The sequence below is a fragment of the Caldivirga sp. genome, from assembly GCF_023256255.1.
Taxonomy (GTDB): Archaea; Thermoproteota; Thermoprotei; order Thermoproteales; family Thermocladiaceae; genus Caldivirga.
The window spans coordinates 1-57,671 of sequence record NZ_JAGDXD010000009.1; the positions used below are offsets into that span (position 1 = coordinate 1).

The 57,671-nt window shown below is 42.5% G+C and carries 53 protein-coding genes, 2 tRNA genes and 2 pseudogenes (1 of these 57 running past the window's edge); 34 read left to right on the top strand and 23 right to left on the bottom strand.

Going from position 1 to position 57,671, the window contains the following annotated elements; all coding sequences use genetic code 11:
- Window positions 1–386, top strand: a pseudogene (locus Q0C29_RS01170) (ABC transporter permease subunit); the annotation flags it as partial.
- A gap of 53 nt (window positions 387–439) precedes the next feature.
- Window positions 440–2,839: an ABC transporter substrate-binding protein gene (locus tag Q0C29_RS01175; RefSeq protein WP_291998831.1), complete on the top strand. Its 2,400-nt coding sequence runs from the start codon at window positions 440–442 to the stop codon at window positions 2,837–2,839.
- A gap of 100 nt (window positions 2,840–2,939) precedes the next feature.
- Here Q0C29_RS01175 and Q0C29_RS01180 read toward each other — a convergent pair whose 3' ends face one another.
- The 4 genes from Q0C29_RS01180 to Q0C29_RS01195 all read right to left on the bottom strand — a co-directional run bounded on the left by Q0C29_RS01180 (window position 2,940) and on the right by Q0C29_RS01195 (window position 6,263).
- On the bottom strand, window positions 2,940–4,208 hold the full coding sequence (locus Q0C29_RS01180) for an MBL fold metallo-hydrolase (protein ID WP_291998832.1): 1,269 nt from the start codon (window positions 4,206–4,208) through the stop codon (window positions 2,940–2,942).
- A 363-nt stretch (window positions 4,209–4,571) separates the two neighbouring features.
- Window positions 4,572–5,465: a dihydrodipicolinate synthase family protein gene (locus Q0C29_RS01185; protein ID WP_291998833.1), complete on the bottom strand. Its 894-nt coding sequence runs from the start codon at window positions 5,463–5,465 to the stop codon at window positions 4,572–4,574.
- Window positions 5,466–5,502: 37 nt separating this feature from the next.
- Window positions 5,503–5,880, bottom strand: a complete 378-nt coding sequence (locus Q0C29_RS01190; RefSeq protein ID WP_291998834.1) for a nucleotidyltransferase domain-containing protein — start codon at window positions 5,878–5,880, stop codon at window positions 5,503–5,505.
- Entirely contained in the window at window positions 5,847–6,263 is a 417-nt protein-coding gene (locus Q0C29_RS01195) for a HEPN domain-containing protein (RefSeq protein WP_291998835.1), read from the bottom strand. Before Q0C29_RS01195 ends, Q0C29_RS01190 begins: the two co-directional genes overlap by 34 nt.
- A gap of 276 nt (window positions 6,264–6,539) precedes the next feature.
- Between Q0C29_RS01195 and dph5 the strand changes: the two genes are divergently transcribed.
- Window positions 6,540–7,385: a diphthine synthase gene (gene dph5 / locus Q0C29_RS01200; protein WP_291998836.1), complete on the top strand. Its 846-nt coding sequence runs from the start codon at window positions 6,540–6,542 to the stop codon at window positions 7,383–7,385.
- Here the strand turns inward: dph5 and Q0C29_RS01205 are convergent.
- Both Q0C29_RS01205 and Q0C29_RS01210 read right to left on the bottom strand, forming a co-directional pair.
- The gene (locus Q0C29_RS01205; protein WP_291998837.1) at window positions 7,351–8,655 is read right to left on the bottom strand and encodes a hypothetical protein; all 1,305 of its coding nucleotides are present in this window, start codon (window positions 8,653–8,655) and stop codon (window positions 7,351–7,353) included. The genes dph5 and Q0C29_RS01205 overlap by 35 nt on opposite strands.
- Window positions 8,645–10,366: an AAA family ATPase gene (locus tag Q0C29_RS01210; RefSeq protein WP_291998838.1), complete on the bottom strand. Its 1,722-nt coding sequence runs from the start codon at window positions 10,364–10,366 to the stop codon at window positions 8,645–8,647. The genes Q0C29_RS01205 and Q0C29_RS01210 overlap by 11 nt, the downstream gene beginning before the upstream one ends.
- Before the next feature lie 321 nt (window positions 10,367–10,687).
- Here Q0C29_RS01210 and Q0C29_RS10805 point away from each other — a divergent pair, with 321 nt between their 5' ends.
- The 5 genes from Q0C29_RS10805 (at window position 10,688) to Q0C29_RS01235 (ending at window position 15,380) form a co-directional block, all read left to right on the top strand.
- Window positions 10,688–10,822 carry a PaREP1 family protein gene (locus Q0C29_RS10805; RefSeq protein ID WP_367173595.1) on the top strand — a complete coding sequence of 45 codons (135 nt, stop codon included), beginning with the start codon at window positions 10,688–10,690 and terminating at the stop codon, window positions 10,820–10,822.
- Between the two features lie 239 nt (window positions 10,823–11,061).
- A complete protein-coding gene (locus Q0C29_RS01220) occupies window positions 11,062–11,409 on the top strand; it encodes an RNA polymerase Rpb4 family protein (protein ID WP_291998839.1) in 348 nt (115 codons plus the stop codon).
- Between the two features lie 3 nt (window positions 11,410–11,412).
- Window positions 11,413–11,991 (top strand): DUF655 domain-containing protein, encoded by a 579-nt coding sequence (locus Q0C29_RS01225; protein WP_291998840.1) that lies wholly within the window; start codon window positions 11,413–11,415, stop codon window positions 11,989–11,991.
- A gap of 33 nt (window positions 11,992–12,024) precedes the next feature.
- Window positions 12,025–15,003, top strand: a complete 2,979-nt coding sequence (locus Q0C29_RS01230) for a glycosyl hydrolase (RefSeq protein WP_291998841.1) — start codon at window positions 12,025–12,027, stop codon at window positions 15,001–15,003.
- Between the two features lie 89 nt (window positions 15,004–15,092).
- Window positions 15,093–15,380 carry an acylphosphatase gene (locus Q0C29_RS01235; protein WP_291998842.1) on the top strand — a complete coding sequence of 96 codons (288 nt, stop codon included), beginning with the start codon at window positions 15,093–15,095 and terminating at the stop codon, window positions 15,378–15,380.
- On the opposite strand, the gene Q0C29_RS01240 is transcribed toward Q0C29_RS01235, so the two are convergent.
- The gene (locus Q0C29_RS01240) at window positions 15,363–16,376 is read right to left on the bottom strand and encodes a sodium:calcium antiporter (RefSeq protein WP_291998843.1); all 1,014 of its coding nucleotides are present in this window, start codon (window positions 16,374–16,376) and stop codon (window positions 15,363–15,365) included. The genes Q0C29_RS01235 and Q0C29_RS01240 overlap by 18 nt on opposite strands.
- A gap of 301 nt (window positions 16,377–16,677) precedes the next feature.
- On the bottom strand, window positions 16,678–16,965 hold the full coding sequence (locus tag Q0C29_RS01245) for a transcriptional regulator (protein WP_291998844.1): 288 nt from the start codon (window positions 16,963–16,965) through the stop codon (window positions 16,678–16,680).
- Between the two features lie 73 nt (window positions 16,966–17,038).
- Here Q0C29_RS01245 and Q0C29_RS01250 point away from each other — a divergent pair, with 73 nt between their 5' ends.
- On the top strand, window positions 17,039–17,608 hold the full coding sequence (locus Q0C29_RS01250) for an XTP/dITP diphosphatase (RefSeq protein WP_291998845.1): 570 nt from the start codon (window positions 17,039–17,041) through the stop codon (window positions 17,606–17,608).
- Here the strand turns inward: Q0C29_RS01250 and Q0C29_RS01255 are convergent.
- Window positions 17,583–19,010 (bottom strand): TldD/PmbA family protein, encoded by a 1,428-nt coding sequence (locus Q0C29_RS01255; RefSeq protein ID WP_291998846.1) that lies wholly within the window; start codon window positions 19,008–19,010, stop codon window positions 17,583–17,585. The two genes, Q0C29_RS01250 and Q0C29_RS01255, sit on opposite strands and share 26 nt — an antisense overlap.
- A gap of 195 nt (window positions 19,011–19,205) precedes the next feature.
- Here Q0C29_RS01255 and proS point away from each other — a divergent pair, with 195 nt between their 5' ends.
- Together proS and Q0C29_RS01265 are read left to right on the top strand one after the other, a co-directional pair.
- Entirely contained in the window at window positions 19,206–20,657 is a 1,452-nt protein-coding gene (gene proS, locus Q0C29_RS01260; RefSeq protein ID WP_291998905.1) for a proline--tRNA ligase, read from the top strand.
- Between the two features lie 214 nt (window positions 20,658–20,871).
- Entirely contained in the window at window positions 20,872–21,933 is a 1,062-nt protein-coding gene (locus tag Q0C29_RS01265) for a sn-glycerol-1-phosphate dehydrogenase (protein ID WP_291998847.1), read from the top strand.
- Here Q0C29_RS01265 and Q0C29_RS10810 read toward each other — a convergent pair.
- The 5 genes and pseudogenes from Q0C29_RS10810 to Q0C29_RS01285 all read right to left on the bottom strand — a co-directional run.
- A pseudogene (locus Q0C29_RS10810) lies at window positions 21,926–22,182 on the bottom strand (hypothetical protein); the annotation flags it as partial. The gene Q0C29_RS01265 and the pseudogene Q0C29_RS10810 overlap by 8 nt on opposite strands.
- 11 nt (window positions 22,183–22,193) lie before the next feature.
- Window positions 22,194–22,880 carry a YkgJ family cysteine cluster protein gene (locus Q0C29_RS01270; RefSeq protein ID WP_291998848.1) on the bottom strand — a complete coding sequence of 229 codons (687 nt, stop codon included), beginning with the start codon at window positions 22,878–22,880 and terminating at the stop codon, window positions 22,194–22,196.
- A gap of 44 nt (window positions 22,881–22,924) precedes the next feature.
- Window positions 22,925–23,560, bottom strand: a complete 636-nt coding sequence (locus tag Q0C29_RS01275; RefSeq protein ID WP_291998849.1) for a dihydrofolate reductase family protein — start codon at window positions 23,558–23,560, stop codon at window positions 22,925–22,927.
- Window positions 23,499–24,101 (bottom strand): GTP-dependent dephospho-CoA kinase family protein, encoded by a 603-nt coding sequence (locus Q0C29_RS01280; RefSeq protein ID WP_291998850.1) that lies wholly within the window; start codon window positions 24,099–24,101, stop codon window positions 23,499–23,501. Before Q0C29_RS01280 ends, Q0C29_RS01275 begins: the two co-directional genes overlap by 62 nt.
- Window positions 24,102–24,208: 107 nt before the next feature.
- Complete coding sequence (locus Q0C29_RS01285; protein WP_291998851.1) at window positions 24,209–25,648, bottom strand: transposase; 1,440 nt, start codon at window positions 25,646–25,648, stop codon at window positions 24,209–24,211.
- Between the two features lie 374 nt (window positions 25,649–26,022).
- Here Q0C29_RS01285 and Q0C29_RS01290 point away from each other — a divergent pair, with 374 nt between their 5' ends.
- The 4 genes from Q0C29_RS01290 (at window position 26,023) to Q0C29_RS01305 (ending at window position 29,238) form a co-directional block, all read left to right on the top strand.
- Window positions 26,023–27,228 carry a PLP-dependent aminotransferase family protein gene (locus Q0C29_RS01290; protein ID WP_291998852.1) on the top strand — a complete coding sequence of 402 codons (1,206 nt, stop codon included), beginning with the start codon at window positions 26,023–26,025 and terminating at the stop codon, window positions 27,226–27,228.
- A 279-nt stretch (window positions 27,229–27,507) separates the two neighbouring features.
- Window positions 27,508–27,599 (top strand) — tRNA-Val (locus Q0C29_RS01295).
- 52 nt (window positions 27,600–27,651) lie between these two features.
- Window positions 27,652–28,341: a DUF47 domain-containing protein gene (locus tag Q0C29_RS01300; RefSeq protein ID WP_291998853.1), complete on the top strand. Its 690-nt coding sequence runs from the start codon at window positions 27,652–27,654 to the stop codon at window positions 28,339–28,341.
- Between the two features lie 3 nt (window positions 28,342–28,344).
- Complete coding sequence (locus Q0C29_RS01305; RefSeq protein ID WP_291998854.1) at window positions 28,345–29,238, top strand: inorganic phosphate transporter; 894 nt, start codon at window positions 28,345–28,347, stop codon at window positions 29,236–29,238.
- Here the strand turns inward: Q0C29_RS01305 and Q0C29_RS01310 are convergent.
- Both Q0C29_RS01310 and Q0C29_RS01315 read right to left on the bottom strand, forming a co-directional pair.
- Entirely contained in the window at window positions 29,230–30,213 is a 984-nt protein-coding gene (locus Q0C29_RS01310; protein ID WP_291998855.1) for a bifunctional phosphoglucose/phosphomannose isomerase, read from the bottom strand. The two genes, Q0C29_RS01305 and Q0C29_RS01310, sit on opposite strands and share 9 nt — an antisense overlap.
- Before the next feature lie 83 nt (window positions 30,214–30,296).
- A complete protein-coding gene (locus Q0C29_RS01315; RefSeq protein WP_291998856.1) occupies window positions 30,297–31,736 on the bottom strand; it encodes an MFS transporter in 1,440 nt (479 codons plus the stop codon).
- Between the two features lie 80 nt (window positions 31,737–31,816).
- Between Q0C29_RS01315 and Q0C29_RS01320 the strand changes: the two genes are divergently transcribed.
- Together Q0C29_RS01320 and Q0C29_RS01325 are read left to right on the top strand one after the other, a co-directional pair.
- Window positions 31,817–32,482 (top strand): 6-hydroxymethylpterin diphosphokinase MptE-like protein, encoded by a 666-nt coding sequence (locus Q0C29_RS01320; protein WP_291998857.1) that lies wholly within the window; start codon window positions 31,817–31,819, stop codon window positions 32,480–32,482.
- A gap of 54 nt (window positions 32,483–32,536) precedes the next feature.
- Window positions 32,537–33,454: a glycosyltransferase gene (locus Q0C29_RS01325; protein WP_291998858.1), complete on the top strand. Its 918-nt coding sequence runs from the start codon at window positions 32,537–32,539 to the stop codon at window positions 33,452–33,454.
- 80 nt (window positions 33,455–33,534) lie between these two features.
- On the opposite strand, the gene Q0C29_RS01330 is transcribed toward Q0C29_RS01325, so the two are convergent.
- A complete protein-coding gene (locus Q0C29_RS01330; RefSeq protein ID WP_291998859.1) occupies window positions 33,535–34,917 on the bottom strand; it encodes a nucleotide sugar dehydrogenase in 1,383 nt (460 codons plus the stop codon).
- 127 nt (window positions 34,918–35,044) lie between these two features.
- On the opposite strand from Q0C29_RS01330, the gene Q0C29_RS01335 reads away from it, so the two are divergent.
- The 5 genes from Q0C29_RS01335 (at window position 35,045) to Q0C29_RS01355 (ending at window position 39,674) form a co-directional block, all read left to right on the top strand.
- Window positions 35,045–35,166: transfer RNA gene (locus Q0C29_RS01335), tRNA-Thr, on the top strand.
- A gap of 132 nt (window positions 35,167–35,298) precedes the next feature.
- Window positions 35,299–35,670 carry a HEPN domain-containing protein gene (locus tag Q0C29_RS01340; protein WP_291998860.1) on the top strand — a complete coding sequence of 124 codons (372 nt, stop codon included), beginning with the start codon at window positions 35,299–35,301 and terminating at the stop codon, window positions 35,668–35,670.
- Window positions 35,646–36,005, top strand: a complete 360-nt coding sequence (locus Q0C29_RS01345; RefSeq protein WP_291998861.1) for a nucleotidyltransferase domain-containing protein — start codon at window positions 35,646–35,648, stop codon at window positions 36,003–36,005. Before Q0C29_RS01340 ends, Q0C29_RS01345 begins: the two co-directional genes overlap by 25 nt.
- A 151-nt stretch (window positions 36,006–36,156) precedes the next feature.
- Window positions 36,157–39,108 carry a leucine--tRNA ligase gene (gene leuS, locus Q0C29_RS01350; RefSeq protein WP_291998862.1) on the top strand — a complete coding sequence of 984 codons (2,952 nt, stop codon included), beginning with the start codon at window positions 36,157–36,159 and terminating at the stop codon, window positions 39,106–39,108.
- 47 nt (window positions 39,109–39,155) lie between these two features.
- Window positions 39,156–39,674 (top strand): CopG family transcriptional regulator, encoded by a 519-nt coding sequence (locus Q0C29_RS01355; RefSeq protein WP_291998863.1) that lies wholly within the window; start codon window positions 39,156–39,158, stop codon window positions 39,672–39,674.
- Window positions 39,675–39,713: 39 nt separating this feature from the next.
- Here the strand turns inward: Q0C29_RS01355 and Q0C29_RS01360 are convergent, their stop codons facing one another.
- The gene (locus Q0C29_RS01360; protein WP_291998864.1) at window positions 39,714–40,121 is read right to left on the bottom strand and encodes a hypothetical protein; all 408 of its coding nucleotides are present in this window, start codon (window positions 40,119–40,121) and stop codon (window positions 39,714–39,716) included.
- 104 nt (window positions 40,122–40,225) lie between these two features.
- Here Q0C29_RS01360 and Q0C29_RS01365 point away from each other — a divergent pair, with 104 nt between their 5' ends.
- The 4 genes from Q0C29_RS01365 to Q0C29_RS01380 all read left to right on the top strand — a co-directional run bounded on the left by Q0C29_RS01365 (window position 40,226) and on the right by Q0C29_RS01380 (window position 42,048).
- Window positions 40,226–40,774 (top strand): thioredoxin domain-containing protein, encoded by a 549-nt coding sequence (locus tag Q0C29_RS01365; protein ID WP_291998865.1) that lies wholly within the window; start codon window positions 40,226–40,228, stop codon window positions 40,772–40,774.
- A gap of 113 nt (window positions 40,775–40,887) precedes the next feature.
- The gene (locus tag Q0C29_RS01370; RefSeq protein ID WP_291998866.1) at window positions 40,888–41,094 is read left to right on the top strand and encodes a ribbon-helix-helix domain-containing protein; all 207 of its coding nucleotides are present in this window, start codon (window positions 40,888–40,890) and stop codon (window positions 41,092–41,094) included.
- Between the two features lie 119 nt (window positions 41,095–41,213).
- A complete protein-coding gene (locus Q0C29_RS01375) occupies window positions 41,214–41,633 on the top strand; it encodes a hypothetical protein (protein WP_291998867.1) in 420 nt (139 codons plus the stop codon).
- A gap of 55 nt (window positions 41,634–41,688) precedes the next feature.
- A complete protein-coding gene (locus Q0C29_RS01380; protein WP_291998868.1) occupies window positions 41,689–42,048 on the top strand; it encodes a 50S ribosomal protein L21e in 360 nt (119 codons plus the stop codon).
- A gap of 6 nt (window positions 42,049–42,054) precedes the next feature.
- On the opposite strand, the gene Q0C29_RS01385 is transcribed toward Q0C29_RS01380, so the two are convergent.
- The 4 genes from Q0C29_RS01385 to Q0C29_RS01400 form a co-directional block, all read right to left on the bottom strand.
- Entirely contained in the window at window positions 42,055–42,582 is a 528-nt protein-coding gene (locus Q0C29_RS01385) for a THUMP domain-containing protein (RefSeq protein ID WP_291998906.1), read from the bottom strand.
- A 51-nt stretch (window positions 42,583–42,633) separates the two neighbouring features.
- The gene (locus Q0C29_RS01390; RefSeq protein ID WP_291998869.1) at window positions 42,634–43,755 is read right to left on the bottom strand and encodes an MFS transporter; all 1,122 of its coding nucleotides are present in this window, start codon (window positions 43,753–43,755) and stop codon (window positions 42,634–42,636) included.
- 73 nt (window positions 43,756–43,828) lie between these two features.
- A complete protein-coding gene (locus Q0C29_RS01395) occupies window positions 43,829–44,608 on the bottom strand; it encodes a hypothetical protein (RefSeq protein WP_291998870.1) in 780 nt (259 codons plus the stop codon).
- Window positions 44,609–44,646: 38 nt separating this feature from the next.
- Window positions 44,647–45,063, bottom strand: a complete 417-nt coding sequence (locus Q0C29_RS01400) for a hypothetical protein (protein WP_291998871.1) — start codon at window positions 45,061–45,063, stop codon at window positions 44,647–44,649.
- Window positions 45,064–45,484: 421 nt separating this feature from the next.
- Here Q0C29_RS01400 and Q0C29_RS01405 point away from each other — a divergent pair, with 421 nt between their 5' ends.
- The 6 genes from Q0C29_RS01405 (at window position 45,485) to Q0C29_RS01430 (ending at window position 51,329) form a co-directional block, all read left to right on the top strand.
- The gene (locus Q0C29_RS01405) at window positions 45,485–46,525 is read left to right on the top strand and encodes a histone deacetylase family protein (protein WP_291998872.1); all 1,041 of its coding nucleotides are present in this window, start codon (window positions 45,485–45,487) and stop codon (window positions 46,523–46,525) included.
- Window positions 46,526–47,120: 595 nt separating this feature from the next.
- Complete coding sequence (locus tag Q0C29_RS01410; RefSeq protein ID WP_291998873.1) at window positions 47,121–47,909, top strand: GNAT family N-acetyltransferase; 789 nt, start codon at window positions 47,121–47,123, stop codon at window positions 47,907–47,909.
- A 229-nt stretch (window positions 47,910–48,138) separates the two neighbouring features.
- Window positions 48,139–49,827: an AAA family ATPase gene (locus Q0C29_RS01415; RefSeq protein WP_291998874.1), complete on the top strand. Its 1,689-nt coding sequence runs from the start codon at window positions 48,139–48,141 to the stop codon at window positions 49,825–49,827.
- A gap of 86 nt (window positions 49,828–49,913) precedes the next feature.
- Complete coding sequence (locus Q0C29_RS01420) at window positions 49,914–50,528, top strand: DUF2067 family protein (RefSeq protein ID WP_291998875.1); 615 nt, start codon at window positions 49,914–49,916, stop codon at window positions 50,526–50,528.
- Between the two features lie 58 nt (window positions 50,529–50,586).
- Complete coding sequence (gene rpl7ae, locus Q0C29_RS01425; RefSeq protein ID WP_291998876.1) at window positions 50,587–51,081, top strand: 50S ribosomal protein L7Ae; 495 nt, start codon at window positions 50,587–50,589, stop codon at window positions 51,079–51,081.
- A 5-nt stretch (window positions 51,082–51,086) separates the two neighbouring features.
- Complete coding sequence (locus Q0C29_RS01430) at window positions 51,087–51,329, top strand: 30S ribosomal protein S28e (RefSeq protein WP_291998877.1); 243 nt, start codon at window positions 51,087–51,089, stop codon at window positions 51,327–51,329.
- A gap of 160 nt (window positions 51,330–51,489) precedes the next feature.
- Here Q0C29_RS01430 and Q0C29_RS01435 read toward each other — a convergent pair whose 3' ends face one another.
- On the bottom strand, window positions 51,490–54,366 hold the full coding sequence (locus Q0C29_RS01435) for a glycoside hydrolase family 3 N-terminal domain-containing protein (RefSeq protein WP_291998878.1): 2,877 nt from the start codon (window positions 54,364–54,366) through the stop codon (window positions 51,490–51,492).
- 325 nt (window positions 54,367–54,691) lie between these two features.
- Here Q0C29_RS01435 and Q0C29_RS01440 point away from each other — a divergent pair, with 325 nt between their 5' ends.
- Window positions 54,692–57,535: a thermopsin family protease gene (locus Q0C29_RS01440; protein ID WP_291998879.1), complete on the top strand. Its 2,844-nt coding sequence runs from the start codon at window positions 54,692–54,694 to the stop codon at window positions 57,533–57,535.
- Between the two features lie 126 nt (window positions 57,536–57,661).
- A protein-coding gene (locus Q0C29_RS01445) for a DNA topoisomerase VI subunit B (protein ID WP_291998880.1) crosses the window boundary here: on the top strand, window positions 57,662–57,671 show its beginning. 1,565 nt of this gene lie beyond the right edge of the window; the window shows 10 of its 1,575 coding nt (coding positions 1–10); its start codon is at window positions 57,662–57,664; its stop codon lies off the right edge, out of view.

The window sequence follows — 57,671 nt, forward strand, 5'->3', positions numbered from 1 at the left end:
CTTCTAGGCTACTTGGCCTAAACTCACTATCAATAATAGCAAACGACATAATGCCAGCTCTAATGCCTTGGATAGCTATAAACATAATGCTGAGCATTAACGGCGGATTTTATGGCGCAATGGGCCTAGCATTCCTAGGCATAGTACCATACACTAACATAAACTGGGGAGCAATACTAGGTAACGCGTTCTACCAGGAAGCAGCAATATTCACCGCTACGGGAACAATACCAGCAGTAATAATAACGGTAGTATCCATAATAGTATTAATGGGTTTCGTAATGTTCGCTAATGCATTAGGTAACGTGTTTGATCCAAGGTTACGCAGGGAAATTGAAGTTAAATTGGCCATGACGCAAAGGAGCAATTTAAACACCACAAGATAAGTTATCTAACCTGTTCGAATAAAACTTATTAATACGTATCAGCGCTGTTAATTATGGAACTCCAATTTTCAAGTAAAGTAAAGTCAATGGCGCTACTCACAATAGCGGTGATAACAATAGCTGCAGTAAGTTTGAGCATGCTTATTGTTAAACCAGCATCACAGCAGCAAATAGTAATAGCTAACCCATCAACATTACTCTATTCCCCAAACCTGCCACTTTGGAATCCAGTAGCCAGCCAAGGCAGTATGAATAAGTATTGGGGTCAAACCGTTGATGTATACGAATCATTAGCCATGTATAATGACTTAAATGGGCAATTCTACCCAGTTTTAGCGGAGAATTGGACATATATTCCTCAGAATAATACTTTTATAATATACTTAAGGAAGGGGCTCTACTGGTTTAATGGAACGGCCACAATACCCTTCACAGCATGGGATGTCTGGGCCAATATTATTCTTGAGGTTTTAACGTCAGGTCAATATTGGCCAGCCTTGAACAATAGCGATATTGGTGTTTTACTTAGGCAGGTTAGAGTTATTAATAATTATACATTAGAGTTGACTAACATGTCTACATGGGGTCCAACAATGGAGATATATATACTTAATCAAGCTAATGCAGTTGAGACACCTTACCCAGTTTGGAAACCAATCCTTGATGAATTACTTGCAATGAATTCAAGCCAAAGGGCAACATTTATTCAAAATAATTTAACCAGAATGAAGTTACCCTACTGGGGTATTTCACCCTGGTACTTAACATACATAAGCTCTACGTATATTCAGACATCCCTTGAACCAAGTAACCTATTGAGTGAGTGGAGTCAAATATTCCCCTACGCTACATGGAATTACTATAACCCATCCATAGTAGTCTACTATGTTGGTGGATCATCACAAGCGATAGCATCACTTGAATCAGGTTCAACAAACTATGCTGGCATGGCATTATCACCACAGCAGATTACTGCGCTTAAGTCAGCCGGCTTCTTCGTATTCTTATCGCCAGGTTACAATGACTTCGGAATATCAATTAATCCGTTAATTTACCCATGGAACATGACTCAAGTTAGGCAAGCCTTAGCGTATGTAATTAATAGGACTGAGGCAGTGCTAGCATGGGCCCCATTATATGTCCCTCAGTGGAATGGTGTTCCAACACCACCGTACACATTGTACACTTATCCAAAATCCGTATTAAGTGTGGTTTATAACTATACGGTAGATTGGAATAAGGCTGCTCAACTACTTCAATCAGTTGGTCTATATAAGAAGGGTAATCAGTGGTACCTACCAAATGGTACGCCATTAACCTTAGACATAGTGGTTCCCAATTATGCGCAGGACTGGATAACAATACTCACCGTTGTGGCAAATGAATTAACCCTATTTGGTATTCCAACACATATAATATCAATTGATGGGGCAACCTTCTGGGGTTCATACTTCTGGAGTGGTCAATGGACTGCTGCATCAATGTTTGTTGCGGCACCGATGACTGGCTACTATGGTACATGGCACTTCTACATGTGGCCCTGGTGGGTTATACCTCAGATAAACATGGTCCCCAACTGGTGGACAAGCCCATATGGCTGGTGGCCTTTCCAGTGGCCTAACGGTACTTGTACGCCAGTAACCCTATTTAATTATGAAGATGTAGTATGCGTTAACAGTACATTCGGTTACTTCAGCCCCTTCAACTGGACGCTTCACGGTACTAGGTACAGTGGACCAGGTACGCCAGAGTGGACATTATTGACTAAAGTATTGTTCGCTTGGTGGGAATATTATTTACCCGTATTGCCTATTGGCGCATCATTATCCGCAGTAATGGAGTTTAAGCAAGGCCTGGCTGATGTCAATTGGATACTGAACTGCTTACCAGTAACAACACAGCAAGTACTGCTAAATGGTGGTAGTGTAATAGATGGGTTACACGGCTTTTCACCAATATTGTTTGGTTCCTTCGCTCCTCCGGGTGTTGTTCCTCCTTTGGCTCAAGCTATTGCTAATGGTTCACTTTGGAGCAGGACACCTCAGTTCGCGGCCTTCATTGGTTTGCCGAGTCCTGATGCTTCTGTTCAACAGTGTGTTGCATCATACTTCCATATACCATACACCCCAGTGACAACCACTACTACCACTTCGACTACGACTAGTACTTCAACAAGCACCACTACGAGTACTACAACTACATCAACTAGTACTACAACGACCACTTCAACCACAACAACCACGACGACAACCACCACTACTGCCGTGACTACAGCCACCACCACAGTAACATCAACAAGCACAGCAGTAAGCACAGTAACATCAACAACCACGGCAGTATCAACAGTAACAGTCACAAAACCAGTAGTAAGCACAGCATTAATCGCCGGAATAATAGTAATAGTCATAGTAATAGCAGCAATAGCCGCCATTATAGCATTAAGAAGAAAATGAGACTCTAAGCTCCAAAGAGAGAGTTTAAACTTAATTTTATTTTTTACTTCTCAGGATTTATTTCCTCTCATTTCTTTGGATTCTGTAGAGATAGGTGGATTCATATTTCGATGGCTTCGCCTGTTGTTAATGTTACGTGGATGTTCCTCTCCTCTAAGTATTCACTAAGCCTTAGTGCATTTCTTGGGCTTGAGTGAACTATTAGTATGTTTGTTTCATCCTTGAAGTAATTAATGAAGTTAATCAATTCCTCTAGCCCACTATGCGCTGAGAAGTCGAACCAATACACTTTGGCGTTAACCCTAATCTCCTCATTATCAATCTTAGCCACACCCCTAGTTAAGAGTTCATAACCCGGTGAGTCTGGGGCTTGGTAACTGGGTAGTATTAGTGCATTTCTCCTATCACCCCCAAGTCTCTTCAGGTAGTAGACTGCTGCACCACCCTTAAGCATTCCAGCTGGTGTAATTATTATTGCCTGGTCCCTTAGTGCATTTCTCCTGTAGTAATTACCCATAATCTCACTACTGTACGTTAATGCCTTAACGTATAGGTTAGGGTCCCTGAGGAATTGAGGATACTTGCTTATTATCCTATTAGCTATCCTAGCCAAACCATCAACATATATTGGTACATCAGTGACATTATGCTTAATTAACGTAAGTAATAATTCCTGCGTCCTACCAATTGTGAAGCTTGGTATTAGGACTGAACCCCCCTCATCTAACGTTGTTTTGACTGCATTAATGAACTCCTCCTCAAGCACTTCCCTAGATGGATGCGTGCCGCCTGCGTATGTAGCCTCCATTACGACTAGGTCAATATCCCTGGGAACTGAGTTTAAGTCAGCCCCATTAAGTAGGTTACTTGGGGATAAGTTAAAGTCCCCCGTGAACAGTATTCTAGTTCCATCAATGTTTAGAAGCGTCATCATGCTGCCTGGGACGTGGCCTGCGTTCAGGAATGTTAATGAATCGCCGTTTAAGTTAATCGTATCATTGAAGTTAACTGGGTTAACTTTCCTTAAGGTATTCCTAACCTCCTCATCCTCATAAGGTAGGTAATAGCCGCTTAACTTAACAGTATCCTTAAACATTATCTCAGCCAACTCAGCGGTCAGGGGAGTTGCGTAGAGTGGTGGTGCTGCGCTAATGTATAATCCAGGCAATGCCCCGGAGTGATCCAGGTGAGCGTGGCTAAGCACTACAGCTGAAAGATCCCTCGGCCTAACGTGGAGAGGGAATACTGGCTTACCTTCATCATCAAAGTTAACCCCATAATCCAGCAGTACTGAGTTTCTTGAACCCTTAACTAAAATAGCCATCCTACCAACCTCACCACCGCCTCCGAGAACCTCAACAACAACCATTGGTTAAACCAACCCTTACATAAGTCAGAATACCGATAATTTTAAACTTTCGCTGCTTTCCACGGTTGAATCCTCATAGTACTCAGGCCATTAAATTAGTAATACATCATGAGTTATCAAACACATTGAGCACAGGATAGATCAAGGTCAATACAATGAATGATATTATTTACCTTAATTATGAAGTGTTTCCTAATCCATCTTCACAAGTTTCACGTTGCATCTACCTCTAGAGCGTAAGTTAACTAATGCCGTAAAGGCTTTAGCTGACATAATCCTTAAACCTTTCCATAGGCTTACCTGACTTAAAAATAGTTAATAGATGAATTAATCATTGAATTAAATTATTCGGCATTCATTTAGTTATTCACGCTCAAGCACCTGTACTTGTCTTGATATTTCCTGCAGCTTGCCTACTATGTCTTGAGGTGGTTTTGGCAGTAGAGGTTTCCTCGGATAGCCCACCCTCCATCCTGCATTATTCATCACGAATTTTAACCTCGTCGGCATGTCCGGCTGCATTATCACGAATCTAGCTATTGGTAATAATTCCTCATGTATGCTCCTGGCTGTTTCATAGTCAGCATTAGCCACAGCATTGAATAATCTAACGCTTGTTCTCGGCAATAGTGTATTTATTGCCGCTATTGAACCGCTTGAGCCCATTATGAAGGATGGGAAAAGCATGTCATCGAGTGCAGTAAGTATGGGTACGTTCCTTACCTTAACTAATAAATCAGCTAATACGTGGATATTCCCACCACTCTGCTTAATACCTACGATTACACCCTCCTTAGCTAATTTCTCAATAACATTAACGCTTACTACATTCCAGGGAACCACATTGTAGATAATGATTGGTAATTTAGTCTTTTCGTAAATCTCCTTGTAGAATACGTAATTGCCCTCATCACCAGCATTAAATAAGTAGTGTGGTGGTGTTATCATTAACGCATCAACGTTAAGATTCTTAATGCCTAAAGCCCTTTCAACAACCTGATGCACTGAATTAGTGATAATACCGGCAATCACTAGGAAGTTTCTCCTACCCCTAACTTCGATTGCAAGCTCAATGAGTCTCATAAATTCCCCATCACTTAAAGTATGACCCTCACCTGTGCTACCGCCAATGGCAATACCATTAACACCAACGTCAATGATTCTCTTAACCTCCTCACGAAAAAGATCATAGTCAACATTACCATCCTCGTCAAAGGGAGTAACAACAGGTGGAATAATTCCCCTGAATTTTTCCATATCCTCTAATGAAGATGAGGTAATTTTAATCTTTAGGTTATGAATTACTAAGCCTAATGCACCTCCTAGCATGTTCAATGAGTTCCCTGGCTATACCTAAGTCATCCTTCAGTACCACGCCCAGCGCTATATCATGGGCTATTGGGTAACACTTGCCTACTGCATTAATGGCTTCATGAATGTTCAACGCTATCACCTCAACGTTAGGTGGCATGTTGATGTTAAGTAGCCTTCTATGCGGGGGCTCGGTGAATTCAGCCACCACTAAGACATCTACGTCACTGTCTACATTGAAATCGCCCCTAGCATATGATCCCACTAGGAGGACCGTGCCATTAACCTCACCTGCAATGAGCTTAGCTAACTCAATGGCCCTATCCCTTAACCTCCTCCTCCACTCAATAATCTTCTCCATAAATCCTCAGTGAATACAATAATGTTATTCGCAGCATTAATAGCTGTTTCTGCGTCGCTTCTCGTAAAATACTCGTAAGGTATGCCATCACTCCAAGCATCAACATACCTAGTGGGCACGTAAAACTTATCGAGGAACTTACATAAGTCAATTATGTTTTCGGGAATATTTACGAGCTCGCTCAATTCAGCTATTAGGTGAGTTAATGAATGTCCCCTCGTTGGTTTGCCTATACCATATAGTATGGCCTTAATGGCGAATTCAGCCGCTTGATGCGCCTTAAAGCAAGCCCAGTTGAAGTCACCGAATTCTGCATCACGCCTAGCAGACTCCAGCGTCCTCTGAGCCATTGTAATCCATCTACCATACTCCTTTAAATCCATGAACCCTCACTAAGAGTACTCGCCGTATGCTTATATGCCTTCACATAGTGGTTCATTGGTTCTTAAGTTTTATGATCAAATACCTTTCAGAAGAAGTCATAAAAAGTTATAGTTTGGTTAAGGGCAAGTAAGGTAGAATAGAGTGAATTTCATGGAGTCTTAATTTAAATGATGAGTGATGAAATACCCTCTAGGGTGGAAAAGCGGAAAGGATGCTGATGCTACTTAAATTAACTATCCTATGGTATAAATAGGTGTTTAATCTAAGTTACACCAATGAGTGGGGTACTTTACCTTATTGGTGTTGGGCTTAGTCCAAGTCAGGTGACTCAGGAGGCAATTAATGTACTTAAGAATGCTGGCTCAGTGTTTGCTGAGGAGTATACGTCAATGTTTGAGCTTAATTTAGGTCAATTCCTAACAAGCCTAATAGGTAAACCTGTGATCATGTTGAGTAGGAGGGAACTTGAGGATGAGGGTGGTGAGGCCTTGATAAGGGCTGTTAAGGAACATGGTTCAGCAGCGTTGGTCACCATTGGTGATCCAATGCTTGCAACAACCCACTCCGCCTTATTAGCCAATGCGGCTCAAATGGGCATTAAGGTTAGGGTGATTAATGGAGTAAGCATAGTGTGTTCAGCCATTAGCCAGGCAGGCCTATCACCATATAAATTAGGCCCAGTTGCCACTGTGACTTATGAGAGGATGGGCGTCCTGAGTACTAGAGCCTATGAAGTCCTCTCAAGTAATTTAGGCAATGGACTACACACCCTACTACTCCTTGACATTAAGGATGATGGAGGGTTTATGGGTATTGATGATGCGGTTAATATAATGCTCAGGATTGAGAATGAAACAAAGCTAGGGGTAATTACAGGCGACTTAATTGCGGTGTTTGAGTCAAGGGTGGGTTGGGGGGATCAGGTAATAGTGGTAGGCCCCCTTATTAATCCACCTAATCTGAAGGCGCCAAGTGTAATAGTGGTGCCAGGTTTACTTAACCCAGTGGAGTGGGAGTTCCTTAAGATAGTCTACGGTGTCGGTGAGGAATTGCTTAAGAGGCATGTTAACCACGTTAAGTCACTTCTCAATAACCCACAATTCTCCTCAAGACTTCACTAATTCTCCTCAACCCTATATCCCAAACTAACCCAGCATCCTTACGCTCACCTGGGTCAATCATGAGCAGGTACATTACCTTCCCCTCCTTAAGCCTCAACTCAACATACCCCCTTCTCCTTAAGATTCCGTATAGCCTCAAAGTTGCGTCATCCTCATCATCAAAAACCATTCCTTCACTAAGACCTGGGAATACTAAAATACCAGCATCAGCATTATGCTCATACATGTATGCCATTACCTTAAACCGCCCAGCCGTAATGTAACTTAGGTTTGTTGAGAACTTACACTCAATCACTACACTACGCTTATTCTTCATGTATAAGTCAGGCTTACCCACAATGCTTTTAATCATCCTATCATTATCCTCACCAATTAACTCATCAATCCTTTCAACAATACCTACACTGAGCGGTTTATTAAACATGAGCATTACTGAATCCCCCACCTCCGGGTTTAGGAATAGTGATTGGGATGCTCTAAAATACCCCATTCTCCTTAATGCAGCCCTAACTAAGGCATACACCAGTATTTCGTATAGTCTCCAGGAGAGCATAATGAGTGCATCATTACCCCTTACTCTACGGTGGGAGGTAACGTATACTTCACCATGTAGATACTTGGTTAATAGTAGTGATTCATGGGCTATTTTAAGCCAGTTCGGTGCATTCTGCACTAATCTACCATACTCCTCACTCACATTAATCCTATTACCACTTTTAGGTAATAGGGCTACCTTTTGCCTTACGCGTCTCATTATTCTATTAAGCTTAACTAATCCCCTATTTAGCTCCACTACTAGTTCATTATCCTGGTTGACCATTGTCATTGGTTCAATAGTACGCTTCAATTCACTCCTTGTTGATTTAATGTTGTTAATGACCATGGTTGCAATCCCCCTAAGCACCATGTACTCCGGCGCCTTCCCACTAGGTACGTAGGTTATGTAGGAGTAAACGTTCATTGGGTACGTTGCAATCGTATGGGGTATGCTTAATGGGCCTAATGGGTCATTACCCTGATCAATCTTAAACTCCCTGTAAATCAACCTATCCCTGAGGGCTAGGTTAATAGAGTGGTTAAGCATGGTTAATGAGGCTAAGGAAATAATTAGCTTAACATATGCCTTAGTTAAATAATCAACCACCACACCATTACCTTGGCCGACTAGGTTCTTTATCACATCAACCGTATCCTCAATATTGGAGTACGATAAGTAGTACCTAGTTGCTAAGCGAACTAGATTCCTTAACCTCCTTCTCTCACGCATCATTTGAAACACCAACCCTACCCTTATTGAGGTAGTTGCCTAAGGCGTTATCTAAAGCACTGACTAACTTATGGTCTATTACGCCTAAGGATGACTTCAACGCCTCATTGAATTCCACGATAAGATTGTTGGGATTCAACACACCCATGCGCTTCATCTCCTTAATAATATTTATTGCATTAACCACCGCCCCAGTTGATATGCAGGCACGCCTACTTATGTTTGAGTTTTTCCTTAAAGTAGCTACGTAATCGATTACTTGGCTTACCTCATCGTCGGATAATTCACCTCTGAGTTCACTACTCAATGACTCAACATCAGTGGCATCCTGCGGGCACTTAATCTCAATAACCTGAAACCTCCTGGCTAATGCATTACCCACTAGGAACAGGTTTCTGACGTCAACTAGGTTCATTACTGCTATCACCCTTAATCTGCGTAATGGTTCATCACCATACTTCCTGTAGTATTCCAGGAATCTCCTGGATTCGTCATCAAGCTTACTACCCCAATTCTCAATTTCATTCACTAATTCATTCATCATTCTCCAGTCACTGGGGTTTGGTGACCTGAATATTGTGAAGAATTCCCCAAAGGCCTTATCAGCGTCAGCCCTATTTAACTCATCTATTATGAGGAAGAATAACCTATCCCTCTCAGCAGCCCTATTATAGGCCTTGATTAGGAAGCCTGAAATCCACTTAACTGTACCATTTTCAATGGTCTCACCCCCAATTACGTCCCTCCTAAACCATAGGGCGTTGGCGGTCTTAATCATGTAACCATCATCACCGGCCACAGTCCTTGCAAGTAACTCAGCAAGCGTTGTCTTACCCATACCAGGTGGGCCAATTAACATAACGTTACCTAGTAATGCACCTACAATGAACCTACGTAGGATGGCCTCATCAGTACCCTTAATCCTTTCTTTAATCTTCTCTAGCACATCGTTCACGTCGCTGATGGGTTGTAATGAAGCCTTAACCGTAGCCTTAAGTGGCTGCTCATAGAATCTAATCATTGCGTTAACCTCATCCTCAGTTAACACACTCTTAATTGCTTCCCAAATCCTCCTACTATTTTCATCTCTAAAGCAATTGTTGGTCTGGGGAACATAATTTACATTGTTCATTTTCAGTAGCTTAACGAGCCTTAATTCACCATGAATCTTCATTAATTCACCATTAACCTCATCATTGTATTCACCGTATTGTAGGATTCTTCTAATTACTTCGTCAATCCAAATCACCCTAATTCTCCATCTAACTAGCCAATGTCTATTTTCACTCTCCTTCCAATACCTGAAATTCCTATACACGTCGAAATTAATGTCGGTAACTAGGCCAAAACCCACATAACCCACACCATTAATGTAAAATAGGCCGATTAGTGGATGCGCATTACTCAGGTCCTTAATTTCAAACCTAGAGTTAAGTAACCCATTCCTATACTTATCCACTAACTGCTTAAAAGGTATCCCAGTGATATCATCAATGTTCCTTGATGAGCTTTGCAAGCTATCTCCCCATATCGTGTATCCCTCCTCGCCCTGCATTGAATACTTAAGTGACCAAAACCAGTGCTCGCCAGTACCTGGGAAAACGCATATATTGGGGGAGGAGTCTTCATTAAGGTTTCTTAACCAATTAAGTAATTTCCTTAAATCAGCTAATTCCGTGAAGGGTTCCCTATAGGTTAACCAATCCCCATACACTATATTAATGCTTGCCTAATACTTTAAAGGATATCGTTAAGGGAAACGCATTAATGAATCCCAATAATCTTAATGTAGATCTCAAGTTGGTGAAATTTTAGGGTTTGAATGCGCATTAAGGGCAAATCATAAGGTTTATAATGTAGTAATTCGTATAATCAATAGTGCAGTTACCTGATTCACTAATTAATGCGCTTAAAAGAAGAGGATTAGGTGTGGATTATGTTATTGATTTACTAGTAGCTAGCCTAACTAAATATTGACCCCTCTGATGCTGCTAGGGCTCATGCCGAATCAGCATTATACATGCTTAATGAAGGTGTGAGTTTTGCTGATAGGAATTATGTTGTTCAAGCCGGTGGGAAACTCTATAAGGCTGTTGAGGAGGCTATTAAGGCTTTAGCATTAGTTAAGGGTCTTAATGAGGCTAAGGAAGCATTAAGCAAGGGTAGGTGAACCGTAAGTCTACTGGATAAGACTGCGCGCAAATTAGGTGATACCACGTGGAGGGCTTGGGATGCTGCATACTTCCTACGCATAAATGGGTTCCATGAGGTTAGGATTGATATTGAGGATGTAAGGGCCAGGATACTTGTTCTGCAGGCTTTAATGAATGAGGTTAAGAATGTTTTTAATGCTTTATGACTCATACTACTCAGTAATAATCTTTATAAACATTATTCCGGTGAACTCATGTGGTTAGGAAAGTTAAGGATTACGTTGATGTGAGTAACCCGGAGGCACTTAGGTTACTTGAGGATATTGTAACTAAGTACGGCCTAGAGTCACAGATAATAAACATTACCCTGGATTACCTTAGGAGGTATAGTAAGGTTAAGCCTGAAGACGCTCAGGCTCTTATTAAGGAGTTAACGAGCAAGTATGGTTTAGCCAGGATTACTGCAATACAAGTGGTCAACATTATGCCCTCAACCCCTGAGGAGCTTCAGTCAATAATAAGTGTTGAGAAGAGACCCTTTAAGGAGGATGATCTTAAGGAAATCGTGGATCTCCTTAACTCCTACAGGGTTAAGTCAGGGTGATTAATGGTGGTTAGGAAGGAGGACTACGCCTATGTCCTAGACATAATACCCCCTGAGGAGGCTTTAATGAAGGAGGCTGAGATAATTAGGAGGGGTTTTCCAAGGAGGGATACTTACCTTCAGGTTATTGGGGAGGAGTACTTCACTCTCCTTGAGGTTACGCTTAAGCATGAGGCCACAGTGGAGGTTGGGGAGAGGGTTTACATTGGTAATGGTGTTAGGGATAAGGTGAATAAGATTGTTAGGAGACTTAAGTACGATGAATTAACACCCCAGGCTAAGCAGGAGCTTGAGGCTGTGGTGGAGAAGATTGTTAAGGCTAGGGAGAAGTTCTTCATCGACTGGGTTAATAAGGCTGGGCCATTAACCCTTAAGCTGCACAGCCTTGAGCTACTTAAGGGTATTGGTAAAAAGACCCTTAACCAAGTACTTGAGGAGAGGGTTAAGAAGCCCTTTGAGAGTTTTGAAGACTTCAAGAATAGGATAGGGATTAATGTGCAAAGACTTATTGTTGAGAGGATTATAAGGGAGATTCAGGGTAATGAGCAATACTACGTATTCACAGCCCCACCCCCACCATAGATACTTTAAAGCTAAGCACCCGTAGTAAAGCTCATGCTTAGTGAGTCCGATTTCAAGAATCCACCAACCTGGTTTAGGGGTGTACCCTTTTGGTCAATAAACGATAAGTTGAACAGTGATGAATTAGTTAGGCAATTGAGACTCCTCATTAATGGTGGATTTGGGGGTGGGTTCTTCCATGCCAGGGAGGGTCTACTAACCCCATTCCTAAGTGATGAGTGGTTTAATGCCCTTAAGGCAACCGTTGAGGCTGCTTCAAGGGAAGGCTGCTTCATTTGGCTTTACGATGAGGATAGGTGGCCCTCAGGCTTCGCTAGTGGTCATGTACCAGCCCTAGGGCCTGAGCATAGGGCTAAATCAATAGTCATGGTGATCAACGCCACGCCATTTAAGGGGAGTGACGTAATGGCTGTATTCAAGTGTGCCCCAGGGAATGGTTTAATTCCAAGGGAATGCTGGAGGATTAATGAAGGTAAGGCTGAGGACGGCTACCTCTACTTAAGCTTCATTAGGCATGTCGCCTCCCCAGGGGATCCATGGTACAGTGGCTTCAGTTACGTTGACTTACTTAATCCAAGTACCGTGGATAAGTTCATTGAAATAGCCTATAAGCCTCATGTGGAAGCCCTTAAGGAATACGTGGGTAAGGTTGTTCCCGGCATATTCACTGATGAACCTAACTTAACTTCATCAAGACCACCTTGGAGGGGTCGATTAACACTATTGAGGGGTGCCCCCTTCCCTCAATATGCGTTACCTTGGACTGACAATTTCCCTGAGTACTTCAGGAGGATTAACGGTTACGACATAGTTGATAAATTACCTGAATTATTCTTCAACATTGGTTCATACACTAAGACCAGGTATGATTACTGGAGGACCCTAACAATGCTCTTCATTGAGAGCTTCAGTAAGAGAATCTATGACTGGTGTAACGCCAATGGCCTCAGGTTCACTGGGCATTACCTAATGGAGGATACACTCCTCTCCCAACTGGTTGTTGGGGCTGTTATGCCCCATTACGAGTACATGCATGTCCCAGGTATGGACCACTTATGCTTAAGGACTTGGGAAATGTTCCTCACAGCTAAACAGGTTGCCAGTGTAGCCAATCAATTAGGTAAGGAGAGGGTTTTAAGTGAGACCTATGGTGCCACCGGTCATCACCCAACCTTCGAGGATAGGAAGTGGATTGGGGACTTCCTATACGCCCTAGGCATTAACTTACTGAACCATCACCTAGTACCCTACTCACTGAGGGGTAGGAGGAAGGCTGACTATGGGTTAACGATACACTGGAGTCAACCATGGTGGCCATATAATAAGGTTATTGAGGATTACTTCGCTAGGCTTAGCTATGTGCTTTCACAGGGGGTTAGGTTAGTGGATGTGTTAGTCCTGCATCCAATGGGTAGTGTTTGGGCAACCTATAGTCCAGTTAATGAGTCTGAGGCGGTTACAGTTAATGAAAAATTCATGGAGGTTCTCAGGGGGTTAGCTAGAATGCACGTGGACTTTGAACTTGGTGATGAAACAATAATGGCTAAGTACGGTAACGTAAGTGGGGGTGAATTAACCATAGGTAGGGCAAGGTATAGGGTAGTGGTGATACCACCCAGCTACACTATAGCTGCCAGTACCATTAATGTACTCAAGAGGTTTATTGATAATGGTGGGTTAGTGGTGGCTATTAAACCTATTCCAACAATGATTGATGGTGTTGAGTCACCTACCATTAATGATTTCCTCAGTAAGGTTAAGATTGTTGACAACGTAGGTAAGCTTAGTGAAATCCTAAAAAGCGTTGAAAGGAGCATTATAGTTAATAGCCCAAGCGATAAAGATGGTGAAGTATTAACTCATGTTAGGAGTGTTGGTGGTTCACTTATAGTCTTCATTGCTAATACAAGTAGGGTTAAGGATCATGAAGTTGAGGTTAGTTTTAAGGGTTCATTCAAGGTCGAGGACTGGGATCCCTTAACGGGCAGTATCAGTAACTACCCTGCTTCATTAAGGAATGGGTGGACATTGGTTAAAGTTACCCTTAATCCCGTTGGTTCAAGGCTACTTGTGCTTAAGCCTGGTGAGCCATTAATTGAAAGGAGCGTTAACTACGTTAAGGTTGGTGAAGTTAAGTTAAGCAGCGACTGGGTTACGCGTAGGCTTAACCCCAATATCCTCGTCTTGGATTATGCAAGAGTTAAGGTTGGGAGTAACTGGAGTGAACCAATGCCCATGCCTAAGGTTAAGGACACCATACTCAGCCTAGGCGTTGGCTCAGCCTACACAATTAGGTTTGAGGTTAATGCTGCTGAGAAGCCTCAGGGTAAGTTAAGCCTAGTTGTTGAGAGTGATAATTTAAGGAGGATCACAATCAATGGTCATGAATTAAACTTAAGTAAACCCACTGGGACTTGGCTTGACTGGAACTTCAAAACATATGATGTAACAGACTTAATTAAGGATGGGATTAACATCATTGAAGTAGAGGGGATTATTGGACTAGAACCTGACCTAGAGCCACTATACTTACTCGGTGAATTCGCAGTGGAGGCTAAGCCGAAGGGTCAATCAATAATTCACAGGGAGCAGCCGGTAACTAGCTTAGGTGACTTAACGAAACAGGGTTACCCATTCTATAGTGGTGCGGTTGAATTAACGAGATCAGTAAGAATAGTGAATGCTAGTGGGGGATTTGATAAAGTTGAGTTAATCCTCAGTTTTAATGCGGCATTAGCTATAGTATACGTGAATGGTGTTGAAGTTGCTAGGGTGATTCAAAGGAATAGCAGCGTGGATATAACTAAGCATGTTAGATATGGGGATAATGAAATCAAGGTGACCCTAATTGGAACACTAGGTAACACACTTGGGCCACTTCACAGAAAGGGTGACTTAAGTTGCGTTGGGCCTGAAACATTCTATATTGTTAATGAATCATGGACTGACGAATATGTACTAAGGCCCTTCGGTCTGGAGGATGCCAGGTTAACGCTCTACCGCATAGCGTAATTCATTAAGTAGTGAAGATTAGTTCCACATTAGGTTAGAATGTGAGGTAATTGTTTTAAGCACACCATTAATTAAGCTTAAACTGAGCTATGAGGGGTAGGGTTAAGTTAAGAATAGTAGTTAGGGGCATCGTGCAGGGGGTGGGCTTTAGATCATTCATTAGGCGTCATGCCACTGCACTTGGCCTAACAGGCTACGTTAGGAATCTACCTGATGGTGAATCCGTTGAGATAGTGGTAAGTGGCCCGGAGGATAGTGTGAATGAGTTAATAAGGCTTGCCAAGAAGGGTCCACCTGCGGCTGTTGTTGATAATGTGGAGGTGGAGCCCTATGAAGGTGCTGAGGATTTCGTGGACTTTTCAATAAGGTATGATTAAGTGGAACACAAGCATTACGTAAACCACGTAGCCTATTAAACCCAGTATGGCTACATCAGGGGTTAGTCTCCTCCTCACTATGTGGTAAATTATTATGATTGAAATGACTTCAACCATAATTACACTTACTAATGCACCTAATGTTAACCTCCAGTGAGTTAGAAGTAAGCCTAATGCTGGGTATATTGTGGAGTAAAGAACCTTCTCACCCACCAACGCCGCTACAGCCATGGTGTCCCTATTCTTAAGCACCCATATCACTGCAGTTATTGACTCAGGCAGGACAGTGGCCAACGGTACCACCACTATTGTTAACGATAATGCATCAATTGAAAGTAACCTAGCGGCCTCATCAATGGCGTGAACCATTAATCTTGAGCCAATTATTAAAGTAATAAGGGCTAAAACCACTTGAGTGAATGCTAATGCATGCCTATACCCATGTATGTTAACCACTAGAGATAAGTATGGTTCCTCGTAATCCTCAATAGCTAATCCTTGAAAGGAGTACATAATCTTTACGTAAATTATGTAAGTTAGGATTAGCAATAGCGCCACAGTCCACTTCACAATAACACTACTTATTAAAGCCGGTAGTAGTATGGTTGGGTAAAGCGCGGTGAAGAGTAGGTAAGGGATTATCAATTCCTTATTAACCTCAAGTACCACGTCATCTCTAGTTCCCAGGAACTTACCTATGAATACGAAGAGGAAGATTAATGGGAAAACTACCGTAGAAATCATGAAGGGTTCACCCATTACCGTCCCAATCCCAATATCCTGCCCAGATTCCCCACCATATAGGTAAAGCGCCACCGCGAACACAATTAACTCAGGCGTTGAGGTGAAGATAGGTGATATGATGGCTCCAACAAATGACTCACCGATCCTTGACCTCCCACCTATGTACTCTAAGGCATTAGTGAACAGTAAACCACCGGCAAATGTTAAGGCCACTCCAATAGTAATCCACGTAATTAAGACCATTATCCCCATTCATAAAGCAAATTACACAGCATTATTTAAATTAAACCTAAGAGTAAGGTTAAGGAAATTTAGTACTTAAGCCAAGTTAGTTAAAGCTAATTGCTTATTAGCAACGAATGCTTAAAGCCTTTTGGCATTATGACGCATTGCAAAATTCACTCCCAAATTACTGCAATCAAAAATGAAGTCAGCTAAGGTAGTTTCAGGGAGATTATGGCACTGGAATGATCTTAGTGCACTAATACATTAGTGGAAGCTTAGACAATTATTAAGATGATTTTCATTTTAATGATGAGGCGAGGGACTGTGGTTAAGATGACCCCTTATTACTCTCCTGCTTCTTCTCCTCCTCTTGAAGCTTCTGCAACTCCTCCTGGATCTCCTTTTCAATCTCCTCAATGGGTTTTGGTGGCGGTGTAGTTGCTAACGCGTATCCTATCCACGCCAGTATACCGAATACTGCTGCAACAGCTATGAAGCCTGTTAATTGAAGAATTAAACGCCACCATGGGGTGGCGAAGACTAGCCAACCGTAAGCCACTATTACCACCACGCCGACTACCATTAATGCAACACCTACTGTAGTGTCCTTACGCATTAGCGAATAGGAACTAGGCATTAATAAGTATTACTGTAGTAAGGTATATTTCCCCATTGATTAAGGGCCTATTGTGGTAATCTTAAGGTTCGTAACTAGGAATCAGCATAAGGTAAAGGAGGCTAGCTCAATACTTTCACAGTATGGTATTGGAATAATCATGGAGAATGCGATTAATAAGGTTGAAATACAGAGTGATAGTCTAGAGGAGATAGTTACTTATGCCCTTAGGTTAAATTGCGTTAATTGGCTTGTGGTTGAGGATGATGGCTTATTCGTGGATTCCCTCAATGGCTTCCCTGGGCCCTACTCAGAGTACGTTTACAGGACAATAGGGTTAAGGGGCTTATTGAGGCTTCTTCAGGGTTCAGTAAACAGGAGTGCGTACTTCAAGTCCGTTGTAGGCTTATGCATAAATAATGAGGTTAAGTTGTTTACAGGTATTGTTAAAGGTAGGTTAAGTGAGGAGCCGAGGGGTAGTGGTGGCTTTGGGTATGATCCAGTATTCATACCTGATGGTTATGATTTAACGTTTTCAGAAATGGGTGAGGAACTTAAGAATAAGCTATCGCATAGGTCACGGGCTTTCAATAACCTAGCCGGCTACTTAACTAGGATTACTGATTTAGGACAGGGGGCTTAACCAGAATATTCTTAACCCTAAAGGTTACACCACCGAACCATACGGGTACACCCTGCATTGGGTTACCTTTGCCGCAAGTGCCAGCATTGAAGGATAGGTCATTGGCAACAGCATCAACACTACTCCAAAGCGCCTTAGTGGTTAACTCAACATAAGGCATTAAAACTAATTCACCTAATTCACCGTTAGTAATCCTATACGCCTCTAATCCACCATACCTACCGAACCACCTCCTGTCATCAATATTCCATTCCTGGTAGGATACGAAGTATAGCCCATTCCTAGTTTCCCTAATTATCTCATCAGGCTTCCAGTCACCTGGAGCTAAGTAAGTGTTAGCCATTCTAGGTATTGGCTCCCTATTGAATTCACTTGCCCTGGCCGCGGCACTACTGCGTGCGCCAATGTATGATGCGTATTCCCTGTTCATTAGGAATTCATTAATGACGCCTTTATTAACGAGGATCCTTGGCCTAGCCTTAACCCCCTCCTCATCAACCAGGTAGTAACCGTAACTATTCGGTATTGTTGGGTCATCAATTATGGTAACGTACTCACTTCCAATCCTCAAATTCCCTAAATCACTGGGCTTCATGTATGATTCACCAGCCTCAGCTCCTTCCCTACCCATTATTCTATCTAATTCGCTAGGGTGCCCTATGGACTCATGGGTAAATATTCCGGCTAATTCAGGTGAGAAAACTATGTCCAGTTTCTCCTCGCTTTTAATTGGCTTTGCATTATCAATAATTTTAACTAGTGTTTCCGCGTTCCTCTTAGCATCATCCTCTATGCGGAGTGCCTTGATTAATTCCCAACCACCACTACCACCGTACTGTTCACTTCTTTGTTGACTAAGGCCCTTACTCGGGTCATGGGCCATAATCACCATGAATAATTCAAGCCTAGGAACCCTACTTTCCACTAAGACACCTTCACTGTTAACTATAGTTTTCCTAGTCTCCATCATGCTTAGGCTAAGCATCCTAACGGACAACCTCTTATCCACGCTAACCACCTTATCCAAGTCCACTAAGTACTTCACCGCATCCTCCATTTGAATATCACTAAGCCTAGTCTTCTCAACAACATCATATTTCAATGACATTAATTCACTGGGGGCTAGTGAAACCTCCCTACGCCTTAGTGTGGAGGCTGCCTTAGCCATTTTAAAGGCTGTTTCAGCAAGCTCAATTGATGGCCTTGGCCCTGAAGAAAAACCCCAGGCCCCTTTGTAAAGCACCCTAACTGAATACCCCTCCGTAGAGTCAGTTGACACCCTCTCCAGTACACCATTCCTAACCCTAACACTCCTCTCGGAATCAGCCTGGTACCTAACCTCAGCGTATGATGCACCTAAACTAAGGGCCTTATCTAAAAGTCCCCTTAACTCATCCTCCATAAGTTCAGTACGCAGTTGCGGCTTTTAATTATTCGTCCTCTTCAAACTACTTGAAATAACCATTATTCATAACTATGATGACTATTGCCGCGGCTTAAAGTACTGCATTAAAGCATGTTGAGTACACGCTGCTTAAGCTTATGTTTATAAAACCTGAAGAAATAACCACGGGGGATTTGTATTGCCACAGTTAACCTGAAGGTGGTCAGGGGGCCTCAGGAGAGGCCTAGGAGTAAGTGGGCCTCGTTCATTGAGTGGTTTAATAAGGTAATAATGGATGCTGAGGTATATGATTATAGGTATCCTGTTAAGGGAGCCTACATATGGAGACCATATGGCGTTGCAATTAGGCGTAGTGTTGAGGCGTTAATACGCCGCCTACATGATGAGACAGGGCATCAGGAAGTAATATTCCCCGTATTCATACCTTATGAATTCTTCTCAAAGGAGAGTGAGCACATTAGGGGTTTTGAGAATGAAGTATTCTGGGTTAGTAAGGGCACTAGTGGTGAGGAGCGTCTAGTGTTGAGGCCTACTAGTGAAACAGCCATGATGCCGATGTTTAAGCTTTGGATTAGGGACCACACGGATTTACCACTGAGGGTGTATCAAATAGCCAGCGTCTTCCGTGCAGAGACAAAGATGACTCACCCCATGATTAGGCTTAGGGAAATCTCAATGTTTAAGGAGGCCCACACAGCTCATGTTGATAGGGAGGATGCTGAAAGGCAGATTAAGGAGGCCGTAGGCATATATAGAAGGATTTTCGATGAATTATGCATACCGTATTTAATAAGCAGGAGACCTGAGTGGGATAAGTTTGCTGGTGCCGTTTACACAATAGCCTTCGACACCATAATGCCTGACGGTAAGACCATGCAAATAGGCACTGTTCATTACCTTGGTGAAAACTTCTCAAGGGTCTTTGACGTCAAGTACCTGGGTAAGGATGGGCAAATGCACTACGTCCACACCACTAGCTACGGTATATCCGAGAGGGTAATAGCATCATTATTGACTTTCCATGGTGATGACAGAGGATTACTACTACCCCCAAGGTACGCCCCAATTCAAGTAGTAGTGGTGCCAATAATGTATGGTGAGGATCAGGCAGTGTTAGAGTATGTTAAGAATGTGAGCAGTGAGTTACTTAACGCTAACGTGAGGGTTCACGTTGATGATAGGAGGGATAAGACGCCGGGTTGGAAGTTCTACTATTGGGAACTTAAGGGGATCCCCATTAGGCTAGAGGTGGGACCAAGTGACGTTAAGGATAATGTTGTCACGTTAACTAGGAGGGATACCTTCGAGAAGTACAATGTACCAAGGAATAATGTAGTTGAGGCCGTGAAGGATTTGATGAATGCGATAGAGGATAATATGCGTAAATCAGCGTGGGAGTGGTTGAGGAGCCGCGTTAAGAGGAGTAGTAGTGTAAGTGAGGCTAAGGCAATCCTTAATGAGGGTGGGGTGGTGGAAGTCCCATGGAGTGGTGATGATGAGTGCGGTAAAAGAATAATGGAACTCACCGAATCTGATGCATTAGGCATACCGCTTGACATTAACGATACCCCAAGTGACCTTCGTGACGCTGCCTGTGGTGATAAGAAGGCTGAGTATTGGCTTAGATTATCCAGGAGGTACTAGGCATTATTGTTAAACCAAAGTAGTTAATAAGGTAAGGTTCTGTTTCCACTTTCCTAGTCTTCAATCCCCATCCTTTACTGTGGGGGCATAAAGTATTCCTAAGTCTCATGAGGTCTCCTTCATCATTCTCTAAAATCTTGAGTTTAACTTCCCTCAATCTGAAGGATTGATGATTTAAAGTACAGTTATAAAGGGCGCTAGGGCTGTTGCTTTTGTGGTTAAGGGCTTGGAGCTGTTTGAAGTCCCAAGGCAAGTTGTTTTTGGGCCTAACGCCATAACTAAGGTTTCCGAGGTGCTTACTTACCTTGGATTAAGGAGGGGTCTCATCATAACAGGCCACATTCATAGTAGGCATATTGCTTCTAAGATTAGCGAGCAATGCGTCGACTGCCAAATAATTAGCGATGATGAAATTGAACTTAGCGATATGGTAAAGGGCATGGGCGCCTTCTCCGATGTAGACTTCATAGCTGGTGTAGGTGGAGGTAGGGTTATTGATGTTAGTAAGGTTATAGCTTATAGGCTTAGTAAGCATTTGATTTCAATTCCAACCGTGGCTAGCCATGATGGTATAGCGTCACCTTATATTTCATTCCTAATGCAGGATGATTTAAGTAAGCTAGGTATGGGTAAGGTTAAGAAAACCCCACTGGCAATAATAGTGGATACGGGCATAGTGGCTGAGGCACCTAGGGTATTCCTCCTCTCCGGCATTGGGGAATTATTGGGTAAGAAGGTGGCTTTAATGGATTGGAAACTTGGCCATAGGATTAGGGGAGAGGATTACAGTGAATCAGCAGCTATGTTAGCCTTATCAAGCCACATGATAATAATGAATAATGTAAATAAGTTGAAGAAGCATGGTGAAGAGGAAACCAGGATAGTGGTTAAGGCATTATTAGGCTGTGGAGTTGCAATGGCTATAGCGGGTAGTACAAGACCATGCAGTGGGTCTGAGCACCTCTTCAGTCATTCCCTAGACCTACTGGCTAGGGAACATGGAGTAAAGCAAGTGATGCATGGTATGCAGGTCGCATTAAGCTCAGTGGTTATGCTTTACCTACATGGGGCTAATTGGAGGAGGGTGATCAAAATAATGAAGGTACTTGGTTTACCAACAAGCTTTAGGGAACTTGGGTATGATAGGGAACTAGTAATTGAAGCACTCATGAATGCCCACAAGATTAGGCCTGACAGATACACTATACTCGGTTCGAACGGCCTAACTAGGGAGGCTGCTGAGGAGGCCTTGGAGCAGACGGGCGTAATCACGTAATTATTAGCTTGGTTTCTTTTAATCCTATTAGTGCTATTGAGTGGGCTGTATGCTTGTTGAAACTCTTCTTCTTTCATTACCTTATCATGCCCCTCAAAATTAGTAGCATTCTTCGGATTAATCAAGACTTGGTCTAGTAACATCTGAACACCAAAACGTCTTAGTAGTAATAACCTTACCCTTATTATTTATTGCTACAACACTCAACCCATCACTATTAGAATCAAAATCAGTAATCAAACCATAACCCCTCAGCTACCCTAGACCCCGATGTTTATGCTTCTTCCCTTACCTGCCTTACTCATGTTCACTATATCATTAACTGTTAGATTCGGGTAGTACCTCCTTATGAACCAGAAGGAGTTCACGATAGGGTAATTGTAGGTTCCATCATCCTCAGCTAGGTCTATTTCCCCAATCCTCCATAGGTATGTTAAATAGTTTGAGTATATTTTCCTAGCCTCCACCATCTCTAATGCTGCTGGGAATTCATTAGCAAATACTTGGCTAGCTAGGTTTAAGTCGGAGCTTAGCTTAATTAATATTCCATTACTTAAGCCTTGCTTAACCACTGGGCATACTGTTGATGCTGCGTACTTAACCTCAAAGTCTATTACCTTATTTAATCTATCAATGGAATACCTTATTATTCTTGGTAAGTATGGGTAAGCACGGCAGGTTAGAGGCTTATACTTATCATGAACCAGGCACTTATTGTTACTGAGGAATGGACACTTATTGTCATCATTAAGGAGCATTAGGTATGATAAAGCCAAGGTAACTTTATTATTTAAATCAACCACAGTATACCCAGTCTTAAACCTAACCTCAACCCCTAATTCCTCAGCTTCATCCTGTATTAAGTAAACCTCATGAGGTAGTACTGTTACTGGGCTTAACCTACAGCATAGGCCACAATTAGGTATACACTTAAACACAAACGACACTATGGATCACTTTTAAAGGGGAGTTTAAATAGGGTTTTTAACCCCTACTCCCTAGTGTAATGAATTACAACCTCCTTACCGCATTCACATAAGTACCATTTAACAGGCTTAAACCTTGGGGATTGCTCAATTTTCAACGAATCACCCTCTAGGAAGCTTGTGCCCTTACCCAGCATGAAGGGGGCTATTGTTAACCTAACCTCATCTATGAGGTTCTTGGTGAAGAATTGCCAGTAAACCACACCACCACCCTCCACTAGAACCTTCTTAATGCCTCTTTCAGCAAGCTTCCCAAGTAATACCTCAACATCAACCTGCTTATCGAATTCCATAACTTCCATTCCGGCTTTCCTGGCAAGCTCTATCTTAGCCCTTGGAGCCCTCTCAGTAACCGCGATTAGGACTGGTGCAGGTGAGCTTAGGAACTTTGACTCTAAGGGGACCCTGAAGGCGCCATCTATGAGCACTCTAAGTATCTGCTTACCAGTCTTAGGCGTGTATGTTCCATCAACATCAATCACAGTCTGAGCCCCCACTATTGTTGCATCAACCTCATCCCTAGCCTTAAATAGCCTCTCCAAGTCATACCTGCACGTGAACCTGCTCCTAACGTAGGGGTTAGCTATTTTTCCATCCATAGTTATTGACGCTATTGCAATTACATAGGGTTTCACATTCATCTTGATCTAGTAGGGTTAACAGCTTAAGCATTAAAATCTTATATTCATTTACTGCAGGTATTAGTACCAAGTAGCCTGTATAAAGACCATATAATACTCCAGTATTACTGGGCGCTTCAAGGACTGCTGGTATTGCCAGTAAATCCTCCTCACCATCAACAATAACAGTCACCCTATTACCAGAAAGTACATTGGCATAAGCACTCCTCAAAATGCTGAATGACTCGTAGACCAATGTGCTCCTCTCATTCTTAACCCTATACACTATACCGTCAATATCACTATGCTGAACAACCGTGCCCCTCCTTGTGTTTAGATCAATAATCCTTAAGTCAGGTCTTCTCCAGTAGGTGGTGACATTAAATGAAACCACATCACCAACAGTGGCTATTACACTTAATTTAAGGTCATTGAACAATTCCTTAGCAATCATTATTGAATCCGGGGGATCCCTAGGTATAGATATTGCGAAGGGTAATGCCATTAACGCCCTCGCGCGTTTACTTCTGAGAACTAACCTAGGGCAATTGGCTTTACTCATATTGATGATTCCACGTACATTAAGCACCCTATAAGCTTTACTCCCTAGTATTTTCCGCAGCCGCTAAATGAAATAGTTAAGTTCATGGCTAAATTAAAAGGAATAGCTCAAGAGTAAACTGACCTCCTCCCCGCCCTTAAGGGCGGGGGTTCCCCGAGGTCTTGGGGGTTACACCCCTTTACGGGTGCTACTCTGTTATGGTCTACAATAAACGATGATGGTTTTTTAATTGTTGAAACTATTATACCTACAGCCTTCTTCATTATATTTAATGCGCCGTTTAAGTCGCTGTGTAGCTTATGTCCTTCAGGACAGTTAATTATACCTCTAGGATATCTCTTTACCTCAACGTTATGATAGGCGCAGAATTTAGAAGTGTTGTATTCGACAACCTCAAACACTTTCATGCCGTATTCCTGTGCCTTAAGTTCGATAACATCCATTAATTTGCGATAAGACCACATATTTACCGTAAACTTGTTACCCTTCTCTTGTGTAATATTGTAAGGATAGCCTAAGTAGATAGTTGAAACACCAAGTTCGTGAAGTGTCTTAATTAAGTGAGATGCCAGGTTTCTGTATAAGTGAAGTAATCTCCTAGTTAGTTTCTTAAATAATCTTCTTTTCTCTCTTAATAATTCCTCGTATGCTCCATATTCACCTAAGTTTTTAACTCTGTCAGCTAACGATTGAATCTTACTTATCTTCTTTTGGAAGTAGAAGTAGTCTTCTTTTGCTCTAATACCCTTGTAAAGCAACCATGTGCCATCATTAACTACGACACTCGCTAGGTTATTAATACCCAAATCTATTGAAGCTATTTTATTTCCCTTTGGGGATTCAACTTGTATACTCCTCCTTTCACCGTGTATAATATATTTTGACTTCTTTCCATTTCTAGTTTCTTCTACACCAACCTCAACTGGTATGTGGGCATACCATTTGTTCGTATCTTCGTCGTAAATTATTTCTAACCTTCCTTGTTTACCGTACCATTTCAACCTACCTACGAACTCTATTTCCATATTAAAGTCCTTGAGAATTAGTAGATGTCTCTGTTCGTCTACTTCATAACGGTCTTGTCTTACTACTAGAATTAGTTTCCTTCTACCTATTTCTCTATCCTTCCAATATCCAGGTGGGGATACTTTCTTCATATGCGGAGGCAGTTTTCCTTGCTTCTTCAACTTTAGCAAGAAAAAGAATGAGTTCCATGCCTCGTTGTTCTTTTGAAGTACTGCTTGTGCATTAACACCTAGTTTGGTTTTGTACTTCTCATAATACTTATTCCACGTTCCCCTAAAATCTACTTCTTCACCACGGAAGAATTGCCTTCTCCTCTCATAATTAATCTCATTGAATAATTTCGCCGAGATGTCTGCTAACTTTCTCAACTTCCTTTCCTGAAAACCGTTTGGTAGAAGACGTACCACATTTGTCCTTTTATTTGAGAACTCGACTTCGTAGGCACCCTCCTCTGGTATTGCGGGAGTAAGAGTCGGCTCCCGCTCCTCATCCTTAAGGAGTTGACCAGAGGAGGGTGCCACGAGAGAAAATTGGGGTTTTTAATATTTAAGCTTTTACCCCGCCCCCTAGAAGGGGCGAGGTTTGTCGTTCGTTTTATCATGCGAAATCTACTGAGAGATTTCGTCCCTTTGGGTTTAGAGATGAGTTTTAAACCCCTTGAATGTTTTCGTTTCAGCATTAAGGTTGGGCTTAATGGGTAATGAGCCATGCATCATTATGTATTCATGGTAGGAATAGGCAATAATGTTAACCCTTTAAGGAGCATTTAAGCCATGAAAGAAAAACCCCAGTGAAGCTAACCCCCGCTCATTAAGGCAGGAAGCAGTCAGCATGGTAAGGCACTGTAGTTATAGGTTAGGAAACTTTTATACGTTCAGAGGTGTAGGTATGCTTAATGAATGTGAAGGACTTGCTCTCAGAGAGGACTAACCACATGAAGGCCAGTGACATAAGGGAGCTCCTTAAATGGGCTACAGCCGACGTAATATCCTTTGGCGGCGGCTTACCAGACTTATCTCAATTACCCCTCAATGAGTATTCTGAAGTAGCCAAGTATGTTGTGAACAATTACGGCTTAAGGGCTCTTCAATACGGTAAGACTGAGGGTGTTGATGAGCTTAAGGATGAGTTAGCTAAGTTCATGGCTAAGCAGGGCATTAAGACTGATGCCTCATTAATACTACCCACAGTGGGTAGCCAAGAGGCCCTCGAGCTCATGGCGAGGGTCTTCATAGATCCAGGTGACGTAATATTAACCGAGAAGCCAACTTACCTTGCCGCCTTACAGGCCTTTAGGGTTTATAGGGCTAGAATAATCGGTGTCGACATGGATAATGATGGTTTAATAATTGATAAACTTGAGGACACCATTAAGAGACTTAAGAGTGATGGAGCTAAGATAAAGTTCATATACACTATACCCATTTGCCAAAACCCCACTGGTGTAATGATGAGTCTTGATAGGAGGAAGGCATTGCTTGAATTAGCCAGTAAGTATGATTTAATGGTTCTTGAGGATAACCCATACAGTTACTTCACCTTTGACCCTGTTGATACAACACCCCTGAAGGCCCTTGATAAGGAGGATAGGGTTGTGTACACTTCAACCTTCAGTAAGATAATAGCCCCAGGCATTAGGTTAGGTTGGGTTGCAGCCAACCAGGATGTAGTGAATTGGTTATCCATAGCTAAGCAAGCAATGAACCTACATACCCCAACCCTGAGTCAATACATAGCCTATGAATTATTGAGGAGAGGCATAGTGGATAGGTACATATCTAAGATAAAGGAGACGTATAAGGTTAAGAGAGACGCAATGCTGGATGCATTATCTAAATACATGCCAAGGGGTGTTTCATGGACTAAGCCCAGTGGGGGAATGTTCATATGGGTTACCATCCCCGGTAATGTTAAGACTGAGGATATGCTTAACTTAGCAATAAGGAAGTACAAGGTTGCATACGTGCCAGGTAAATCCTTCTATCCTGATGAGGATGTACATAATGATATGAGGCTAAACTTCACATACCCATCAGTAGACCAGATATATGATGGTGTTAGAAGGCTAGCACTAGCCATAGAGGAGTATAGGGGAGGATGAAGGCACAATTACTCATTAAACCCAGTATTTCAATACCTCCAACCTATAGATTCAAATCCTAATGGCGTAACGCTAAATTAATACTTAACGTCTCGACATTAAGCATACATTTAATGTACCTAAAAATTCTGATGTTAAGGTGAAGTTATGCAGGTATTCTAAGCTCATTAGTGGAATGGCGCAATTGCGGGAAATTAGAGGGGTTATTAACTTGATTATTTTTCTCTTAAGGTAATGCAGTAAAAAATTAAAAGAACACAGTCTTGAAGGTTTAAGGAAGGGCCCGTAGTCTAGCTTGGTTAGGATGCCCGCCTCACGGGTGCTGTATCTGGGAACGCGGGAGATCCCGGGTTCGAGTCCCGGCGGGCCCACTTTGTAATAATGTTTCCATAATGTTTTTAAGTTACTTAACCTTACCTTACTGTGCCTCACGGTGTCTTATCTAGGTTACTTAATCCCTTCATTAAGGGTGAGGTAGAGTTATTTAGCGAGCTTAGTGGGCATGCTAGGTTAACGCTTAAGGCCTTAGACATTATTGAGGGTGCATTAAGGAGTGGTGATTTTATTAAGGTCAAGGAGGCTGAGGTTGAGGTTAGTGTACTTGAGAATCAGGGTGATGAAATTAGTAGGATGCTTTCCCAGGAGGTTTCAACCGGTGCAATAGCTACCCCTATAATGGGTGATGTGGAGATACTCATAGGTAAGGTTGATGATATCTTAGATAGGGTTCACATACTCTCCAGGGAGGTTAGGAGGGCTATGAGTATTTGCGTTAGCCCTGAAGTTAAGAAGGTTCTCTCAGAGGATGTTGTTGAACTCCTAATGGTTGATAGGAGGGGTGTGGAGGAGTTCATTAATCTGGCATCTACAATAGCCAGTGGTGGGGATTGGAATAAGATAAGGAGTCATGTTTTAATAATAAGCAAATTAGAGGATGAGGTTGATGAAGCTAAGGATAGGCTTGTTGATAAGCTTTATGAACTTGCCAAGGAGGTTTCATACATTGAGTTCATGAGTCTACTCCACATAGTCTTCACGCTTGATGACATAATTGACATAACCAAGGATGCGGCGTACTTAACTTCCACAATATTAATGAGCCTAGGTGCTTAATTAATGATAACTGAGGTTGCCTTAGCCCTAATACTAGCTTTAACCTTCCTAGTATCATCCAATAACTTATCCCTAGTGGCCGGAATGGCAGTGGGCAGTAGATTGCTTAGACCTGGGGTAGCGATGATGATTGCCCTAGCTGGATACATAGTGGGCTTACTGGCCCAGGGAAGTGAAATGAGAGGCTATGGTGTAGCACCAGAGGGTTTACTAATACTTTCCCTAATTGGGGTCCTGGTGTTCACAATTGGTGAGGCGGCTAGAATACCAATGTCAATAACTAACTCACTCTACATGTCGTGGTCAGCCCTAGTGCTTTATAAGGATGGATTACTACCTGTTAATTTTCCGATAGTACTGTCTTCATGGTTCATAATACCCATATTACTAGCCCTGGCAGCCTACCTACTGTACCCATCATTAGTTAGGTTAACAGCTGCATCAAACCCCATTAGGAGGCTCTCCCTATATAGGTTAATCATGATTCTAACAGTGTTTCTAGTGGGCTTCTCCTTCGGTGCTAATAATCTCGGCCTAGTGTGGAGTATGCTTAGCTTCAGTAGAGTTGGCCTGGTTGGGGTAATCTTCGCCTCAACCCTAGGTGTGGTTGCAACCGGTAGAAGAACGCTCGGTCAATTCAGTAGAGGCATGTTTACACCACCCCCAGTGTCGAGTAGTGTGACTCAGTTATTATCCTTCACGGCCCTTGAGTTAAGTACAGTATTCGCAATCCCAATCTCCCTTACGCTCTGTACAGTTGGTTCACTCCTAGGCATATCCATGGCTAGGGGCATGAGGATCATTAACACGCAGTACCTTAGGTTAATCCTAATAGGTTACGCATCAACAATGATAATAGCCTTCACCGGGGCATTATTGGTTGTTAGGTTAATTTGATGGGCAACTAATACCCTTTATCTTCTCCTTAAGCGTATTTATTGGGTCTGTCCTAACGGGGTCAATGCCGTATAGTTCAGCTAACTTAATGCTAACTAAGCCAAGGAGCATTGAACCATAAACCTCTTGGCTGAGTCTACTCGAGCCCTTTAATTCAATAACCTCAACATCACTTGAGTAACTCCTCACAACCTCCTCCACAGCCCTCATTAAGTAATCATGAACATCATCAGTCCTCCCCCTTATTATAATGTACTTAACAGGGTGCTTGAGCATTACTGCAACTATGTCATTATGGTCAGCCTCAGGCACAACAGCAACCACGGCAGGGGTCTTAGCGTTCTCATTAAGGTCATTCTTAAACCTATACGCCACAGCCTGCAGCCCAAGGGGTACGAAGATCATGGGAACATGCCCCCTTATGAAGGAAGCTAACCTACCTGGTAACTCACTCTTCAACGCGTCTTCCTGGATCTTAATGCTCTCGTCAATTTCAGGTATACTTAAGTAATGGCTCAACACCCCAAGCACTGCATATAGGAGGTTAGGTAACCCAAACCTGGGGGCTATGGCTTTAGGAACCTTAACCACAGGGGCACCCCTACCCTCAAGTTCTGAGGCCAATCTACCGCCAGTAGTAACGCCCACTACTGGTATTCCTCTCTTCAATGCATCTAATGCACCGCATATTGTTTCCAGGGTTTCACCGGAGTAGCTTACAGCAATCACGAGTGACCTTGAGTCAACCCATTTAGGTATGTTGAAATCCTTGTGTACAATAATGTTGTAGCTCCACAGGGAGTCCCTTACAATATCACCCACTATGCCGGATCCACCCATTCCAGTAATGACTACGCTAGTTGGCTCGAAATCATACCTAATTGACCCAACCCTAAGGGATCTTGGGTTTAATTCCTTACCCAGTTTAAAGGACTCCAGCGATAACTTAGGCCAATCCTCATAACCGTACAGCATTATAAACCTCCAGTTTACTTGATTTAAATGCTTTAAGTCACATCATTACCGTTATTTACCTTGAAAACAACCTAAGTAAGGGTTCACTTCCATGTTATGACCTCCACTGAGAAGTACGCCAGTATGCCTATTATCACTACGGTTAATGCCGAGATTACTGCACCAACTTGGAATGCGTACATTGATGGTACTGTGACTAAGAGTGGTACTTTATCCCCCGGCAGTATACCCATAAGCACCAGTGATGTGAACGTTGACTCCAGTGAACCAGCCACAGCGGGGCCAAGGGTGCCGCCTAGGTTTCTGAATACTGAGTTCATGGCTGTTGAAACCCCCATTACCTGTGGTTCCACCGAGAACACTAGTATGTTTATGAGGGACACGTTCATTGCTGCTACCCCAGCCATGGCTAATGTTGTTGATGTTATTAATGCCGGTAAACCCAAGGGAGCCACTGCTGCCGTTATTAGGCTAAACAATGCGGCTAATCCAGCCCCAGTCATGAGCATTCTCTTAGCGCCTATCCTAGTTATTAAGATACCTGCCACTGGCGCTACTATTAACTGAGCCACAGCCATGGGTATTGCGTATAGGCCAGTGTCGAAGATTGATAGGTTAAAGCCAACAGGCTTAGGTTCCTCAAGAAGTATTATTAGGCTTTGCTCAAATAGGAAGAGACCGAAGCCAGCAACCATTGCCGCTAAATTAGCGATTAATACATTCCTCCTAGCTAATAATGATAAGTTAATCAACGGTTGCTCCCTACCCCTCTCTATAGTTATGAATATCCCTATGAATAGGAGAGCCACCAGGAAGGTTACTATTGTATCTGGGTTAGTCCAACCCCATATGGGTGCCTCAGTTAACCCATAGACCACTAGGCCTAACCCAGCCCCAAGAACTATAGCGCCAGGTAAATCAACCTTAGCACTAGGGTTTCTGTACCTTGACTCCCTTATCCTGGTCACTATTAGGTACGCTACAAGTAGTACAAAGGGTATGGCAGTGTGGTATGTTGTCCTCCAGCCAAAGTACTGGCTTATGTACGCACCCAGAGGTAACGCCACTGCAGCACCAATACCAAAGGCCGCACTCACTAGACCCTGCGCCCTGGGTATTAATTCCCTTGGGAACTCCTCCCTAATTAGGCTGAAGGCTAACGCAAACATGGTTACTCCAATACCTTGAATACCCCTGAAGGCTATTAGGTATGTGAAACTAGGCGATACGCTGGTTAATGTGACTGCCACAGCATATATTATAACCACCGCTGAAAGCACCTTCTTCTTACCGTAAATGTCACCAAGTCTACCAACTATTGGCAGTAGAACTGTACCAGAGAGTAAGTATGCTGAGAGTACCCAGCTCACTTGGCTTGATGTCACCCCAAACTCCCTCTCTATCTCCGTTAATGATGGTATTAACATGCCTTCCACGTACATTACTATTACCGCTAATGCAGCAAGTATGATCATTGCCCTGTAGGCGTACTTAAGATCATACTCAGCGTTGCTGATTAGCATAATGCAGCGATATCGGTAAGCCCTTTATAAACCATTCCACTTAAGCAAAAACCAATAAATAATTAAGGCGTGTGAGTCCAGTGGGTGCATTAAGTTTGAGGAGAAGCATAGTGCTAGATCCTCTTGAGTTCAAATTATCCAGGGCAGTTTACATTAGGGCAATGAGTGGCTTAGGCTTAAACTTCAGTAATGACGCAAAGGCAGCGGAGTTAGCGGGTGATTACTGCAGTAGTGACCCGGATCAATTATGGTCATTGAACTGGGAGACGGTAACAATCTACATGCCTCCTTACACAGGTAACCCTAATCCACGTGGATTAATAATAGCTGTTGAGGGTTTTACACTACGTAAACTATTAGGCGATGGTGTGGTCCCTGATATAGTGGTTACCGACTTTGACTATGAACCAGATAATGTAATGGGATTTAATGGTATCGTTATTGGGCATGCCCATGGCGATAACCTAGACGCTTACATCAAGTATGCGAAGCATGTGTCTAGATTAATACCAAGTGTTCAAGTTTGGCCCAGTAACTGTTCAATTTTAATACCAGGCTTCACCGACGGGGATAGGGCGGTCTACCTAGCTACCTACATGGGTTCACGGCAAATTATAGTAAGGGGGTTCAATCCTGATGCGCAAATTAAGAGGAGTGATGAAGTTAAGAAGACTAAGCTTAAGCTAGCGGAGTATTTCATTGGTAGGGCAAGTAGGTTAACTAACATTAGCATTAGTAAGTACTAATGGTAATGCCTAGAGAATCCTAATAACTTATAAATCGTGAGGCATTTAATCCAGGTGCATAGGGATTTATCAGAATGCATCACTGTAGTTATTCCAGCAAAGAATGAGGAGAAGGGGCTTGAATTCACGTTAAAGGAGCTAAGCGAACTAGGGTTCAATGATGTAATAGTTGTTGATGGTCACTCCACTGATAACACTGTTAACGTTGCGAGGAAATACGGTGCACTAGTCATTGAGCAGCCGGGGGATGGGAAGGCTGACGCAGTGTATTATGGTTTAAGACTGGTTAAGAAGCCGTATGTCTTAATAATTGATGGCGATGGTACTTACGATCCGTCTTACATCCGACCAATGGTAACTAAGGCAATTAATGATGACTTAGATGAAGTGCTTGGAGCAAGGACTTGGGGTAGGGAGAATATTCCATTAATTAATAGATTCGGTAACAGGATACTTACATCATTGTTTAACGTAATGTTTGGAACAACCCTATCAGATGTATTAACAGGCATGTACCTACTAAGGACAAGTATGGCTAAGGCCATAATACCCTCAACCAGGGGATTCAGCGTAGAGGTTGATATTGCATCACAGGTTGCATCCATGGGTAAGATTGGCGAAGTTCCCGTTAAGTACCGTAAGAGAATTGGGGATCCTAAATTAAGGTGGACTCATGGCATAAGCATAGGTATAGACATAATTAGGCTAATGGCAAGGTTTAACCCCCTACTCATACTTGCATTACTAGCAAGCCTACTCGTGGTTCCAGGGATAGTGTTAACAGTATATGTGGCATCGCAGTTAATTGTTAATCATGTTAACCACTTCATATGGGGTATCATAGCCTTTCAACTAGACACCACAGGCCTACTTGGGATCTTGATCTCATTAACCACATTAATGATTAAGAGAATGGAGTATAGGCTTATTAGATTATTCACTAAGAGGGAGACTGAGTGTACGCCAGTATGATTAATACCCTAATCCTCATTATGCGGCTTAAGATTAAGGATAGTTGATTCCTGTTTATTTTATCGCCTTAGTTAAGGTTATCATTGTTTTACGGTTGGTCTACCCACAGCCATGTAAATGACACCAGGCGGTGGGCTTCTCCAATCCTTAATCATATGCCTTGAGTCCACTATAGCAATCCTACTTAGGCCTGTTAATTGAATTATCCTAGTCAGTGTTAACTCACCGTAATCACTATGGTCAGTTGCTATTACCACTACGTTAGCTCCCTTTAACGCATCCTCAATACTGTTAGTTAACCTAACTCCCCACTCCTCAAGGGTCTTATCGAATTTAACATAAGGGTCGTGGACAATAACGTTCATTGTGTTCCTCAGGTAATTAATTATATCGTAGGATGGGCTAAGCCTAGTGTCATCAACATTACCCCTAAAGGCTAAGCCCAGTACAGCCACCTTAGGTCTACTAACCCCCAGTTCATTTGCGGCAATCCTAATCAACTCAGCCACATAAGCAGGCGCATACTCATTAATTCCCCTAGCCGTTTGAGTGAGCCTCATGTTGAAGCCAATCTTCTCAGCTGCATACATTAGGAAGTAGGGGTAAACTGGTATGCATGATCCACCAACCCCAGGGCCAGGCTTATGAAGATTAGAGTAGGGTTGACTATTGGCTGCCTCCCTAATTTCATCGAAGTCTAACCCAAGTAACCTAGCTAATTGAGCAAGTTCATTGGCTAAGGCTATATTAACATCTCTATAAGCTCCCTCGGCAAGCTTCTCGAACTCGGCAGCCGTTGGGTTAGATAACACTAAGGTGCCCTTCTTAGCTATGGCGCCATATAGCGTAGATGCCACTCTACTGCTAATGGGTCCAACGCCACCAATCACCTTAGGGTAACGCTCCTCAATATCAGCTATAGCCCTACCAACGTATATGCGTTCAGGTGAATAAGCCAGCGCATAATCCTTCTCAACCTTTAAACCACTCACCCTCTCAAGTATGGGTAAGGCAACATCCATTGTAGTACCCGGTGGGACTGAGGACTCTATTATCACTAAGTCACCTGCCTTAAGCCCCTTAGCCACGTTCTCTATTGATGCCTTAAAGGAGTCGAAGACAGGCTTCTTATCCTTACTTAAGTAAACTGGGACAGTGATTATCTTTACGTTACTTAACCTTGACGCCTCAACACCATTAGTAGTGTAACTTATCCTATCCCTAAGCCTCCTCAACTCCTCCTCAACCTGCCTATCACTTAGCCTAAGTTCACATGCGTCAAGCTTCTTAATCTTCTCCGCATCAACATCAACACCAATAACCCTAGCCCCAGCCCTAAGCCACACGGCAGCAATAGCTGTACCAACGTAACCCATGCCGTAGACTGATACTGTTAATGAGCCATTCCTCAAGGCATTAATCAGCTCCTCACTGCTCATTAACATTAGGTTAAGGTTACCCATAATTCACCGTTAACCCTAGGGCTTATTAATTTTGGCTAGGAAAAGGCCACCGTACACCTAGGCTCAAACATTGTATAGAGGACATTTCAGTAAAGCATAAAAACAATACCATGCTGAATGCTGACAGGCCCCGGTAGCTCAGCCTGGTTGGAGCGCCCAGGGGATGAGGGTAACCCCACTCCCCGCGCATGCCTCGTAAGCAAACACTGAGCAAGCGGGAGGTCCCGGGTTCGAATCCCGGCCGGGGCTCTAATACTAGGCATGCCTCAAGCCATTTTGTGTCAGCTTAAAGATGGTGTTGAATGAGTAATGTAGGCTATTACTAATGAGGAAACACTTATTTCAGTGAACCCTAGTATTAATCCACGTGGAGTATCATAAATGGTTTGCGCAAGCCATAAGGGATTTGAAGACTGTAGGGAACGCTTTAGGTTCAGGGGGGACTACTATGCATGCGCATTCTGGGCACAGCAGGCAGCAGAGAAGGCTTTGAAGGCGTTATTGATCAGTAGAGGTAAGGTACTTAAGACTCATGACCTTATAGAGCTTAGTTACACTATAAGAGATGAACTTCACATTGATGTGTCGCAGGTGATTGATGATTTAAGGGAATTAACGGCACATTATACGATAGCCCTTTATCCTGATGCAGCCAATGGATTACCTTATGAAGTGTATACTGAGGCAAGGGCCAAGGAGGCTTTAGAGAGGGCCAGGAGGGTGATTGAATGGGTAAGGCAAAATCTGCATTAGAAAGCCAGGTTATAATGCTTAAGAGAGCCTGGGGGTTTATAAGTAAGGTTAAGTCCAGGTTAAGCATAATTGATGTTTACGTGGTTGGTTCAAGGGCTAGGGGAGATTATACTGATGTCAGTGATATAGACCTTGTGATAATAAGTAATGATGTTAAGGGGTTGAATCAACTGGAGAGGAGGCTGCTTCTTAAGGATCTTCTTGAGCCTCGCGTTGAATTCTTCATATACACTAAGGATGAGTGGGATGAGGAGGCTTCAGTCTGGGTGAGTGAATTAAAGCGGGAGGCTGTTAGATTAATTGACCTACTAAAGGAATATAATGCTACCGTTTAATGAGAGCCGCATGAATGGGTGTCTTCACTGGGATTCGGCTTAATTTACGTAGAGATAATGAGTGGTGTAAAGCTTAAATACTTACTTGAATTATGGTGCTTGATGCGGTTTCTTCTCAAGTAAGGAGGAATTCGTAAAGGAGCTTACGAAGATGGCTGAGAAATGGCAGATGGAATGGTATAGTAGCGGTATATTCAACGCTAACCCAGATAACTCAAGGCCTAAATTCTTCATCACAGTACCTTACCCCTACATAGAGGGACCACCCCACATAGGGCATGGTAGAACATTCACAATAGGTGATGTTGTTGCTAGGTTCAAGAGAATGATGGGTTACAACGTGTTGTTCCCAATAGCGTTCCACATAACTGGTACACCCATACAGGCTGTTGCGGATAGGTTAAGTAAGGGTGATGCCGAGTATGAGAATAGGTTGAGGAGGGAGGTTGAGATGTACGTTAATGATCCCGTTAAGGCAAGTGAGATTGTCAGTGGGTTTAAGGATCCCTGGAATATCGTTAACTTCTTCAAGGATAAGTTCATTGATGATTTTAAGGCGATAGGTTATTCAATGGACTTCAGGAGAATGTTCATGACAGGTGACCCACATTACAGCTCCTTCATAATTTGGCAGTACGTTAAATTAGCCTCTAAGGGCTACTTAGTGAGGGGTCGTCACCAAGTCCTCTATGCTCCTGATGAGAATCAGGCAGTGGGTGAGCACGATATTAGAGGTGGGGATGAGTTAAAGATAGATATACTGCAGTTTAACCTACTTAAATTTAAGTTAAATGATTCATATTTAGTGGCCGCAACTTTAAGACCTGAGACAATATATGGGGCAACCAATGTTTGGATTAACCCGGACTCAACATATGTTGAGGCCATTATTAATGAGGAAAGGTGGATCATTTCAAAGATAGCCGCATGGAAACTCCAGTACCAGGATAAGGATGTTAAGGTAGTGAGGGAGTTCAAGGGCAGTGAACTTGTAGGTAAGTTTGTTGAAAGCCCCATAGGGGTTAAGTTACCTGTCCTGCCAGCTTTCTTTGTTGATGATGACACGGCCACTGGGGTTGTTTACAGTGTTCCAGCGCACGCACCCTACGATTACGTAGCCTTAATGGACCTGAAGAGTAATGGTGAGTTACTCAGGAGGTATAATATTGAGGAGATTGTTAAGGTAATTGAACCAATAAGCATTATTAAGTTACCTGGGTTCAGCAAGTACCCGGCTAGGGATGTTGTTGAGAAGTTGAAGGTTAAGAACCAGGATGATAGGGAGAAGTTGGATGAAGCGACCAATATTGTGTATAGGGAGGAGTATTATAATGGTGTAATGAGTGAGAACACGCCCTTTAATGGCGTTAAGGTTAATGATGCTAGGGTTAAGGTGATTGAGGAGTTGAGGGGTAAGGGATTATTAGACATAATGTATGAGATTGAACCTAGGAAGGTGTACACTAGGGGTGGTTCGAGGGTTATTGTAGCCGTAATCAAGGATCAATGGTTCCTAAACTTCAGTGACCCAACTTGGAAAGGCCTAATGATTAAGGCCCTTGATAACATGAAAATAATACCGGAGGAGTATAGGCAGAACTTCAAGGCAACCTTAGACTGGTTAGGTATGAGGCCCTGCGCCAGAAAGAGGGGTTTAGGCACTAGAATGCCATGGGACCCTGACTGGGTAATTGAATCACTAAGTGACTCAACGATCTACATGGCCTTCTACACAATAGCCCACCGGCTTAATGAAACTGGGTTAGCAGTGAAGCTGGGTGAATTAGCTAAGAGGGTTATTGAGACTAAAGCTGAGGATTCAATTGCCCTAAATAAGCTAGTGAGCTTCTATGATTACGTGTTCCTAGGTCAAGGCGACCCTGAATCCATAGCTAGGTCTCTAGGTGTGGATAGGAGTGTAATTGAGGCCATTAGGGCTGAGTTCGAGTACTGGTACCCAGTTGACCAGAGGCATAGTGGCATAGATTTAATATCAAATCATTTAAGCTTCTTCATAGCACACCATGCGGCAATATTCCCTGAGAAGCATTGGCCTAGGTCAATATCATTAAATAATTATGTAATTAGGGAAGGAAGGAGGATGAGTAAATCCCTTGGTAATGTTATTTACCTTAAGGAGTCAATTAGGCAGTACTCACCAGATTTAATAAGACTATACGTCTCCTACTCAGCGGACTTAGATAATGTTATGGATTGGAGAAGCGACGAGGTTGATACAGTACTCAGTAGGCTAATGGACATTTGGAACACTGCGCAGGTTATAGTAAGCATGGGTGGGGAAGCTAAGGAACCCAGTAACCCAACAATACCTACTAGGTGGTTGTTAAGTGTCTTAAACAGGACTATTACTGAAGGCGCCAAGGCTCTTGAGGAAATGAGGATAAGGCAGTTTGCATTAATGGTGTTCTTCAACCTGTATGATGCGGTGAGGATATACATGACCCTTATGGATGAGTTACCTAGGGATGAAGTAAGGTACACCCTATGGAGGGTTCTTGATGCGTGGGTTAGGATGATGCAGCCGATTACACCACACATGGCTGAGGAGATTTGGCATAATATGGGCAAGTCATCATACTTATCCGCTGAGAAATGGCCTACAGTGGAGCAGCAGTACATTAATGATGATGTGGAGAACGCCTTTAAGGTCGTTGAGAGGCTCATAGATGATGTTAGGGAGGTCACTAGGGTTAAGGGGCAGGTTGGCATCGTGAATGTTTACGTTGGTCCCCCTGACTATGTTTACGATATTTTCAATGAAGCTATTGAAATGATGGATAGGGGGGTTGCTGTTAGGGACATAATAAGGAACCTGGCCAGTAAGTATAAGGGTAAAGGTGATGTGGTTGCTAGGATAGTTAATGATATTGCTGACGGTAAGTTACCTAGGTTTAAATTATCTAGGGATATGGAGATGAGCGTAATGCATAGTTTCAAGTCATACATTGAGAGGAGACTAGGCATTAAGGTAACTATACAGGATGCAGTGGCGCCTATTAATGATCCTGCTAATAGGGCTAGGTTATCGTTACCGGGTAGACCAGCTATTCATGTTGAACCCGCATACACTAATATATATTAATTAAATTACCTAATAAGGTGATTTAAATAAGTGAAGACTAATAACCCGTGAGGGAGGAGACTAGGAATATACAGGAGTTAAGTTATGAGGTTTTATTCAGTGCGCCGGATAAGGATGGTGCTGTGGTTTCAATAAGGGTACATAGGTTAGTTAAGGATGCGTTAACACGCATAGCTAAGGAGGAGGGGCTTGATGGTGTATCTGAGCTTGTTAGACACATAATAGCATCATTCCTCCTCAGTAAGCTTAATGTCGCTAAGCCTGAACCGAAGATACTTACCCCACCAATGTACGTTAACATTAATGTTAATAAAACCGTGAGGGGGGTTGATAATGCGGAACGGGAGTTGGCTAAGATTAAAATTGAGGATAAGGTTGAGGAGGCTTATGAATTCATTGATAAGTATAAAAGAGGTTTAATTAGGGTGACTGGGAATAATAATTATGCTAGGAAGATTAGGAGAGATTTGGCTGAGGCAATAGCCTTAGCGTTAAAGTATGGGCTTGAGGACGAGTACTCAAGACTAAAGGTACTCCTAAATGAGGTTCAGCTACTTTTAGATTAGCTCCTAGGACACTACGCCATAATTATTGATAACATGCGCTTAACCAATAACACCCTTTCTCCTTATAAGTACCCTAATGTTATTATCATATTTAAGCGTATAATCAACCAGACCGCTTGCCTTAAGGATCTCAAGTATCTTAATTACTTGATCAGGGGATGTGTTGAGTTTCTTAACTAAGTCATCTAAGTATTCATCATTACCACCATTCATGATCACCTTCAGTAAGCTTGACTCAACGTTAACCCTAGTTGTGAAGTATTGCGCAAGTAGCCTCTGGGATTCGGTGAACGTTCTTGAAATGAAGTCCAACATAACGCCAACATCATTAACTATGCCTCTTAATTCATCAATGGCCTTATTAACCTCAACACATGGGCCACTACACTTACTCCTATAGGCTTCAAGCAGCCTAATCACATCATTAATATCATCAATGATACCCATAATGATTATTACCCTAACATTCATTTAAGCGTGTCGTTTAATAAATTAGCAAAACTTCAGCGGTAAGTAAGATTATTAAGCACCACCCCCACACCCACTTAACTATGGGGGATAGGTGGGTTATCAGTAATGTGGATGATTTCCTAAGTAAGGTGGATAAGTATGCACTTAAGATTAAGGCTAATGGTAATGCTAAGGGATTTGTGGCAATATTCTACGACCTACATTGCCCTGGGTGTGCATTATTGGAGCTGGATTTAATGGATTACTTAACTCAATTGAATCAAAAAGGCATCATAGATATAATATTCGTGGATTACCCAGTTCATAGGGTTGAGAAGCTTCATGCTAAGGTAAGGGTACTGTTTAAGAAAAACCCAGGGGAGTTCCTTAAGGTACTTAACAATATTTACAGTAATATGGTTGAGAAGGGTGTGTTAGTTAAGGATATAGAGGAGGTGAGTGATGCAGAAGCAGCCAGTGAACTTCAGGCAGTTAATGAATGTAAGAAGATAGCTAAGGGAATAAAGGTGCCAGGTACACCAACAATCATGGCTGGCAGATATGATAGGGATACTGGGGTTGCTTTATTCGGCTATGATGGGCCAGACTCAGTAATGAACCTGATAAGGGAAGTCATATTCGAATTCTAATAATACTGTATGCGGTGCTGAACATTAAGACTGAGATTTCACTTAATATACTCGTGGATTACATGGCTGAATACGAGGGAGATATTTATAAAGGGCTCGCTTAAAATAAAATTATGCCTAAGACTAAGTCTGAGGAGAAGATGGTGTTAATATCGGTTCACATCCCGCGACAGATGCTTGAGGAGCTTGATGAATTAGTTAGAAGTGGAGTATTCCCATCCAGGAGTGAAGCCATTAGAGTAGCCATAAGGGACCTCCTCCTCAGGGAGAGGGCTAGGGGAGTGGAGCAGAGTAGTGGAATGCTAATGAGCGGTAGGTGAGTGAGCGTTTTAAACAATCAGGATGACTATAACCTAGTGTGTTTACTGGTTAATGAAAATAACTAATGGTTAATAATTGGATACGGAATGTTTAAATATATGCCTCAATAAACTTAATAGTGGTTTACAAGGGTATTGGAGTAAGGTTCCTTTACATACATGGGGAGGTTACAGCACCACCGCCACCTGGTGCTCAACTTCAAATGGCAATGAACATTCAGGTTAATGGACCACCGGAGGTGATGGAGGAGTTGGTTAATGTACCGTTCACTATAACAGTGTCCTCAATGCCACCGTCAATAGGCATAACTATAAGGGGTTTGTTAACAATACAAGCCACTAGTGATGATGTTAAGAGGATATCGGGACAATTAAAGAGTGGTAATGTGCCACCTGAGATTCAGGCCATAATAACTCAATACGCGGTCTTTGAGGCGGGGCTAGTTGCAAGGGAATTGGGTATTCCTCCAACAATACCATTACCAGCCATGGCTCAACCCCAACAGTCGCAGCAGAAGGGGCCTCCAACGGCTATTTAACCTAACCTGCCTCACTTCACTATAAATTTAAAAACCTTCAGTAGGCATTGCAGCAATGGTTGCCAGAACACATGGCTATAGGTTTAAGTCTAGGAAGCTGCTTTCGAAGTCGCCTAGGGAGAAGGGTAGGCCTGGATTATTTAAATGGCTTCTTGCAAGGTACTACAGGGTGGGTGATAAATTAGTCATAGACATTGACCCAGTCTACATAAGTACTGCACCCCACAAGAGGTATCAGGGTAGGGTTGGAACCTTAATTGGCTGGAGGGGGAAGGCTCTTGTACTGGAGGTTAACTTCATGGGTGAGAGGAGGATTATAATAACAACACCTGAGCATGTTAAGCCACTTAACCTTGAGGATTTCCTTAAGGAGAGGGCGTCGGTTAAATCAATTGTCCAAAGTGAGACTAATTAAATGACCTTAACGTTGACTACTTACTGTTACTTTAAGCAGGCTGAACACGTCATCCTCCCTTATTACCGCTATGCCTGTCTTTGATGGAAACACCTCTATTTGAATTACCTTATCAGGGTTCTCTAATTTAACCTTCCTCATTATTTGCGGTGCTGCCTTATCTATTATAGTCATTCTATCAAAGAGGACACCCCTCCTCCTAACCTCTATTTTATAAGTCTCCCCCTCAGCAATCATTGAGTTGCCCATTTGAACAGCCTTATTCACTATCTCATTCACATCAGTCCTAACAACCTCTTGAATGGGCACAACCTTAAGTATAAACCTCGGTACAAAGGCATTACTGGTAACCAACTCCCTTAGGCTATTACTAAAACCCACTGGATCCATATCAACCTTACCTGTCAGTAATCCATCAAAACCCGTGAAGAATGTCCTAACGTTAACGGAAAGTAACTCACCAACTCTCTTTAACTCCGCAATACACTTACCCTCAACACCCCTTCCGGTTGACACCACTAGATTAAAAGACATCACTACTCAACTTGACTTCACTAACCTAGTTTAAATGCATTTTCAAATACGTTAAGTCATGAGTCTTAACGCTGATAATGACACCAACACGCCACAGGTTGCTAAAACAACACCCATGCTGAACCCTAGGTTACTTGAAATTAACGTAACAATGAGAGGACCAAAGCCCCCAAGTATCCTACCTAACGTAAAGGTGAAGTTTGAACCAGTTGCCCTAACTTCAGTGGGGTAAAGTTCACTTAACCAAACCCCTAGATAGGCGAAGATCCCTGTTGAGAAATAGTCTAGTGATATTAGGGTTATTAGGATACCGGGGTAATGAAGTAGGGCTAGTACCATGGTTAATAGGCCAGTTACCGAAGCCAATGCCCCCATAGCTACCTCAACAATACCCCTACCGTATTTATCCGATAGTAATCCAGCTAACATGAATGATGCAATGCCTAGTACTGGAAGCAGTATTACCATTGAGCCGGGGGCATTTAACGCATGCATGTATGTTGGGGCCAAGCTAACTAGTGGTATTGTATAGAGGAAGGCTGAGGCAACGAGTACAGTGCCCCATAGTGTTATCTTAAGGTATCTCCCCTTAAATAGGTTACTATAACTAATATTCCTAATGGATCTCCTCCTAATTGTTTCAGGTATAAGTAATGCGGAGGGGATTGACACAATCATGCTCACTAAACCAGTCGTTAACGCCATCTTAGTCCAATTACCCGTTAACACGGCTGTTAATGAACCTAAAACTAACCCTACAAAGTATAATCCCTGCATGAACCCACCCATGAGCCCCCTACCTTTACTCCAATTCTCAGCAACAACAGCGTAGCTAATGCCGTTTTCAGCGTTAACACCAAACCCAACCATGAACCAGATAATGTAAAGCTCAATAAGATTACTTGCGTAACCAGCAATTATAGTGAAGATAGAGAATAAGATAACTGACGCTAATATGCCAATTCGCCTACCATACGCATCCGATATTGCTCCTATTACTAAACCACCAATAGAGCCTCCAATGAATGATGCTGTGATAACTCCTGAGACAATGGGTAATGGTACCTTGAATTCATCGGCAATTACCCTAAGGAAGTATACTATTGAGAAGACGGAGTAGGATGACATTAGGAATGGTATTAGGATCACCAGTAATGTTAATGCCTTATTCATGAGATGGTGCAATTCGCTGTCTTATTTAAAATTTTCCCACTACCGAGGGCCCTGTTCTTCAGGATTATGAGGATTAAGTGTATTTAATTATTGCTTCGGTGAAGGCTCGTACTATGTACTCCACATTAATGCTCTTGAATAAGCCCACGTCTGTTACCGCTATGTCAATTAGACTTAACGGTACTTCATCAAAGAGTGGGATGTCTAAACCATTAATGCTGATTCTATGAATATTCACGGGCCTAGATTTACGTGCCTTAAAGGATTCGAAAACCACTATCACTGGCTTGCCTAGGTGCCTTGCTGTTAAGGCCAAGGGTAGGGAACCCATTTTATTAACTATAGTGCCCTCATACAATCCATCACAGCCCATGACTACGGCATCAGCATTACTTATGAAGTAGGTCATGGTTAGGTCAGGAACCACTAAACCATTGTGACTACCCCATATTTTACCTTCCCCACCAGGATTAGATTCTAGAGCAATCACTCTAGCCCCTATGGCCTCAGCAAGTAGTCTCACATTTGATGAGTAACTCACAGTGACTATACTCTTAATACTGCTCTTAAGCGCTAGGGAATTGAATTTGATTCTCTCCTCAGCATTTCTCCAATAAGCCCTAATAGCCTTGGCTAATCTACTAGGCTCCAGTTGGCTAAGTAACTCTGCAATGTTCTCAAGTGGAGCCATGCCTGACCTAATCATTCTAATATCTCGGATAATTGACTCAGTGTCAATACCTTCCCTATGCCCAGCTTCAATTAAATCAGCTAACTTAAGGAAGTACCATGAAGCACCGTGAACCTTATCGCTAATCATCTCCTCCAATATGCTCCTGTAGGATTCAGTCATAGTACTGGGTCAGTGAGCCTAAATAAAAATTAATGCCGCTAACTGGGGCTTATTCGGTTTAGTGATTCTGAAAGCAGTTTTCTTAATAGCTCCAGGTCGCTAGTTAACCTATACATGAGTATGTTAACATCGACAGAGTTCTCGAAGATTGCAACAATGTTTAAGTCATTATTATTAATTACAACTATTGAGTACTGATCACCATTAATAGTGATTACCTTATACTTAAAATTTGTGAACCAACTATCCGGTTTAGTTCTCTTAATACGGTTAATTACGTCCCTCATCAATGTTAAAAATAATGATAAGTCAACATCACCTATGTTTAAGTCACCCCTCTTTACGAAGCCGAGAGTTAAACCATTAGTACTTAATAGAGCTATTGCCATAACCCCATCAATGTCATCTACTTCACTTTGAAGCAGCCTATTAACCTCGATTCTTAACCTGCCCAAGTAATTCACCCCTATTTGCACTGCAGTAAACTACTTTTTATCGAATCTCCCTTATTTCATAGCGTTTAATCCTTAACGCTTATTAATAATGAATCAGGTTAAAGGGCTGAATCCTTTTTCATGTTAATGGAAATGTTTTTATATTCCATTGCAGGGATCTAGGGTGTATCGACTCGATGGAAGCGATGCTCCGAAGGTTGGTACAAGTGCAGAGATGGGAGGCTCATGCCGTTGGTCTCAACCGGGCCTCATGACCCACACGTGATCAGAATGAGCATGTGGCCGAGGGCCAAGTCCCTACACTTGACCGTGAATAACGGAATAAAGGTGCAGGGACAAACGGAACATGACTGAGGCTACTGTAAAATACCTTGGTTTCACCCTAAAGCCTTATATTTACCTCCTAAAGTGACTACGGTTAATGCTGGTAACAGTGTATGATGAAGGTTACTTAAGGCATGAGACGCCTGCGGATCATCCTGAGTCTCCTAATAGAGTGTTAAGCGCATTAAGCGGTGTGGGTGAATTAGCTAAGATTATTAGGCCTACGGTTAATGTTGATTTAATTGAAACGGCTGAGCTTGTTCATGAGTATCATTATGTTGAGTACGTTACATCATTATGTGCAATTGGGGGAAGGCTTGACCCAGACACTTACGTATCTAGGGGTACTTGTGATGCCTTAACTTCCAGTATCAATGCCCTAGCCACTGCAGTTAACCTTCTTAAGTCAGGAGTAAGGCATATCTACTTACCTCTAAGGCCCCCTGGTCATCATGTAGGTTTTAGAGGTAGGGCACTTCTAGCTCCGACTCAAGGATTCTGCGTGCTTAATAATGCGGCAATAATCAGTAGCTTATTACTTAAGAGTGGGGCTTCCAGGGTTGCTGTACTAGACATTGATGCTCATCATGGTAATGGTACCCAAGAAATATTCTATAGTACATCTAAGGTCTTCTACATTAGCACTCACCAGGATCCAAGAACCCTTTACCCAGGTACTGGCTACGTTAATGAAGTTGGGGTAGGTGATGGGGAGGGTTTCAACATGAACATACCATTACCACCAATGACAGGTGATGACTTGTTTAAGGTTGTCTTGAAGCCTATTGAAAATGCCTTGAGGCAATACAAGCCAAGTTATATAGTTGTATCATTAGGGTTTGATTCGCACTTCCTAGACCCATTAACTAACCTCAACCTTAGCTTAAACAGTTACATTGAGGCATTCCTCATGATTAGGAGACTCATTGAGGAGGGGGTTACTGAAGGTTCAGTTTACGTTCTAGAGGGTGGTTACAATACTGATGTTATTAGGCAAGGTTCAAGAGCCCTAGCTATGGTCAGTAATGGTATTGATCAAGTTAATATTGAATACTATACAAAGACTAATGGGGAGATTGCTAAATATTTCAATAAAATGATTGAGCAGCATAGGGCATTTTTCCCTCAGTATTACTGACGGCTCTGAGTCATTTGGTTGTCTGTATCATTTTCACCCCACTATTCATTGTTTTTGATTGCTTCTAAGTCCTTTTAGTGCTAAGTTGATACTGCATTAACAAAACTTATGAGCTTTGCGATTGATGCTTAATTGGAAGGTCACTATGAAGTTTGCGAGTAGGCCTTGAGGAAGGCACCCAATGAAAACCCATACCCCTAAAGGGAGCTAGTGCCATAGAGTTCGGCCTTCATTGTGGCTAATAGTCACTTTTCGTGACTATTAGTCGCTCGGCCTCATTACTCCTTCTTCCTCCCCGTGCCGTCTACGGGACTAACTCCCCTCGAGGACGCGGGGGTTTCATTGGGTGCCCTCCTCCACCTCGCAACTGCTCACAGGCTTCACAGTGGCACCCTCCAATTAAAATTTGTAAGTAAAGTTTATAAGCTTTGTAATTACTTAATAGCATTAAGAGGACTAGAAGCAATTAAAAACAACGAACAGTCACGCAAACGCGTTGCAGACGGGGTGGGGAAGGGAAACTATTAGTTACGGTGAAGACTGGTTCTTAGGCGTAATTAATTATTTATAGATCAAGGGGATTCAGTGGTTCAACATGCTTAGCTTATTCAATGCTCTTAATAGGAGTCTACTGAGTATATTAAAGAGGCATTACTTAGAGAACCCTGTTCAGTACGTGTACTTAATGTATGATATATTGTATTACCCCGAATACACTGAGCTTTACCTTAACCTAAGTGGAAGTAGGATAACAGGTTACGTACTCTTCTGGAGGGGTTACGTATCATCAATGCACGTGTTTGGTAATGTGAGGGAGATACCGATCGATATTAAGGATGCTGGAAACATAGTAGTACATGCATTGACTAAACCAGACATAACCATGAGCCTTATTGAGAAATTAAACGCTGCTGGTGGGGGTGCTTATGTTTCAAGGCTTCTTACAATGATATGTAATGATTTCACATTTAAGGAGTACACTAGGCATAGTGTTAGGAGGCTTGGATTACAGGATGTGGATGAGTTCGTTAAGATTATTAATGTTGATAAGGCTGAGGCTAAGGCAAGACTTACATCACCTCACTGGCATTACTATGGAGCATTCATTAACAATAAGTTGGTGTCGGTGGGGGGTACGTATATTAAGTTACCTGAATTATGGGTTATTGGTGACGTTACTACATTACCTGAATACAGGAATATGGGATTAGCTAAGTCTGTTGTGTCAGCAATAGTTAAGGATGCCCTAAGAAGTGGAGCTATGGCAATGCTTCATGTTGATGAGAATAATGAACCGGCTTTAAGAGCTTACAGAGAAATAGGCTTCCATGCTGTTCAAGAATTCCTACTTATAAAAGAGACTAGTGGTTTTAATTACCCTTAATGTTCTCGCTTGAGGATAATGGGATTCTTACCGATATTAAAGTGTGCACTATCTTAAGTGCCCTCACCCACCTATAATTAACTAAGGCAATGGATAAACTGTATGATGGCCTACATGGTGATAAAGTAAACAACAAGCCTTGTTCTTTTAGGATCAAATTAAGATTGAATCATTGAATGCCTTAAGCCTAAAACGATACTTATATTTAGTATCCGCATGAGTAGTTTAAGTGGCGACGCAGGACGCTAAGCCAAGTAGTCTTAGTAGGATAATAGCGGCACTAGGTGGTTTACTTGTTTCCCTAATTGCCCTATCTCCATTGGCGTCATTCACGCTTTTTGCAATCACTAACCACGGCTTTATGCTACTAATGCTGGTGATACTGGGTGGCCTTATTGCAATTAGTGCCGTAGGTAGACTTAACCAAGCTTCAATTCTAGGCTTGCTTGCGTACGTAATGGCATTAGCATTAGCCTCGTGGTCATGGTTCTACAGGAACCCCATTGGCTCAATGCTTAGGTTAACACCCCTACTGTTAATACCAGCAATAATAATAGGTGTCCAGATTAAGTTATTCAACTCATCATCAAGCCAAGGCGTGAGTCCACTGTTCTCAATAGGCTCATTACTACTGATGTTTCAACCATGGCCAGGTCCATTAATTGGTGCTGCATGGGGTTTAGCGGGTGGCGTAATATCAGCTTATGAAGCATTCTCAATGCCAACTCTCCCAGCCTTAACGTACGTTTTAACCTACCTAATCGGTAGCATGATGCAAGGTACATTACCATGGGACCCAATATCGTTAACACCCTTAAACTTCTATGGTGTCTTCGTCACTAATATTGCAACCTACAGTAACCCAACCATACTATCCTTAGTAATAGTGATGGCTGTTGTTTACGTTGCTTCACCATCATTAGCCAGGTTAATTAAGGGGCCTGTTTCCCCAATCTTATCCTCGTTACTGGCTTCAGTAGCATCAGTAATACCAATGTTGGCTTACGACCAATTACCAGTATTTTTAATTGTACAAAACATGTTACTACTACTTGCCGCTGCACTACCTGCATCGTATGTTGGGGTTTGGTATGTGAATAGCGCTGATGTACTACCAATGTTGTACGGTAGTATAGCAGATATACCTGATAAGTATAATTTAACCAAGTATTACCGTGAGGATTGGGAAGCTTTAATAGGGTTAGATTCAGCCAAGAGGGAACTTATTATTGCAGCCGAGAGCTTTAGAGGTAATGGCGTTAGGCCAATTCACGGTGTCTTACTTTATGGGCCAGCTGGTACAGGTAAGACTGCTCTTGGCCTTGGTTATGCTGCTTGGCTTGGCCTATACAGGGGTTTCAGGGTTATTATAGTTAAGGCTGGTAGGCTCATGAGGGGTGGACCATGGGAGGCTGCTTGGAGGCTTGAGAGGGTCTTTGCATTGGCTAGGGCGCTTCAACCAAGCGTAATATACATTGATGAGGTTGACTCCATTGGTAGGACTAGGGAAGAGGCTGGAACTGGGGGTTATAGACTTGTGAGCGTGCTTCTTCAGAACATTGATGGGGTAGCCTCAAGATACGATAAGGTTCTTGTTGTGGCTACAACCAATAACGTTAATGCACTTGATGAAGCATTAATCAGGCCAGGTAGGTTAGGTGACTTAAAAATATACGTAGCTAAACCACCACCCGACATGGTTAAGGCAATAATAATCGGTGTAGCACAGCAGAGGGGTGTCATAGTGCCGCCTTGGTTATTAGAGAAGGCCAGCGGCCTAATTGAAACTGGGGCGGAAGCTGAGGCTCTGGTTAACTGCATAGCCGTGAAGCAGTTGGCTGGCGTAAATGATGCAATGCAGTTTGATGCTTGCCTAGCTGGAATAACTAGAGGTATAGAGGCGTATGGGCAATCTTAACCAAGACTAAGTAATGAATAAGGTGTGTCAGCTATGTTAAAGTTAGGGATGCAAAGTATTTAAGCTGATAAACCCGTATGGGTGTTGTGGTCAGTAGGAGGTTAATGTTTAAGGTCAGGAACACTGATGAGGCCGTTAGGTTCATTAACGTTTACCTGAATGAGGTCAAGGCAAGGGAAGTTTACGTTAAGTATAAGGGCAGTAGGCTTGAGGTTAAGGTTAGGGGTAATCCAATCCTAGCTAAGGTATTCTCAACAGAAGCCCATAAGGTTTACGGAACCTTGAGGCAGGGTAGGTTAGTTAATGTCTTTGACTTAACCGTGGTGATGCGTGAGGCTAAGCCTAAGTCACCCATACCACCTGAAACTATTGAATTAACCCTTAGACTAATGGGTTATTACGCTGAGTTAAATGAATCAAGGTTACGTACAGGTGCAAGCCTAAGTAAGGTCATTGAGATTGTGAGAAGGCTTTCCGAGGCCTATGCAACCATGGTTGACTTAGACATTAGCAGTAGTGCTAAGAGGATTATAGCATCCCTTGCGGTTGCTAAGGGAATAAGCGTCTACGATGCTATTGATGAGTTAGTGAGTATGGATGTGCTTAATAAGGGTAATGTAAACGGAAGGGAGTACATAACTCTTAAGACTAATCTAAGTGATGTAATAGGCATGTTAACGTCAAGGAAAGGTATTGAATAGGCTTAACAGTCTCATTAACTGTGAAAGTTTTTAAAGGGTACAGAACCACATATGGTGTATGAGTACAATAGACCCGAGGGTCTTTTACGCGAATCCACCTCAGGGGAAGCCAATATATGTTAGGTTCGCTGTACCTCAGGAGCTAGCTGAAATGACGTATAATGTAGTGAGCATGGCTAAGCAGACAGGGGTTGTTAAGAGGGGTTCCAATGAAACTACGAAGATGATTGAGAGGGGGTTGGCTAAACTGGTAGTTATAGCGGAGGATGTTGACCCACCTGAAATAGTAATGCACCTACCATTACTATGTGAGGAGAAGGGTATACCATACGTTTACGTACCCAGTAAGGAGAGGTTAGGTAAGGCCGTTGGCTTATCATCATACGCCTCGGCGGTCACCATAGTTGATGCGGGTCAAGCAGCTAAGGATCTTGAGGACCTAGTAACTAAACTAAATGATGTCAGGGTTAGCGCCGGCTTAAACCCAATACAATTACCGAGGACTCAACCACAGGCTAAGCCTCAGCAAAGGGAGAGAAGGGAGAGGGAGTGATTTAAATGGCTAATGAGGGTGGTGAGATTAAGCTAAGCCCATACGATGATGCCACTGCGGCTGTTGTGGTTCAGATACTTGGTAGGACTGGGGTAGCTGGTGAAGTTAACATTGTTAGAGTTAGGATACTTGAGGGCAGGGATAAGGGAAGGATAATAACGAGGAATATTAAAGGCCCCGTGAGGGTCGGGGACATATTAATGCTAAGGGAAACTGAACGTGAAGCAAGAAAGATAACAGTGAAGTAAAATACTTAATCAATATTAAGTTAAAAATCAATAAAGGGCACATAGCCCACTTTTAAAAGCGGCATAATTTTAATGTTAAACCTCGAATAAAGGAAGCCATGATTAACGGTAAGTTAAAGAGTTAACATTTTAAGTTGATTTTAAGGATTCACATTTATCACTAAGCTACATCTACTGTAACCGCCTTCTCTCCTTCTGGTGTGGCCACTGAAATCACTTGTTTACCGGCTTCATGAAGTCTCACAGTGAAGGTTACTGCTCTCTCCTCACCTGGATCTAAGTACACCCTATGCTCCTCCGTTACTCTACCATTAATCTTAAGCATGATGGGCACTAAGTCACCTACCTTACCCTCATTCCTCAGAGTAGCCTTAACCCTAATTGATTCACCAGCCTTAACGTTGCCCTTATTTACATTAACCCCAATTACATTTATAATACCCTTCACTAGTTGGGTTAACGTGAATTCACCCATTAGCCTAATGTCCATTGATGATGAACCAACTAATGCTTGATACACCCCTGGCTCTACAATACGTCTAAGCCCAGAATCATACATTGCTAAGTCGTCTAACGTTAACTTAAACTCAACAGTAGTCTTCTCACCGGGCTTTAGGCTAATCCTCCTGAAGCCCCTAAGCATCATTAATGGTCTAGCAATGCTTGAGTACTTATCCCTTATGTAGAGTTGAACAACTTCATCACCCGTTAACTTACCTACATTCTCAACATTAAATGAAACTGTAACTACACCATCACTCTCATTAACGCTGACCTTAAGGTCACTGTACTTGAACTGAGTGTAGCTTAAGCCATGTCCAAAGGGGAATAGTGGCGTTGAAGGCATGTTAACGTAATCATAAACCCTACCACTTGGCTTAGTGAAGTAGTAAAGTGGCTCCTGACCCTCATGCATTGGCCACGTTAACGGTAACTTACCACCAGGATTATACTCACCGAGGAGTACTTGAGCAATAGCCTCACCGCCCATTTCACCAGGGTACCATGCCTCAATCAACGCTGGAACCTCACTAATCCACTCACCAACAACAGGACTCCCGGTTGTTAAAACTACCACAGTATTCTTATTAACCTTCAGAACCTCCTCAATAAGCTTCTCCTGGCATCTTGGTAATCTAAGGGATGCCCTATCCCTCTGCTCACCCTCAATAATACCCACAAACACCACTGCTACATCAGCCTTAGAGGCCGCATCAACAGCTTCCCTAATCATTGAGTCCTCTACTAGATCCCAACCAAGCTTAATGTATGCATAACCGTAGTTTAACCTACCGTACTCAAGCTTAATTTCATACTGTCTCCCACCCTCAAGCTTAATTAAGCCTGACTTAGGGGAATTACTCAAGGCACCCCACGAGTCCACTATGTTTTTACCATCAACCGTAAGCCTAAAACCACCCCCAGCAGCATAGACCTTAAACTCATAGGTACCGGTGACTGGTGGTGTAATGTAGCCGATCCACCTAACGGAGTATTTACCTGAGTCAAGCCCTGGGTATGGTGGATCGTAACCCATGTCAAGCCTGAAGAATCCCTCCCATGGTGCATCAATCCTTACACCAACTGGTTCACCCTCAAGGTTAGGGTTATTGTAGTACTCACCCCTGAGCCCATGCCTATTAGGTTCACCCATGGGTATGAGGTACCTTGTTGGTATTGGGTAATCGGCATCCATGTCCGCTATACATCCCTTAGCATGAGTAACGTTAATGCCCCTAGCCTTAAAGGCATCAATAGGTGTTATTACGCTCCTCGGCATTGCACTATAGCCACCTAACCTAACCTCATCTGCAAATGGACCAATTAAGGCTATTGACTTAACCTTAGATTTATCAATTGGTAAAACACCATTATTCTTAAGCAGTACAATAGCCTTCTCAGCTGCTTCAAGGGCTATTCTCCTATGTTCCTCAGAGTCAACAACCTTAGTTTCCTCAGGGTCAACGTAGGGTGAATCAAACAGGCCTATTAGGAACTTAGACTTCACCACCCTCCTAACAGCCTCATTAAGAGCAGCTTCACTAATCAACCCCTTTTTAATAGCCCTAACTAATGGTTCACCGTATATTGAGAACCCTGGGAATTCAACATCAAGCCCAGCCTCAAGGGACAGTTTAGCAACCTCCTCAGGATTATCAGTTATATAATGCCTATTAATTATACCGGTGACTGAACCATAATCAGACACCACAAAGCCCTCGAACCCTAATTCCCACCTAAGAACCTCTGTTAGCCAATACTTACTCATTGAGCATGGTACACCATCTATTGAGTTGTACGCCGCCATTACTGATAATGCCCCAGCCTTAATGGCAGCCTTGAATACGGGTAGTTCAGTCTCCCTAATGAACCTCTCACTCATGTGTATTTCGGCACTATCCCTACCACCATCACCAACGAAGTTCATTATGTAGTGCTTGGGGGTAGCCACTATGCCCTCCTCTCTAAGCGCCTTAACGTAAGCATAAGCCATTTGAGACGCCAAGTATGGGTCTTCACCGTAAGTCTCCTCAGTCCTACCGGCCCTAGCGTCGAAGCTAAGGTTAACCACAGGGGATAGGCATTGCCTAATACCCCTAACCCTAGTCTCCCTAGCGATAGCCTTAGCAACCCTATACATTAAGTCAACATCCCACGTTGCCGCCAATGCTATTGACTGTGGAAATACCGTTGAGTGCTTCGCAACGCAGCCATGTAGACACTCATCATGGATTATCACAGGTATTCCTAACCTAGTCTCCTCAAGAAACCTCCTCTGAATCTCATTAGCCTTAACAGCACCCTCAGCGGGTTCAGTGTTCCTGAGTACTATGGATAAGTTACCTACATCAAGGCTATCCGTCATAGCTGACCTAAGTTGTGCAACCTTCTCCTCAATAGTCATCCTACTGAGTAAATCCTCAACCCTATCATCAATCGGCTTACCAGGATCCTCAAAGGGTGCCATTACGCCATCCTTATCATGGTCAATCCACCCACCGTGATACATATCGCTTCTTTTAATGCTACTAGGCATGAAATGAGTTGACTTAGACATAGTTGAATAATTAACTATAAGTCAGTACTATTTTTAAGTAATACGCGCCATAACTAATTGGTTTACCTTCCTTGCCCTAAAGGACAGGGCTTAAGTACGTGGTAAGGGTAATGGGATTCTCAGGGCCTCGTTGAATTAACTTCAATTACGGAAACAGTTTAAAACACTGTTAACTGCTTTAAATTATCATGAAGTTACGCATGCTGTTAACGCGCATAATGGTTAAGTACTACTGCGCGTATGCATCATTATTACGTATTCAAGTGAGGGAAGGTAAGCGCAGGAAAAGGAGGTGAGTGTTTTAATGAATACAATTAGGGCTATGATACTCATTATTATATTGACAACCACCTCGGCAGTAATAGCCAACGCCCAATCAGCCGCTTGCTGGTACTACTGGCCTAATGTTAATGTCAATATTGGTCAAGGATTACTGGTTAAAGTGATGAATGGGTCCTATAACCTATACGTCTTTACGCCAACACAGTACAGTAGGTGGAGTAGTAGCGGTAACGCATATGCAGTCTACTCAAGCAGGGTCACCACAGGCGCCTACTTAATACGCATTCCACCAGGCACATACTACGTAGTACTATACCCCACCCAATGCAATGGGGTCACTAACGTCAGTATTAACGTTATTGGATTAGCCCCAACCGGTGTATCATCAACCATGCCTATTAACACCACCGCCATTTTAGGCTACTTCAATGTAAGTAGCATTAGGGCTTGGAACGCAAGCTACACCGCAGTCAACATACTAAGGGTACCTAAGGGTGGTGCTAGCCTTCAATTAAATGCCGTGGTGAGGGTTGAATTAATTAATGGCGGTTTTCAGGAGTATTGGCTTCAAGATGCCTTAATATTCATTACTAATGAGGGAGTGTTTAGGGTGGTTGATAATGTTTGGAATGCTACAGCCCCTAAAGCCAACATGTCCCAGTACTTAATTAATGGCTCCGGAAGAGTTTATGAGGTTATGGGCATTAACCAATGGTATTACGGTTACATTAGTAGTTTCAACAAGTATAGTTTACCATTATCAGGTTACCTGGAGGTTAACGTGACTTTAATTAATGGTTCAGTGGTAGTCATGTTCGGCTACGCCATAATAAGGAATGGGAGTAATTACGCATCGCCTACTATTACGTGGTTTGACAATGTGACTTTAGGAGTAAAGGCTAAGCAAGCATTAATAGTAACCACCCCCTATGAGGAAACTGGAGGTGGATACGCCTATGACGTTGAGTTAGTTTTCGGGGGAAGCTTTAACGGTGAGCAGACTACCTTTGAAAGCCTCAATGCCCAATTAGCCATAATGCATTGGGGTGGGTCAGGCTGGGTGCCTTACAGCCAAGTCTACAACTTTGGTATGAATACTGCTGAATCTGCAACTGACTTAGTAACATCAATAGCCAGTAACGGTAATGTGCAGGTCACAGTGGGTATACCATACTACGGTGAGTTAACTAATGCCTTTAAACCAACAATACCCACGAGCTTTATTGAGGTGATTTACCCAAATGGTACCGTTAGGGGCTTCTACGTATTTAAAGAAACCATGGTTGCCTTACCCATGATAATAAGGGGTAATGGGATTACGTATGTTTTTAAGGGCATTATTGAATCATGTAATGGAGCAGTACGGTTAATTAGTAATAGTTCGGTCGAAGTGGTTCCAAGCATTAATAAATTGTCATCATGCATAATAAGGGGTAACTACAGCGTATACTTCCTAGTGGCGCTTAGGTCGCAGTACCCTATTAACGTTACCTTAGTTAATGGTACATTCGCAGTAACTAATATTGAGAGTTGGGTGCCTGCGAACTCATCACTAGTGATTAGAGTTAAGTCCATTTACACCTTCAATAACTTAACTAGGGTTAAGACTACTAACGAGACTTCAATTAATATTACTGTTAGGACACCATTAAACCTTACTATTAACTGGATTAGGCAATACTTAGTCAACGCCAGTAGTATTGTACCCATTAATATTAATGGTTCATTAACGTTAAGCTACGTGAATTGGGTTAATGAAGGTTCCATATTGGTATTAACGATACCGGGCTTCATTTACTTCAATAATGGAACTAGGTTAATGGCCTTGAATAAGTCTAGCGTAGGCATTGTGGTTACGCATCCATTAGTCATTACTACCTCATGGGTTAGGCAGTATTTAGTCAACATTAGTAGCGTTGTCCCAATCCTAATTAACAGTAGTCATTCAATAAATTATGTACATTGGGTGAACTCAGGCAGCATAATTAATGTAACAGTGCCAAGGTACTACTACGTTAATGGTAGTGTACGGTTAATGTCCCTTAACTCATCCGCTTTAATTACTGTTGATAAACCAATTAAGGCTGCTGTGAAATGGGTTAGGCAGTACTTGGTTAACATTAGTAGTCCAGTCCCTATAATAGTGAATGGGTCTCGGTTAATCTCCCTAATTAACTGGTTTAATGAATCAAGTACCCTGGTAATCAATGCGCAGTCCCACTACTACTTCAATAATGGAACCAGGTTACTGCTCCTTAATTCAACAATGATTAAAGTAATCATTAATAGGCCCCTTAACCTCACTGTTAATTGGGTTAAGCAATACTTAGTTAATGTAACCAGTCCAGCATCCTTCACATTAAATGGTACTTTACTAGGATCACTGCTTGGGTGGTTCAACGCAAGTTCATTAATTAATATTACGCTTACAATCCAATACTTCAGTAATGAAACTAGGCTACTTCCTTTAAACTCATCATTAATGCTCATTAAGGTTAATAAACCCCTCAACATTACTATCACTTGGGTTAGGCAGTACCTAGTTAATGTAACCAGTCCAATACCGTTAAGGATCAATGGTTCTGAGTTTAGGAATTACTCCGAGTGGGTTAATGCAGGTGCCTTAATCATTTTAAGTGGCCCAATGAGGGTTATTGAGGGTAATTTAACTGTTATTAGGTTAACTTCAGTGTTTATTAATGGTCAAGCTCACAGTTCACTACCCATTAATGTGACTGTTAATGAGCCATTAACGGTGAGTGTGGATTGGGTTAGGGATTACGTGATTTACTATTCAATAGCCTTACTTGTAATTATTATTATATTAATTTTAGTTGCTTCACATGGTGGAGTTAATAGATCCTAATGTTTGTTAATGATTGATTTATATCTTCACCTATTTTCAATTTTTCATTATTAAGCAGCTGAATGACGCATGACATTATCTCGCGTAGAAAGGCTTAAAAGAGCTTCATACATGTGGTGTATGTATATGTCTGATG

Coding starts and splice junctions, on each gene's coding strand:
- Q0C29_RS01190 (WP_291998834.1), bottom strand. CDS start 5,880: ATGGAGAAGATTATTGAGTGGAGGAGGAGGTTAAGGGATAGGGCCATT.
- Q0C29_RS01310 (WP_291998855.1), bottom strand. CDS start 30,213: ATGCTGTACGGTTATGAGGATTGGCCTAAGTTATCGCTGGAGTCCTTT.
- Q0C29_RS01305 (WP_291998854.1), top strand. CDS start 28,345: ATGATAACTGAGGTTGCCTTAGCCCTAATACTAGCTTTAACCTTCCTA.
- Q0C29_RS01365 (WP_291998865.1), top strand. CDS start 40,226: ATGGGGGATAGGTGGGTTATCAGTAATGTGGATGATTTCCTAAGTAAG.
- Q0C29_RS01255 (WP_291998846.1), bottom strand. CDS start 19,010: ATGGAGGATGAGTTAAGGGGACTTTTAGATAAGGCCCTTAGTTTAGGT.
- Q0C29_RS01380 (WP_291998868.1), top strand. CDS start 41,689: ATGGTTGCCAGAACACATGGCTATAGGTTTAAGTCTAGGAAGCTGCTT.
- Q0C29_RS01240 (WP_291998843.1), bottom strand. CDS start 16,376: ATGGGGATAATGGTCTTAATTACGTGGATTACTATTGGAGTGGCCTTA.
- Q0C29_RS01395 (WP_291998870.1), bottom strand. CDS start 44,608: ATGACTGAATCCTACAGGAGCATATTGGAGGAGATGATTAGCGATAAG.
- Q0C29_RS01330 (WP_291998859.1), bottom strand. CDS start 34,917: ATGGGTAACCTTAACCTAATGTTAATGAGCAGTGAGGAGCTGATTAAT.
- Q0C29_RS01185 (WP_291998833.1), bottom strand. CDS start 5,465: ATGGAAAAATTCAGGGGAATTATTCCACCTGTTGTTACTCCCTTTGAC.
- Q0C29_RS01340 (WP_291998860.1), top strand. CDS start 35,299: ATGGTTTGCGCAAGCCATAAGGGATTTGAAGACTGTAGGGAACGCTTT.
- Q0C29_RS01175 (WP_291998831.1), top strand. CDS start 440: ATGGAACTCCAATTTTCAAGTAAAGTAAAGTCAATGGCGCTACTCACA.
- Q0C29_RS01370 (WP_291998866.1), top strand. CDS start 40,888: ATGCCTAAGACTAAGTCTGAGGAGAAGATGGTGTTAATATCGGTTCAC.
- Q0C29_RS01385 (WP_291998906.1), bottom strand. CDS start 42,582: ATGTCTTTTAATCTAGTGGTGTCAACCGGAAGGGGTGTTGAGGGTAAG.
- Q0C29_RS01225 (WP_291998840.1), top strand. CDS start 11,413: ATGGTGGTTAGGAAGGAGGACTACGCCTATGTCCTAGACATAATACCC.
- dph5 (WP_291998836.1), top strand. CDS start 6,540: ATGAGTGGGGTACTTTACCTTATTGGTGTTGGGCTTAGTCCAAGTCAG.
- Q0C29_RS01405 (WP_291998872.1), top strand. CDS start 45,485: ATGCTGGTAACAGTGTATGATGAAGGTTACTTAAGGCATGAGACGCCT.
- Q0C29_RS01245 (WP_291998844.1), bottom strand. CDS start 16,965: ATGCGTAAGGACACTACAGTAGGTGTTGCATTAATGGTAGTCGGCGTG.
- Q0C29_RS01410 (WP_291998873.1), top strand. CDS start 47,121: ATGCTTAGCTTATTCAATGCTCTTAATAGGAGTCTACTGAGTATATTA.
- Q0C29_RS01440 (WP_291998879.1), top strand. CDS start 54,692: ATGAATACAATTAGGGCTATGATACTCATTATTATATTGACAACCACC.
- Q0C29_RS01195 (WP_291998835.1), bottom strand. CDS start 6,263: ATGGATTTAAAGGAGTATGGTAGATGGATTACAATGGCTCAGAGGACG.
- Q0C29_RS01390 (WP_291998869.1), bottom strand. CDS start 43,755: ATGAATAAGGCATTAACATTACTGGTGATCCTAATACCATTCCTAATG.
- Q0C29_RS01230 (WP_291998841.1), top strand. CDS start 12,025: ATGCTTAGTGAGTCCGATTTCAAGAATCCACCAACCTGGTTTAGGGGT.
- Q0C29_RS01290 (WP_291998852.1), top strand. CDS start 26,023: ATGAATGTGAAGGACTTGCTCTCAGAGAGGACTAACCACATGAAGGCC.
- Q0C29_RS01315 (WP_291998856.1), bottom strand. CDS start 31,736: ATGCTAATCAGCAACGCTGAGTATGATCTTAAGTACGCCTACAGGGCA.
- Q0C29_RS01360 (WP_291998864.1), bottom strand. CDS start 40,121: ATGGGTATCATTGATGATATTAATGATGTGATTAGGCTGCTTGAAGCC.
- Q0C29_RS01205 (WP_291998837.1), bottom strand. CDS start 8,655: ATGATGCGTGAGAGAAGGAGGTTAAGGAATCTAGTTCGCTTAGCAACT.
- leuS (WP_291998862.1), top strand. CDS start 36,157: ATGGCTGAGAAATGGCAGATGGAATGGTATAGTAGCGGTATATTCAAC.
- Q0C29_RS01280 (WP_291998850.1), bottom strand. CDS start 24,101: ATGAGTAAAGCCAATTGCCCTAGGTTAGTTCTCAGAAGTAAACGCGCG.
- Q0C29_RS01345 (WP_291998861.1), top strand. CDS start 35,646: ATGGGTAAGGCAAAATCTGCATTAGAAAGCCAGGTTATAATGCTTAAG.
- Q0C29_RS01235 (WP_291998842.1), top strand. CDS start 15,093: ATGAGGGGTAGGGTTAAGTTAAGAATAGTAGTTAGGGGCATCGTGCAG.
- Q0C29_RS01275 (WP_291998849.1), bottom strand. CDS start 23,560: ATGAATGTGAAACCCTATGTAATTGCAATAGCGTCAATAACTATGGAT.
- Q0C29_RS01430 (WP_291998877.1), top strand. CDS start 51,087: ATGGCTAATGAGGGTGGTGAGATTAAGCTAAGCCCATACGATGATGCC.
- rpl7ae (WP_291998876.1), top strand. CDS start 50,587: ATGAGTACAATAGACCCGAGGGTCTTTTACGCGAATCCACCTCAGGGG.
- Q0C29_RS01435 (WP_291998878.1), bottom strand. CDS start 54,366: ATGCCTAGTAGCATTAAAAGAAGCGATATGTATCACGGTGGGTGGATT.
- Q0C29_RS01180 (WP_291998832.1), bottom strand. CDS start 4,208: ATGGTTGTTGTTGAGGTTCTCGGAGGCGGTGGTGAGGTTGGTAGGATG.